Raw genomic sequence first — 55,727 nt, forward strand, 5'->3', positions numbered from 1 at the left:
GTCGCGATCTCCGAGGTCCGCGACTTCGGCCAGGTCGACAGGCCGGACTTCGCAGGCGAGCTGAACTCGCGCCTGGAGCTCTACGGCACGACCGACGTCACCCCGCGCAACCTCTATGACGCGCAACGGAAACTACGTCGCTCATGACATAGCCGACGGCAGCGACCGCGTCACGTCGTCCAGGTCGGTGGGGAGCGTCAACCTCTCCACCGACCTGCCGATGCGCCGCGTCCAGCCCTGCTCGGTGAACTCCAGCCGGTACGACGCGTGCTCGCTGGGCGTGGTGTCGGACAGCAGCAGGTGCTGCCCGTAGGTGCGTCCCGCCGTGGCCAAGGTCCGCAGGACCTCCCTGAACTCCGGACGTTCCGCCAGCAGCCCGTGCACACCGTCGATGCAGATCATGAGCTCGGGCAGGACAAGTCCCGCCGCCCGGTGGTCCCAGATGTTCCGGAAGTTGCCTTCCGCCAGCGTTCTGGTGCGCAGCTCGTGGTCTTCCAGCAGGTCCACGGCCCGGACGTGCGGCGCGTTCGCGAGACCCGCGAAGACCCCGATGCCGTGGAAGTCGACGAACACGACCTGCAGGTCGTCCGGTGAGTGCCGCAACATCTGGCCGAGAACCAGCGCACGGATGCCTTCCGCACGTCGTTCGTCCGGCGCGACCACCTCGCCGTGCGGGCCCATCCCGTCCTGCAGGTGGTTCGACTTGATGTCGATCTCGATCGGCTGACCGTGCTCGTCCGTGCCCACCGCGACCCGGTACTGCAGCTTGACGGGCCTCGGCCGCCAGGCGTGCGGCCGGTCGAACCGGTTCGGCATCTCGTGCAGGGTGAAGAAGTCGGGTGACGGCGCGGGCCGGTGCATCAGCCTTGGCAGCTCACGGGCGAGCTCTTCGAGGTTCGCGGGCGCCGTGCAGTCGTCGATCAGCACGTCCGCCACCTCGTGCGGAGCGTCGATCAGCAGCTGCATCCCGGACTTGCCGACGTCGGCCGCGATGGTCGCGAGCGCCCTGCCGAGTTCCGTCGCCTTGAGGTCGTCGAAACCGTTGACGCAGATGAGGAGTTGCGGCAGCACCTGGTCGAAGCCGCGGTGGTCGAAGATCGTCCAGGTGTTGCCGACGATCTCAAGCCGGCGTTCCGACTCCGCCAGCAACGCCGCCGCCAGCGGGGCCGGATCCCTTGCCACGTCACGGTGATGAGCCTGCACGTGCGGTGCCTGGTCCAGCCCGGCGAACAGGCCGGAGTCACGTGCGTCGACGAGGATCGCCTGGAACAGCTTGGGCGAGTGCGTCGTCATGAGGCCCAGCAGCAGGCTGCGCAACGACTCCCGCGCGGTGACGGCGAGATGCGACCCCGTCCGCCACTTCCCGTCGGCGAAGTGGGTCAGCTCGACCACGACAGGTTCGCCGCGGCCGTCCACACCGATGGGAACCTTCCACCACCTGCCCTTCCACGCGAGGGCCTTGGTGAAGCGGCCCAGTCCGTGCAGGGACAGGATGTCCAGCACCTCGACCCGCAGCGGCACCCGGTCCGGCAGGTCGCCGAGCGACCGCGCGGTGATGACCACCTTCACCTCCCGCGCGGCCGCGGTGATCCACCGCACGGAGTCGGCGAGGCCGGGATCGCTGTCACCGCACTGCTTCCAGTCGTCGATCAGCAACGTCGCACCGGGCTCCGCGCCGCGCTCGAACCAGGCCAGCAGGTTCCGGCGGCGCCGTTCGTCGGCGGGGTCGAAGCTCACCGCGACTCCTGCCGCCTCACCTCTGCCGATGCGGTAGACGCCTTGGCCCACGGGGATTCGCGGCGTGGTGAGGTGCGGTGGGCCGACGAGGGCGAGATGGGTCACGGGACCGCGATCCGTGCGGGGAGCCGGTGGGGCACGGAGAGGCCGAAACCGGGCTGGTCCGGCACGCGGGCGGCCTGCTGGGCGTCGACGAGGGACGTGGCCGGGTCGTCGAGCCGGAACTCGATCGCGAACCCCAGGCTGTTCCTGATGAACGGCGGCACCTGGTCCCACGAGCGGGCCGTCACCACGATGTGGCGTTGCGGGTCGAGAGGCTCGCCCGGACCGTCGAGGAACTGGTAGCGCCCGACGTCGTGGCCGAGCACGGCGCCGAGGGTGCGCAGCGTCGTGCTCTTGCCGGTGCCCGGCTTGCCGACGATGGCGCCGTGCCGCCGTTCCTCGGTGAACGTGGGGATGATGGCGTCACGGCGTTGCGGGAACGGCATGTCGACCAGGCCGATGGCGCCGGGCGGCAGCATGTCCAGCGTGAGGCCGGCCTGGCTCTCGTGCAGCGGTGGCTGGACGACCGGGCGTGCGGGCGGGCCGGAACCGGCCAGCGCGGGCGGCAGCACCTCGGCCCACTCCTCGAGGTCGTGCGGCGGCACTCCGAAGGGCCACTCCGGGACGGTGAACGGCAGCTGCTCCGGGAACGCGGCACCGGAGTACAGCAGGTAGACGCCCATGGTCCGGCCGGCGCGGGTGAGCGCGGTCAGGGTGTCCTGGAAGCGGGGGCACCGCTCGATCAGCACCTCGGCGCTGTCGACGCAGAGCAGCAGGGCGGCCATCGGTTCGAGGTCCTCACCGGCGTCGAGCTTGTCGCGGTAGTCGTGGAAGTTGCGGCATCCACCGGCCTGGTGCACGAGTTCCTGCCGCCGCGCGAGCTCGCCGTCGAGACCGACCCGGAACCGCTCGAACACCTCGTCCGGCACGTCACCGTTGAGGCTGAACGACATGTGCGGCGCGTGATCCAGCCCGTCGAACATGCCCGTGTTCCTCATGTCGAAGCAACCGAAGTTCAGGTCCTTCGAGGAGTGCGTGACCATGAGCCCCAGCAGCGCGGCGAGCAGTTTTTGCTCCCGTTGCGCGGCCGTGCCGTAGTAGGCGCCCGAGTACCCGTCGGCGCCAACGGCGATGTGCAGGTACACCGGCCATCCGCGTGCGTCGCCACCGATGGCGGCCCTCAGGTCGTTGCGCTGGTACTTGTTGCTGAGATCAGCCTCGATGCCGTGCCACGCAAGGAAGTCCGTGGCCTCGCCGAGCAGATGGCGCCGCAACCGGTCCGGCAGGTCCGCCCACCTCCGCGCCGTCACGACGACCTGCACACCCTGCGCCGGCCCGAACGCGGCGATCCACTCGACGGTCCGGTCCAGCTCCGGGTCGAACTCGACGCACAGCGCCCAGTCGTCCACCAGCAGCACCGCACCCGAAGGCGCACCGCGTTCGAACCAGTCCAGCACGCTCCGGCAGCCCGGCTGGTCCGCGGGGTCGAAGGTGGCCGAGACGGGCAACGGGTCCGCGCCGCGGCCGATCCGGTAGACGGCCGTGTCCGGCGACGCCGCGAGAGCCGCCGTCAGCCGCTCCCTCGTCGCCTGCCCTGGCCCGACGACGGCGAAGTTCCTGATCACCGCCCAGATATACCAACAGCTCCGGGAGCACCGCTGCCCCCTTCGCTAATGTGGGCGGCGTGCCAGCCAGAGCCGTCGACCCCACCGAGATGCGCGCCGCGGTGCAGGCCGTGCTCCCGTGGCTGCGCGGTGAGGCTGACCAGCCAGAACGTCCCGTGCTCGCCGCCGCCGTCCGGCTGAGCCTGCGCACGCTGGAACAGATCGCGCCCGGCCGCAGCGTCGAGGTGCGCGTTCCGCCGTTCGCCGCCGTGCAGTGCGTCGAAGGCCCGCGCCACACCCGCGGCACGCCCCCGAACGTCGTGGAGACCGACGCGCGGACGTGGCTCGAGCTCGCCACGGGCAGGCTGGAGTGGGTCGACGCGCTGGACGGCCGGGTCACCGCGTCGGGGACCCGTGCCGACCTCTCGCACCTGCTGCCGGTCGTGAAGTTCTAGAAGGTTCTAGAACCACGACCCGATCGTCTCCACCGCGCCGCCGACACCCTCGACGACGTCGCGTCCGAGCTCCACCGCGTTGCCCACCGTGTCGACCACGACGTCGCCCGCGTCGCTGGCGACCTCCTTGGTGGTGTCCCAGGCGTGGCCCGCCGCGTCGCCCCAGTTGCCGTTCGAGACGTCCTCGACGACCTGGCCGCCGCCGCGCCAGACGTCCTCGCCGATGTCGGCGACCTCCTTGCCGGTGTTGACCCCCCAGTCGATGATCGGACCCGCCACCGGCAGGTCGGAACCGGGCACCTCACGCGGCGTGGGAGCGTCCTGCCAGCGCTGCTCGGTGACGCTGCCGCCGTCACCGTTCGCGATCCTGGCGAGGTTCTGCAGCGACTCGGAGTTCTTGTCGTAGTACGACGAGTGGGCATGCCCGATCCAGTCCTCGCCGGACGTGCCGAACGTCTTGGCGCCGAACGAGGAGTCGTACGGACCGGTCGACGACCCGTCCTCGGTGAACCAGTCACCACTCGTGGCCTGGATGACCGGGTCGTGTTCGGTGCCACCGACGTAGACGTGCCCGGCACCGGCCGAGAGCTGGTCGACGTTGGACGCGCCGACGCCCGGCGAGCCGATGAACACGATGTCGTCCGCCTTCAGACCGTTGTCCATCGCGGAGTAGCCGACGACCGTGCTGCCGTAGCTGTGGCCGATCACCGTGACGTGCGCGCCGGGGTTGGCGGTGCGGTACCCCTCGACGTCCTGCGCGAGGATCGCGCCACCCTCGCGGGCCTGCTCGGGGTCGTTCACCTGGCCGGGCAGGAACTCCGGCGCGTCGTAGCCGAGCCACTGGATGGCCGCACCGTCGTCGCCCATCTTCGCGCTGAGGTTCGAGGCCTGGTCCAGGCCGAAGCTGCTGAGCGTGGACGTCGTGCCGGGCACGCAGACCGCGACGTTCTTCGCGGTGTCCGGGTTGCCGAACGCGACGGCGATCGCGCCTTCCTTGGCGCCGGCGCCGTCGGGGCTCCACGCGAGGACGTACGCCTGCTTACCGGTCTCCTTGCTCAGCCTTTCGGCTTCCGCCAACGCGCCGACCGCATCGTCCGCGTTCTTCGCGCGACGTGCCGCCTCGTCGTACTGCGACATCAGCTGCGAGCCTTGGGCGTCGTTGCGCAGAGCGCGCTGGCCCTCTGAAGAGTTCGGATCGACGCCGAGCTCGCGTGCACGGTCGGCCAGTTGTTGCTTCAGCTGGTCCTTCTCCGCGTTGAACCGCGCCGCGTCCTCCGGGATCCGCTTGCGGTTCGCGTAGTCCAGCACATCCGCCGGCAGGCCGCGGAGCTGGCCGAGCTCCTGGTACTTGGTGTTCTTGAGCGCTTCCTGCTGTTCCTTGCTGAGCGACTTCCACCAGTCGGCGACGGCCTTGGGATCGCTTCCCGGCGGCGGGACGGGAGGCAGTGCGCCACCCGCGCCAACGCCCTGGGCGGCGCGGCTCCAGCCGCTGTCCGAGCGTGCCGACTCCTCGAAGCCAGGCGGGATCTTCGTCAGCGCACTCGCGTAGGACCGCAGAACGTTGTCGTAGCCCGACTTCACGTTGTTGAGGGCGTTGTTGACCTGGTTCGCGAGCTGGCGGGTCTGCTCAGCGTCCATGCCCGGCGGACGGCCGCGCCACACACTGATCGCCTGGTCCGCCGCGCCCCGCATCTGCCCGTAGGCGCGCGAGGCGGCCTGGACGATGTCGACGCCCGCGCCGAGTCGTTCGGCCGCGGTCTTGGCGGCGGTGGCGGACAGCTGGGCGCGCGCGGTGAACTTCGTGGCGGCGTCACCGGTCCAGTTGCTGACGGCGGTCTTCCCGCCGTTGGCGACGGACTCGCCCGCACGCCCGACCGCGCTGATGGCCCCGGTGATCGGGTCGGCGGCGGCGGCGATGCGGCCGACGTCGCCGGACGCCAGCCTGCCGTAGAGGCTCTCCGGATCCGGGTAGCTCACCTGCCGCCCCCAATACCGCTGAGCAGCTTCTTCAACGCGGACGCGTGGTCGTCGTCCGTGCGCTGGTAGGTCTCGGCGTTCGACACGAGGCCTTCGGCCGCGTCGGTGTACCAGGAGGAACCGCGCCGCAGGTCCTGGGAGTGCGTGCCGACGAACTTCGACAACGCGTCCGCGAACTCCGCGGCGGCGTCGACCTCGCCGAGCGCACCCGCGTCGAGCCTGAGCATCGAGATCATCTCCGCTGCCTCGCGCACCGCGTCGGAGCCGTTGCCGAACTCCTTGGACGCGTTGCGCAGCAGCTCTGGCTCAACGCCGAACATCGCCACCCCCGTGTTGGTCCTCGATCACTGCGACGCAGCTACATGATGGCCGGTTCCCCACTCGCGCGATGAACGTTTCGGGCACGATGTCGCTCATGGTGCAGACAGGGTGGACGGCCCAGCGGTGGACCGCTGTGTTCATCGAGCAGGTAGAGATGTTCCGCAAGGCGGTGGCCGACGCCGACCCGGCGGCCGAGGTGCCGACGCGTCCCGGCTGGACCGTCCAGGACCTGGTCATCCACCTCGGGCGCTTCCTGGAGACCTCCACCCCGTACCTGCGCACCGGCAGCCGCACGGCGATGCAGCCGCCCGCCCCGCAGGCGGGCCTGTCGCCGTTGGAGTACCTCGACCTGCAGATCACCGCCGCCGCGGAGATCCTGACCGCCGTGCCGGGAAACCGCCCCGTCTGGACGTTCTCGCCCGCGGCGCCCGACCTCGCGTGGGTCTGGCACCGCCGGATCGCGCACGAGACCGTGCTGCGCCGGTTCGACGCGCAGACGGTCGTCCGCGGAGTCGTGGCCACCGACGCCGACCTCTGCGTCGACGGCATCGACGAGGTGCTGACGACGATCGTCGCGGCCAAGCTCGACGGCGACGTGCCGAACCTGGTGGCCGGCACCGCCACGGTCCGGCCGGCCGATGTGCCCGAGTCGTGGTTGATCTCCCTGGCGACGGGCGAGGCGCCGGAGGTTCGTGCCGCCGCTCCCGGCGAGGAGGGCGACGCGCAGGTGACCGGTGAGGCCGAACTCGTCTACTTCTGGCTGTGGAACCGGATGAACTTCAAGGAGATGACCGGCGACCAGCGCGTGCTGGACGTCCTCCAGGTCGGACGGGGGCATTGATGCGCAAGCTCGCGGTCGTCCTGATCGGCTGTCTGGCGCTGACCGGATGTGCGGCGTCCTGGCAACAGGAGCTTCGGTACAAGATCGTCTCATCGCACAACACCAGCTCGTCCGAGTTCTTCGACCTCGAACTGGTGGGAGATCCGCCCAAGGGCACGCTGGAACCTGAGCAGTTGAGGAGTCAGTTCTTGCTGACGTTCGAAGTCGAAGGTGCTCAGGTCGGCGACGAACTGCTGTGCTCCGCTGAACAGGAGAAGGGGAACGCGTTCGGGAACTCGAACGTCGTGACGCACCTGAAGAACTGTAAGAAGGCGTGATGCGGAAGACCATCGCGGCACTCGCCGGTTGCCTTGTGTTGGCCGGCTGCTCCTCGAACTGGCAGGGCGACATCACCCTCAAGGTCGCCGAGCTCTACGACCACAAGATCGACGCCAGCGGCGCGGTCGAGAAGCGGGTCCGGCTGGAACCCGTCGGCTCCCTGCCCCAGGACGCGGAACAGGATCACCTCAAGGGCCTGTCCGCCCAGGAGCACGAGATCGCCGGCACGGTCGGGGTGGACGACGGTGTGGTCTGCGTCGCCCGGCACGAGTCGGACCAGACGACGCTCAGCGGGTGCAGGAAGGCCTGAAGTGGGCTGAAGGCATGAGTTTCATCACCTCACCAGGGGTCGGAAGGGGGTAGTTGGCCCCCTGCTCCACATACACTCGGGTTGCAGCCAGCCCCGTCGTGAGGGAGCCAATTCGGTGGTCGACGACCATTCCCAGTCCGAACAGGAACCCCGTGAGGAGTGCGGCGTCTTCGGCGTCTGGGCTCCCGGTGAAGACGTTTCGAAGCTGACCTACTACGGGCTCTACGCCCTGCAGCACCGCGGCCAGGAGGCGGCGGGCATCTCGGTCGGTGACGGGGCGCAGGTCGTCGTCTTCAAGGACCTCGGGCTCGTCAGCCAGGTCTTCGACGAGCAGGTCCTGCAGTCGCTCAAGGGCCACGTGGCCGTCGGGCACTGCCGTTACTCCACCACCGGGTCCACGACCTGGGAGAACGCGCAGCCCACGTTCCGCACGACCGCCGCGGGGTCGGGGCTGAGCCTCGGCCACAACGGCAACCTGGTGAACACCGCCGAGCTGCTGGACAAGGCCAAGGGCCTCGGCATCGTCGAGCGCAACGGTGCCACCACCGACTCGGACATCCTCTGCGGCCTGCTCGCGCACGCGGCGGCCGACAAGGGCATCGAGCAGGCCGCGCTGGAGCTGCTGCCCACGGTCAGGGGCGCGTACTGCCTGACGTTCTCCGACGAGTCCACCCTCTACGCGGCGCGTGACCCGCACGGCGTGCGCCCGCTGGTCCTCGGCCGGCTGGAGCGCGGCTGGGTCGTCGCGAGCGAGACGGCGGCGCTCGACATCGTCGGCGCGAGCTTCGTGCGCGAGGTCGAGCCCGGTGAGCTCATCGCGATCGACGCCGACGGGCTGCGGTCGACCCGGTTCGCGACCCCCGAGCCCAAGGGCTGCATCTTCGAGTACGTCTACCTGGCGCGACCGGACACCACGATCTCCGGGCGCGGCGTGCACGCCACCCGCGTCGAGATCGGCCGCCGCCTGGCCAAGGAGCACCCGGTCGAGGCCGACCTGGTGATCCCGGTGCCGGAGTCCGGCACCCCGGCCGCGATCGGCTACGCGCAGGCCAGCGGCATCCCGTACGGGTCGGGCCTGGTCAAGAACGCCTACGTCGGCCGGACGTTCATCCAGCCATCGCAGACCATCCGCCAGCTGGGCATCCGGCTGAAGCTGAACCCGCTGCGCGACGTCATCCGCGGCAAGCGGCTGGTCGTCGTGGACGACTCGATCGTGCGTGGCAACACCCAGCGCGCGCTCGTCCGCATGCTGCGTGAGGCCGGTGCCCTCGAGGTGCACGTGCGGATCGCGTCGCCGCCCGTCAAGTGGCCGTGCTTCTACGGCATCGACTTCGCCTCGCGGGCGGAGCTCATCGCGAACGGCCTGGACGACGACGGCATCCGCCGGTCGGTCGGCGCCGACTCGCTCGGGTACGTGTCGCTGGAGCAGCTCATCGCGGCGACCGAGCAGCCCAAGACGCGGCTGTGCTCGGCGTGCTTCGACGGCGAGTACCCGATCGAACTGCCGCAGGACGCGCTCATCGGCAAGCACCTGCTCGAGGGCCTCAAGGGTGTCTCGGGCTCGGCCGCTCCCGTCCTGGCCAACGGCTATGGTGCCGAAGACGCTTTGCGTCGCCCCTGAGCTCGACAGAACCTAAGTGGAAGAAGTTGACGTGACCGACAGCGCCAAGGCCACCTACGCCGCCGCCGGAGTCAGTATCGCCGCAGGTGACGAGGCGGTGGAGAAGCTCAGGCCGTGGGCGGCCAAGGCGAACCGGCCCGAGGTGCTGGGCGGCATCGGTGGCTTCGCGGGCCTGTTCCAGCTCAAGCTCGACCGCTGGAAGGAGCCGGTCCTCGCCTCCTCCACGGACGGCGTCGGCACCAAGATCGCCATCGCGCAGGCGCTCGACAAGCACGACACCATCGGCGTCGACCTGGTCGCCATGATCGTGGACGACCTGGTCGTGTGCGGTGCCGAGCCGCTGTTCGTGCAGGACTACATCGCGGTCGGCAAGGTCGTCCCCGACAAGATCGCGGCGCTGGTCAAGGGCATCGCCGAGGGCTGCGTCCAGGCCGGCTGCGCGCTGCTCGGCGGCGAGACGGCGGAGCACCCCGGCCTGATGGGCGACGAGGACTACGACATCTCCGGCACCGGCGTCGGCGTGGTCGAGCACTCCAAGCTGCTCGGCCCCGACCGCGTCCGCGACGGCGACGTCGTGATCGCGATGGGCTCGTCCGGCCTGCACTCCAACGGCTACTCGCTCGCCAGGCACGTCCTGCTGGAGATCGCGCGGATGCCGCTGGAAGGCCACGTCGAGGAGTTCGGCCGCACCCTCGGCGAGGAGATGCTGGAGCCGACCAAGATCTACGCCAAGGACTGCCTCGCGCTGATCGCCGAGACCGAGGTCCGCGGGTTCTCGCACGTCACCGGCGGTGGCCTCGCCGCGAACCTGGCCCGCGTCCTGCCGCAGGGCCTGCACGCGAAGCTCGACCGCGGCACCTGGACGCCCGCGCCGGTCTTCCAGCTCATCGCCCAGCGCGGCCGCGTGGAGCGCGAGGAGATGGAGAAGGCGTTCAACATGGGCGTCGGCATGGTCGCCGTCGTCGCGCCCGAGGACGTCGACCGCGCACTGGCCGTCCTCACGGCCCGCCACGTCCCGGCGTGGGTGCTCGGCGAGATCACCAAGTCCGCGGAGGGCGGCGCCGCGCTCGTCGGCGACCACCCGCGCTTCTGAGGGTGAGCGTCGGCAGACGCGAGTAGGAGATCGCCGGCCGCCTGGCCGGCGATCGCTACTGAGCGCGAACCGAGTCGAGGAACGCCGTCCAACCGGCGTGGCCGAACGCGAGCCTCGGCCCGCCGGGGTTCTTCGAGTCCCGCACGCCGGTGGCGGCCGAACCCACTGCCATCTCGACGCACGCCCCGTTCTCGGCCGAGTACGAGGAGCGGCTCGTAGAGGAACATGCTGTCGGCCATGCCTTCCAGCCCGGCGAACAGCTGAAGCCACTTGGGGATCACGCTCGACCACGGTGACCACCACGCGCGGGTGTCCTCTGCTCCGTGGCACGGTGGCGCTGCACCGCCGCAACGGTCGTACGGACTGGGCGCGGCCGGGGGACGTGATCAGGCTGCCGATGATCATCGCACAACCGTTGATCAGAGGGCGAGAAGTCGCGATCGTGGATCAGCGGACTCCGAAACCCGCGAATACTGAGGCCACGGCTCGCCGGCTACGGCCAACCGCAGGTCGTGGGAGCGCCCAGATAAAGGTCGCGACACTTCCGGGCCTGACCTTCTAACCTGGAAGACATGAACGACGTGACCGTGACTCGGACGCTGGTGCTGCCGGCGTCCGAGTTGCGCGAACGTTTTTCCAGGTCAGGTGGGCCGGGCGGGCAGGGAGTGAACACGGCGGACAGCCGCGTGGAGCTCTCGTTCGACCTGGCTGCCTCGCCGTCCATCCCCGAGCACCTCAAGCGCCGGATGCTCGACCGCCTGGAGAACCGACTGGTCGACGGCGTGCTCACGATCGCCGCGTCCGAGCACCGCGCGCAGCTGCAGAACCGCGCCGCCGCCCGCGAACGCCTCGCCGCGATCCTCCGTGCGGCCGCCGCTGCGCCACCGCCGGTGCGCAGGCCGACGAAGCCCACGAAGGGTTCGAAGGAACGCCGCATCGCGGGCAAGAAGCGTCGCGCCGAAACCAAGCGCGGCCGTTCAGGCTCCTGGGACTAGTAGTGCTTTGTTAGGTGGGATGTTCGGGTGGCTGTCGTGTGTGATCTTCTTGCCGGGTGACTCCGGAGGAGATGGCTCGGGTTCGGCCGGTGATCGAGGACTTCGCCGCGGCGATGTTCGGCGGGTTCGCGCGACGTGACCAGCGGGCGAAGGGTGAGCTGTATCTGCGCGGGTTGATGCTGGACGGCAAGCGCAAGTCGATGCAGCCGATGGCGGAGCGGCTCGGGGTCGATCATCAGCAGTTGCAGCAGTTCGTGAGCACCTCGACGTGGGATCACGTCGAGGTGCGGCGACGCCTGGCGGCCTGGGCCGGCAAGTTCGTCGACCCGGACGCGCTGGTCATCGACGACACCGGTTTTCCCAAGGACGGCAAGGATTCCCCCGGTGTGGCACGCATGTATTGCGGCGCGCTGGGCAAGACCGGGAACTGTCAGATCGGGGTGAGCGTGCACGCGGTCACCGACTGGGCCTCGGCCGCGATCGACTGGCGGTTGTTCCTGCCGGAATCGTGGGACGACGAGAAAACCGCCGATGACACAACGGCCGCCGAGATCCGGACGCGCCGGGCCCGCAGTGTGATCCCGGACGAGGTGCGGCATCGGGAGAAGTGGCGCCTCGCGCTGGACATGCTCGACGAGGTCACCGGCGACTGGGGCCTGCCGCAGCGGCCGGTGGTGGCCGACGCCGGTTACGGCGATGCCACCGAGTTCCGGCTCGGCCTGACCGAACGCGGCCTGACCTACGTGCTGGCCGTCAGCCCGGCCGCGACCGCCCACCCCGCCGAGGCGATGCCGACGACCGCGGCCTGGGCCGGCAACGGCCGCCCGCCGGGGCCGCGCTACCAGGACAAACCTGTCGACCTGAAGACTCTGGTCATGAACGCGGGCCGATCGGCCGGCAGGTTCGTGGTCTGGCGCCACGGAACCAAGAAGTCACCGGGCAATCCGACCGCGAGCATGCGGTCACGGTTCCTCACGCTGCGAGTCCGGCCGGCCAACCGCAACATCCCCCGCGCCGCCGACGGGAGCCTGCCCGAGTGCTGGCTGCTGGCCGAATGGCCGCCCGGCGCACCCGAGCCCACCGACTACTGGCTCTCCACCCTGCCCGCCGACATCCGGCTGCGGGACCTGGTGCGGCTGGCCAAGATCCGCTGGCGCATCGAGCACGACTACCGCGAACTCAAAGACGGCCTCGGCCTGGACCACTTCGAAGGCCGCTCCTGGCTCGGCTGGCACCGCCACGTCACCCTCGCCGCCGTCGCCCAAGCCATCTGCACCCAGCTCCGCCGCACCCCAAAAGCCCCTGCGCAGGCCTGACGCTCTACGCGGTCCTGCGCGAACTCCAGGCCTTACTCGCGGTCTGGACAGGCGTCTGCCACACCTGCCGACAACCCGTCCAGACCCCAACACCCACAACAACACCCCAGGTCAGCAACACCTAACAAAGCACTACTAGTGCCGTGACCGGCAACCTTCACCTCGTCTTCCGGCGCCCAGCAGGGCGCCTCGCGGCACCGGCCCCACGCCCACAGCCATCCAGGATGAGGACGCGGGGCCGGCACCACGATGCACCCGTCTGAACGTCGAAATACGGGGCAAAGGCTGCCGGTCACGGCACTAGCGCGTAGATCCTTTCGGGACGGCCGGTTCCGCCGTACCGCAGCCGGACCTCCGCCCGTCCCATCGACACGAAGTGCTCCAGGTACCGGCGCGCACTCACGCGGGCAACGCCGGTGGAGGAAGCGCATTCCGATGCCGACAACCCTTCCGGGTGCGACCGCAGCGCGTTCTCCACGAGCCGTGCGGTCTCCGGCGTCAAACCCTTGGGCAGCAACGGTTTCGAGGTCGGCCGCGCACCGAACACCTGGTCCACGTCCGCCTGCCCGGCCGAGTCCAGGCCGTGCAGCTTCTCCCGCAACGACGCGAAGTGCGCGAGCTGGTCGCGCAGCGCCGAGTAGTCGAACGGCTTGATCAGGTAGTGCAGCACGCCGCCGCGCATCGCGCTGCGCACGGTCTCCACGTCGGTCGCCGCGGTGATCACGATGACGTCCACGTCCTCGTTGGCGCGCAACGACTTCAGCACGTCCAGTCCGTTGACGTCCGGCAGGTAGATGTCCAGCAGCACCAGATCCGGTTTCAACGAGGACACCAGCCGCAACGCGTCGCCGCCGGTGTGCGCGACACCGACGACCTCGAAACCCTCTGTGCGCGCGACATAACCGCTGTGCACCTTGGCCACCATGAAGTCGTCGTCGACGACCAGCACCCGGATCACCAGGGCAGCCTTGCCGTGAACACCGAACCGGACACGCTCACCGAACCGCCGCGCCGCAGGCACGCCCGCCTGATCAGCGCGAGCCCGATGCCGCGTTCGCCGTGCGATGCCGCCTTCGTCGTGAACCCGTGCCGGAACACCTCGTCGGCGAGTTCCGGCGCCACACCGGGACCGGAGTCGCGCACCACGACCTGGACCTCGTCGTCCAACTGCATCACACCCACCTCGATCCACTTCTGAGCCCCGTTGGTGCCGGGCGAGCTCAGCGCGTCCAACGCGTTGTCGACGAGGTTTCCCAGCACCATCACCAGATCCGCCGACAGGGCCTCGTCGACCCGGCCCAGCACGCTGTCCGGGCCCATCCGCAGCGCCGTGCCGCGTTCGGCCGCGAGCGACGCCTTGGCGATCAGCAGCGCGGCCACGGCGGGGTCGCCGATCGACGAGCCGACCTCGGCCCGCCACTGGTCCTGTGCCGAGCTGATCTGGTGAATGTAGTTGGTGACCTCGTCGTACTCCTTCAGCGCGATCAGTCCGGCGATGGTGTGCAGCCGGTTCGCGAACTCGTGCGCCTGCGCCCGCAGTGTGTCCGTCGCGTGCTGTGAGGCGTCGAGTTCGTGTTGCAGCGCAAGCAGTTCCGTGCGATCTCGCATCGTGACGACCGCGCCCTCGCCGCCCTCGATCGGCATGCGGTTCAACGTCAGCACCACGCCCTGCCGCAGCACGAGCTGGTCGACGCCGGTCGCGCGGCCGGTCAGCACGTCGCGCAGCCGGTCGTTGAGCTCCAGGTCCTCGACCGAGCGGCCGAGGGCGTCCCCCGGCAACGCCAGCAGGTCGCTCGCATGGTCGTTGACCAGCGTGATCCGGTTCTGCCCGTCGAGGCCGACGACGCCCTCGCGGATGCCGTGCAGCAACGCCTCGCGGTTCTCGACCAGCGCCGTGATCTCGTGCGGCTCCAGCCCGAGCGTCTGGTTCTTCACCCGGCGGGCCAGCAGCAACGACCCGGTGACGCCGATGATCAGCGCGATCGCCAGGTAGCGCAGCACGTCGACGGGCTGCTCCAGCGCGCCGGCGAAGATGCCGGGCTCCTCCGCGCCCGCGATCACCATGCCGTTGACCTGGCGGCTGACCGGGTCGAACACCGGCACGTGCGCCTCGATCGAGTCGCCGATCGTGCCAGTCCAGGACCTGCCTTCCAGCGCGGTGGTCCTCGTGTCCAGAGTGGACCCGATCTGCGCCGGGTCCGGCGAGGCGATCACGAGCCGCTCGTCGTCGAGGATCAGCACGTAGGAGGCACCGGACAGGCTGCGGGCCGTCTCGGCGGGCGCGGACAGCTCGCGCCAGTTGCCCATCCGCTCCTGGACCAGCGAGTTCGCCGCCACCGTCTCGGCGACCGACAGCATTCGCCGTTCCTCGTTGGAGCGAAAGTTGCTGCCCGTCTGGACGACAGTCAGTGCGCCCACCGCGCACAGTAGCAACGTGACGACTACCAGTTGCCATGCGAGGAGTTGACTGGCCAGGGAACGGCGGCGACGCATGAAACCTCCCGTGACCAGAAAGACCGAAAGAAACCTTAGAAGCGCAAGAGCGACATCAAGGTTTACACCAGAGCAACATGTCCAACCACGCGGACGAGAGGCGGGGATCACAGTGTCGGTGAAGGTGTGGGTGGCGGTGGCGACGGCGTTGCTCGCCGTCCTGCTCGTGCCACCGCTGCTGACGCCGGGTGCGGACAGCGGCGAGTCGAGCCAGGTGCGAGCGCTGCGGGTGCTGGTGCCGAACGCGCCCGGTGGCGGGTACGACATCACGGCCCGCACGGCGGCGAAGGCCATGGAGGACGCTGACCTGCTGCGCAACGCCGAGGTGTTCAACCTCCCCGGCGCCGGCGGCACGGTCGGGCTCGGCCGCACGGTCGGTGAGCGCGGCAACGGCAAGCTGATCATGTCGATGGGCCTGGGCGTCGTGGGCGCGGTGTACACGAACAAGTCGCCGAACTCGCTGCTCGACACCACCCCGATCGCGAAGCTGATCGAGGAACCGGACATCGTCGTGGTCGCGAAGGACTCGCCGTACACGTCGATGCAACAACTCGTGGACGCCTGGAAGGCCAACCCCGGCACCGTGACGGTCGGCGGCGGTTCGGCTCCCGGTGGCCCCGACCACCTGGCGCCGATGCTGATCGCCAAGGCCGTGGGCCTGGAGCCGAGGACCGTCAACTACATCCCGTTCGACGGTGGCGGCGAGCTGCTGGCGAGCGTGCTGGGCGGCAAGGTCGCGTTCGGCGTCTCGGGCGTCGGCGAGTACCGCGACCAGATCGAGGCCGGCACGTTGCGGGTGCTCGCGGTGACGAGCAAGGACCGCATCGACGGCATCGACGCGCCGACGCTGAAGCAGTCCGGTGTGGACGTCGAGTTCACCAACTGGCGCGGCATCGTGGCGCCGCCGGGCATCTCGCCGACCGACAGGGCGAAGCTGGTCGAGGTGTTCCAGAACCTCCAGAAGACGCCGCAGTGGAAAGAAGCGTTGCAGCGCAACGGCTGGACCGACGCCTTCGCGCCGGGAGACGAGTTCAGGACCTTCCTGGAGAACGAGAACAAGCGGGTGGAAACGGTGCTCAAGGACTTGGGGCTGGCATGACGACCGTGACGAAGCCGGAGCGCAGGAGCTGGCTCCGCGACCACTCCGAGCTGGGCATCTGCGCCCTGCTGGTCGTGCTCGCCGTGCTGGTGCTCACGGACGCGCTGCGCATCCCCACGGACTTCGCCCAGCGCGGTCCCGTCGGCCCGAAGGCGGTGCCGATCCTGATCGGCTCGCTGCTGCTGATCGTCGCCGCGCTGCTGGCCCGCGACGTGCTGCGCGGCGGCAAGGGCGAGGCGGAGGCCGGCGAGGACGTCGACCTGTCCGCACCCGCCGACTGGCGCACGGTCCTGCTGCTGTGCGGCGCTTTCCTCGCGAACGCCGCGCTGATCGGCGTGGTCGGGTTCCCGATCTCCGGCGCGATTCTGTTCTGGGGCGCCGCCTACGCGCTCGGCAGCCGCAACCTGGTGCGCGACCCGTTGATCGCGGCCGGCCTGTCGATCTTCACGTTCGCGGTGTTCAACAACCTGCTCGGTGTCCCGCTCCCCGGTGGCCCGTTGATGGAGGTGTTCTAGGTGGAACAACTGCTCGACGGCTTCGCGACCGCGCTGACGCCGACACATCTGCTGTTCGCCGCCATCGGCGTGCTGCTGGGCACCGCGATCGGTGTCCTGCCGGGCATCGGCCCGGCCATGGCGGTGGCCCTGCTGCTGCCCGTCACCTACGGCATGGAGCCGACCGGCGCGTTCATCATGTTCGCGGGCATCTACTACGGCGGCATGTTCGGCGGCTCGACCACGTCGATCCTGCTGAACACACCCGGCGAGAGCGCCGCGGTCGTGGCCGCCTTCGAAGGCAATCCCATGGCCCGCAAGGGACGTGGTGCGCAAGCGCTTGCCGCCGCCGCCATCGGCCACTTCACCGGCGGCATCATCGGCACGATCCTGATCGTCCTGCTGGCGCCGCTCGTGGCCAAGCACGCCGTCGACATCGGCGCGCCCGACCTGTTCGCCGTCATGGTGCTGGCGTTCATCGCGGTGACCTCGGTGCTCGGTGCGTCCCGCATCCGCGGGTTCGCCTCGTTGCTCATCGGCCTGACGCTCGGCCTGGTCGGCCTCGACGAGATGACCGGCCAGCAGCGCCTGACGTTCGGCTCGCTGCACCTGGCCGACGGCATCGACATCGTCGTGGTCGCGGTGGCGCTGTTCGCGGTCGGCGAGGCCCTGTGGGTCACCGCCCACCTGCGCCGCAAGCCGTTCGAACCGATCCCGGTCGGCCGGCCCTGGTTGTCCCGCAGCGACCTCAAGCGCACCTGGAAGCCGTGGCTGCGCGGCCCGGTGATCGGCTTCCCGTTCGGCGCGATCCCGGCCGGTGGCGCGGAGATCCCGACCTTCCTGTCGTACGTGACGGAGAAGCGGCTCTCCAAGCACAAGGACGAGTTCGGCAAGGGCGCCATCGAGGGCGTGGCGGGTCCGGAGTCCACGGCCTCCGCCTCGGCCGCGGGCACCCTGGTCACGATGCTGACGCTGGGCCTGCCGACCACGGCGGTCGCGGCGGTCATGCTCGCGGCGTTCCAGCAGTACGGCATCCAGCCGGGTCCGTTGCTGTTCCAGCGCGAGGCCGGTCTGGTCTGGGCGTTGATCGCGTCGCTGTTCATCGGCCTGACCCTGCTGCTGGTGCTGAACCTGCCGTTGGCGCCGTTGTGGGCGAAGCTGCTGCGCATCCCGCGGCCGTACCTCTACGCGGGCATCCTGTTCTTCGCCTCGGTCGGCGCCTACGCGGTCAACGCGGACATCTTCGACCTGCTGCTGATGTTCGTGATCGGCCTGCTGGGCTTCGCCATGCGCCGCTACGGCCTGCCGGTGCTGCCCGCGATCATCGGCGTGATCCTCGGCCCGGCCGCGGAACAGCAGATGCGCCGCTCGCTGCAGCTCTCCGACGGCTCGCTGACCGGCCTGGTCAACAGCCCGATGGCGGTCGTGGTCTACGTGGTCATCCTGGTGATCCTGTTCTTCCCGCTGATCAGGCGGTTCCTGCCGAAGCCTCCCACCGCGGAGGCTCAGCCGGAACGAGAGAAGGCCGACGCCTAAAAAATCTTCGAAGTTTTCGGGGAGATCCGCTCCGAACCGCGCACGTACCTCTCGCAAGGCCCACCGCCTTCGGGAAGGAAGTGCACGATGAGGAACCTTCTCCTCCTGGTCCTGACGATGATCGGCCTGGCCGCGGGTGTGCAGAGCGCACCCGCGGCCGGTGCCGCTCCGGCGCCGATGACCCCGTGGTCGCGATGTGGTGCCGGTCAGGCGCCGACGTTCACCGCGACGAAGTGGGTGCCCGGATCGGCGTACCTGACGGCCGCGCCCCTCGCACTCGAGCCTGGTGACGTCATCCACGTCAGCGCCACCGGCACGATCAACACCGGCGGCTGGTCCGGCAGCCACGGCCCGGCCGGCGAGAACACCATCACCTGGGGCGGCAACTGGCCGCACCAGGGCGGCCGGATCTACTCCCTCTACGGGAAGTTCCGCAGCAACAACACCAGGTTCCTGGCCGCGAACACCGGCTGCCTCGACCCGGCCACCTACTACTCCACCGGCGCCGACCACGTCGACCTCGGGATCAACGACGAGAACCTGTCCGACAACACCGGCGGCTTCACCGTCACCATGCGCGTGTACCGCAACCTGGTGAAGGACGGCGGTTTCGAACGGCAGCCGCACCGCGGCATCTCTTCGCCGTGGTACGCCGAGGGCCCGGACTACAAGGGCGTCGACATCCGCCTCGGCTATGCCAACTCCGGCGGCAACAACGCGTTCATCCGCACGGGTTCCCGGAACTGGAACGCCGTCACGCAGTACGTCCCGCTGCGGCCGTACGCCTCGTACCGGATGCGCGTCTTCCTCCGCACGTCGCCGGTGTTCGGCGCGGGCTACCTCGGCGTGCGCGGCGCGGCCAACGGGTTGGTGGAGCGGCCGTACGGCGTCGTGAACGGCTACCAGGAGCACACCATCGACTTCGCCACGGGCGCGAACGGCGGCGTGACGGTGTTCCTCGGCTACTGGGCTCCCGGCACGGACTCATGGGTCCAAATGGATGATTTCGCGGTCTATCCGGCCTGATCAGAGCACTGCGCCCTGGGCCACCCGGCCCAGGGCGCGTAATGCCGCCGCCACTGGGAGAGATGGTGTCGTTGATGGCCGATGAGGACTTGGTCAACCGACTCCGGGCAGGCGAGGGCGCCGCCCGGCATGAACTGTTCGCACGGTGTCAGGCCAAGCTGCGGCCGTACTTCCGCAGCCGCCTGCGCAGTCACCACGACGTCGACGACCTGGTGAGCGAGGTCGTCGTCCGTGCGCTGGAAGGGATCCGCAACGGCCAGCAGCCGCAGGTGCTCGACGCGTGGCTGACCGGGATCGCCTGGAACCTGCTCAAGGACCGCTACGCCGAGAGCGGCCGGCGCGACGACCGCGAGGTGCCGGACGACCTCGCCGACGACAGCGTCGACATCACCGAACTGATGGGCCGTGCCGAGCTGCTGACCGTGCTCAACGCGGCGCTCGACGGCCTGAAACCCGCGCTGCGGCACGTGATGACGACGCACGTGCGGCTGACGTTGCAGCAGGACCACCTGGTGGTCGGCGGTGAGCTGGCCGCCGCTTTGGGCATCCCGAAGAGCCAGGCGGACCGGCAGCTGAAACGGGCTCGCGACGCCACGTACGCGGCCATCGCCTCGTACGTGCTGACCCGTGTGGGCCGCAGGCATTGCGCGGCACTGGACGCGCTGGTCACCGGGCCGTTCGACGCGAAGATGTCGGCCGGGGTGATCAAGCACGCGACAGGCTGTGCGACGTGCGAAGCGCACATGGCAGAAGCCCGCGACTACAGCCGCTGGGCACTCGGTCCCGGTCTGATCGGCCTGGTCGACGACGAGGAGAACAAGCGCACCGCCATCGCGTTCTTCAGCCGCGGCAGCGACTTCGCCGTCGGCCGGACGAGCGTGCTGGGCACCATCACGACCCGCGTGGCGACTGTGCCCGGCGTGGACACGGTGGTGCGGCTGGCGCAGGAGAACCCGGCCCTGGCCCGCGTGGTGGCCGGTGGCGTCGGACTGGTCGCGGCGGCGCTGATCGCGCTGCTCGCGGTGGCCAACGACAGTCCGCCGGATGAGACCGCCCTGCCCGCGCCGACCGGAACCTCCTCCAGCACAACGACTTCCACCACCAATGACCAGGTCGTCGTGACCACGACGACGCCACCGCGTGGTGCGCCGCTCGTCGCCGTGACCACCGCGGTGACGAAGACACCGGAACCGACGTCCACCGCTCGGCCGGCGACAACGCAGCCGAGTAAGACGACTCAGCCCAGTCCGACCACCACTCCGCCACCGCCTCCGGCCAAGTGGGCGTTCGCGCGGATCGACCAGTTCACCTCGCCGATCGGCCGGGAGACTCCCGTCCTGCCGGCGTGGCAGTGGGGCACGACGAGATCGGTCACCGTGGTCCGCGAGAGCACCGGCGGCTACCGGGTGCGGATGCCCGGCGCGGCCTCGTCGTCGGCGATCGCGCACGTCACGGTCGCGTACTACCAGCTGCCGAACCCGGTCGGCTGCGTGGTGCGGGACAACCGGTCCGAGGGTGCGGACCAGGTCGTGCGGGTCGCCTGCCACGAGCGCGCCGCGGCCAAGGACCTCCAGTTCACCGTCCTGCTCGCCGAACCGGACGGCCGGGCGGTCGTGGGTCCCGCCGATCCGGTTCGGGCGCTCGGCGCGGGCCGCTACGAGGTCGACGTCCCAGGTTCGTTGCGGGGCAACGGATACGCCCAGGTCACCCCGTACTCGCCGAACGACGTGCGGTGCCAGACCGGTGGTGTGCGGCCGACCGCGGGTGGCGTGACGATCCGCGTCCACTGCACCGGTGACAGCCGGTTCGCCTTGACGTACGTGGAGAACACGCCGTTGGCCGGTGCCGTCGGCGGCTACGCCCAGACCACCGGCACCGTACCGGATCTGCGGATCGACTCGGCCAGGTCGTACAACAGCGCGGGCGGCGCGATGACGTTGCAACGCTGGGGCACCGGTCAGTATCTGGTGCTGATGAAGGGAATCGGACTCCTCGGCGGCACCGTCCACGCGAGTGCCACCGAGACCGGGTACTGCCACGTCATGAACTGGTCGTCCTTCGCCGTTCCGATCAACGACGTGTGGGTGACGGTGCAGTGCGTCGACGACTCCGGCGCGGTCACCGACCTGCCGTTCGGCGTCGCGGCGCTGCGGCCTCCACTGGCACCCGGCGAACGGGTCGGCCCGTTGCGCCCCACCGATCCCGGTGTCCACGGTCCCGGCGACCGCTGGGGCTACGTGCAAGTGCTGTGGCCGTCGACGCCGGTGGGCGTGCCGACGCAGCTGCACCCGTACTGGCAGTGGTCGACGTGGGCGGGCCGGCTCAGCGCGAACGACTCGTGGTGGTCGCGCAAGGTGACGGTGATCAGACAGGGCACCGGCAGGTATGAGGTGCGGATGCCGGGAATCGGTTCTACGCACGCGATTCCACACGTGACGGCCTATTCGCTGTATGCCGACGGTTGCGTGGTCCGCGACCACCGTGTCGACGGAATCGACGGCCTGGTGGGCGTGAACTGCTACAACAACGCGTCGCTGCCGAAGGACGTGCCGTTCCACCTGTTCCTCGGCGTGCCGAAGTCGGGTACGGCGACGTCGGAGCGGGCGACCCGCGTAGGTCCCGGTGAGTACGAGGTCGCGGTTCCCGGCGCTGAAGCCGGTTTCGCCAAGGTGACGCCGCTCGGCGACGGTCCGGCGAAGTGCGGCCACGACGGCGGCACCGCGACCGGTGGCGAGGTGCGGTTCCGGGTGGTCTGCGACCGCGACACGCGCTGGCGGCTCAGCCATGTCCACGGAACGGGCCTGCACCAGGACACCGCCGCGCCCGCCGCGTACCTGACCGCGTCCGGCAGCGGGCAGGTCCTCCGCTCGTTCGGGGAGACTCCGGAGATCGTCCGGACCTCGGCCGGCCGGTACCAGGTGAAGTACCGGACGCTCGGCAATCCCGTCGTCTGGCCGGCGGACGCGGTGCAGGTGACGACACTGGGCTCGGCCCGGACGTGCACGGCGATCGGCCTGAACTCGTACTCGGTGCCCGCGCGCAACGTCTGGCTGAACGTGCACTGCTTCGACCAGGCCGGCCTCCCGGCGGACTCGGACTTCGGGGTCGCGTACGTCCGCACACCCGGACGGTGAAGGAGGCCGCGGGCACCCCGCGGCCTCCCCTTTTCAGTGCCTCAGCAGGTACTTCCACGACCCGATCGGCTGGTGCCGGCCACCGCTCGCGCACCGGCCGTCCGGGTCACCGGTGGCGGTGAAGAACAGCACGCTGCAGTTCGAGCACGACCGCCAGCCGAGCTGGTGCCGGACGCCGGGGCGTTCCGGCTCGAACTCCACCAGGTAGTACCAGGACTTGAGGACGGCGTAGCTCGAGATCCGGTGCCCGTTCGGGTCGCCGGCACAGCGCCCGGCCGTGCCGCCGGACCACCACAGGCACCGGCAGGCGGCGCAGGACCGCCAGTCGCTCTGCCCGGCGCCGCCGTCGGACTGCACTTTCACCTGGTAGACGAAGCTGCCGTCCTTCGCGTGGTGGCCGCCCGCCGGGCACGGGATCGCGTACGGCGTGTTCGGCCACCACAGCGACCGGCACTGGGGGCAGGACGCCCAGCCGGACTGCGCCGCGCGTGCGGTGCCGGTGGTAGCGGTGGTCGCCACGGCGAGCGCGGCCGCCGCGCCGAGGACCTGTCGTCGGTTGATCATCGGGGAGACCCCTTTCCGTTGCGGTACACCGGGTAGGTGGCGCGACGGGACGAGATCTCCCCGGTTTTCAGCCGTGGGTCGGGAATCCCAGGTTGACGCCGTGCTGCTGCGGCCACCGCGCCGTGACAGCCTTGGCGCGGGTGTAGAACTTCACGCCCTCGGCGCCGTGCACGTGCGTGTCGCCGAACAGCGAGTCCTTCCAGCCACCGAACGAGTAGTAGGCCATCGGCACGGGGATCGGCACGTTGATGCCGACCATGCCGACGTGCACCCGCCGCTGGTACTCGCGCGCCGCGAGGCCGTCACCGGTGTAAATGGCCGTGCCGTTGCCGTACTGGTTGGCGTTCACCAGCTCCAGGGCGTCCTCGAACGTGTCGGCGCGGACGACCGTCAGCACCGGCCCGAAGATCTCGTCGGTGTAGATCGACATGTCGCGGGTGACGTGGTCGAACAGCGTCGGCGCGAACCAGAAACCGTTCTCCGCACCCTCCGGCGCATACCCGCGACCGTCGACGACCAGAGACGCGCCAGCGGCCTCACCGGCGTCCACATAGGACTTGACCTTGTCCCGGTGCACACCCGTGACCAGCGGCCCCATCTGGGCCTCCGGGTGCGTGCCGGGCAGCACCGACGGGTGCAGGTCGCGGGTCCGCGAGGCGATCTTCTCGACCAGTGCGTCACCGGTCTCACCGACGGCGACGACCACCGAGATCGCCATGCAGCGCTCACCCGCAGAGCCATAACCAGCGGAAACTGCGGCGTCAGCAGCAACGTCGAGGTCGGCGTCGGGCAGCACGACCATGTGGTTCTTCGCGCCACCGAGCGCCTGCACGCGCTTGCCGGCCGCGGTGCCGCGCGAGTAGACGTGCCGCGCGATCGGGGTCGAGCCGACGAACGAGGCCGCGGCGACGTCCGGGTGGTCGAGCAGCGCGTTGACCGCGAAGGCGTCACCCTGCAACACGTTCAGCACGCCGTCGGGCAGCCCGGCCTCCGCGAAGAGCTCGGCCAGCCGGACGGACGCCGACGGGTCGCGCTCGGAAGGCTTCAACACGAACGTGTTCCCGCACGCGATGGCGATGGGGAACATCCACATCGGCACCATCACGGGGAAGTTGAACGGCGTGATGCCCGCGACCACGCCGAGCGGCTGGCGCAGCGAGTACGCGTCGACCCCGCGTGAGACCTGTTCGGAGTGCTCGCCCTTGAGCAGCTGCGGGATGCCGCACGCGAACTCGACGACCTCCAGCCCGCGCTGCACCTCACCGGCCGCGTCCGACAGCACCTTGCCGTGCTCGGACGTGATGATCGCGGCGAGCTCGTCGCGGTGCGTGTGCAGCAGGTGCCGGTACTCGAAGAGGATGCGCGACCGCGTCGACAACGACGACTCCGACCAGGACTGCGCGGCCTTCAGCGACGAGGAGACCGCGAGGTCGACGTCCGCCTGCTCGGCCAGCACGACCTGCGCGGCAACCTCGCCGGTGGCCGGGTTGAAGACGTCAGAGGTTCGCGACGACACCCCTGTGGTGCGGGCGCCGTCGATCCAGTGGGGGATGGTGCTCAACGCGGTCCTCCGTGTCTATTGGTCGCTGGTGGGGCGGTCGTGTTCCGAACGACAAGCGAGGGAATGAGGAGATGGCGCACAGGTTCGGTGCGCTCTTCACGAACGCGCTGCAACAGCGCCTCCGCAGCCAACCGGCCGAACTCGGCACGAGGCTGGTCGATCGTGGTCAGGGAGACGTGGCGCAGCGCCGCCAACGACGTGTTGTCGTAGCCCACAACGGAAACGTCGGCCGGAACGCGCAACCCCGCGTCCTCCAGCGCGGAGATAGCGCCGACGGCGTTGAAGTCATTGCAGGACAAGATGGCCGTGGGCAAGGCGTTGTCGGCTATCAACCTGCGAATCGCCCGCGCACCGGCCGCGTCCGTGTACTCGGACGACACCACCTGCGGCACGAGTCCGTGGGCTTCCATCGCGGCGACGTACCCACGCCGCCGAGGCCCGGCCTGAGTGCCTTCGCCGCCGTCTAGATGCGCAATGCGCTTGTGCCCCAAAGAAACCAGGTGGTCAACAGCGAGCCGGGCGCCGGTCTCGCCGTCGTCGTTCACCGTATCCACAGTGGACACCCGCGACGACCGCGCCACCAGCACGATCGGCAGTTGTTCGGCGGCCTTGCCGATGGCGGTCGCCGGCACGACCGGCGACAGCAGGATCAGCCCGGCGGGCCGGAAGGACAGCAGCGACTCCAGCGCGCGGCGCTCGCGGGCGGGCGAGCGGCCGCCGGTGTTGATGATGACGTCGAACCCCTGCTCGCGCGCGACCTCGTCGATGCCGTCGACGACCTCCGCGAAGAACGCGTTGTGCAGGTCGGACACCATCACGCCGAGCACGGTCGACGTGCGCGAGGCCAGCGATCGCGCCATGGCGTGCGGCGAGTACCCCAGCTCGTCCGCGGCCTTCAGCACTGCGCTGCGTCGCAGCTCGCTCACCTTGGGTGAACCGCGCATCACCAGTGACACCAGTGCGCGGGACACGCCCGCCCGCAGAGCGACGTCCTCCATCGTCGGCCTGACCACTTCGCAACCACCTCCCCTCTTGACACCTTGTGGCCGAAGTTACAGGGTTAGAGCGCTCCAACCAATAGAGCGCTCTAATCCATCACAGTCACGAACAGGGGAAACCTGCGATGCGGATCGGAGTAGCGGGTGTCGGCAGGATCGGCACCATGCATGCGACCAACCTCGCCGCACTGGATCGGGTCGACGAGGTGCTCCTCTTCGACCCGGTGCCTGGCAGGGCATCGCAGGCGTCGGCGGAACTCGCCGGGACCAAGGCGGTGGACGATCTCGACACGTTGCTGGGCAACGTCGACGGCGTCCTGCTCGCCACCCCGACGAACACCCACCCGGAGATGCTCCGCGCGGCGATCGCCAAGGGTGTCCCCACGCTGTGCGAGAAGCCGATCGCGAGCGACGTGGCGGAGATGACCGCGTTGGTCAACGACGTCGAAAAGTCCGGCGTCGAGGTGCTCGTGGGCTTCCAGCGCCGGTTCGACCCGGCCATCTACGAGCTGCACCGCCGCATCCGCGCGGGCGAGGTCGGCGACATCTACCTGGTCAGGGCGGTCGGCAACGACGCCGACCCGCCGGACTTCTCCTACCTGCCCGCGTCCGGCGGTATCTTCCGCGACCTGCTGATCCACGACCTCGACTGCGTGCCGTGGCTGGTCGGCGAGCCGGTCGTCGAGGTCTACGCGAGCGGCTCGGTTCTGGTGCACCAGGCGTTCGCGGACGCCGACGACGTCGACAACGCCGTGGTGATGCTGAAGTTCGCGGGTGGCGCGCACGCCACGCTGGCCGGCGGACGCCACGACCCGATCGGCTACGACCACCGCATCGAGGTGCTGGGCAGCAAGGACTCGCTGGTCGCCGGCGTCGACCCGCGCACCCCGCTGAACTCGCTGGAACCCGGTGGCCACGTCGCCGGCGCGGACGCCTACCCCGGCTTCCCCGAGCGCTTCCACCGCGCGTACGTCAACGAGATGAACCTGTTCACGCAGGTCATCAAGGGCGAGGTCGCGAATCCGTCGCCGGCGCGAGAGAGTTTGATCAGCCTTCGCCTGGCTGAAGCGTGTGAGCAGTCGCGCCGCAGCGGTGCGCCGGTGCAGATCGAGGGGAACTAGGCATGGCGAAGATCGCTGGGGCGCCGATCTCGTGGGGCGTCTGCGAGGTGCCGGGCTGGGGCGACGTGCTCCCGTCCGACACGGTGCTGGGCGAAATGCGTTCCCTCGGCCTGACCGCGACCGAACTGGGCCCGCCCGACTACCTGCCCGCCGACCCCGCACAGCTCAAGGCTCTGCTGGCAGGCCACGAACTGACGCTGGTCGGCGGCTTCCTCGCCGTGACCCTGCACACCGACGTCCAGTCCACTCTGGACGAAGCCGACCGGGTGGCCGCGATCCTCAAGGCCGGTGGCGCCGAGGTCCTGGTGCTCGCCGCCGCGACCGGCCTCGACGGCTACGACGAGACGCCGAAGCTCACCGACGACGAGTGGAAGACGCTCGTCGACACCTGCGCGAAGATCCGCGACATCGCCGGAAAGCACGGCCTCCGAACCGTGCTGCACCCGCACGTGGGCACCCACGTCGAGCGGGAGGCGGAGGTCGACAGGTTCCTCGCGGACTCCGATCTCCAGCTCTGCCTGGACACCGGCCACCTCCTCATCGGTGGCACGGACCCGGTCGAGCTGGCGCGCCGCTACCCGGACCGGATCGGTCACGTGCACCTGAAGGACGTGCGTGACGAGATCGCGGCGAAGGTGCGCAGCGGCGAGCTCAGCTACACCGATGCCGTGGAACAGGGCATCTACGTGCCGCTCGGGGACGGCGACGTGGACGTGGAAGCGCTGGTGCAGCTCGTTCAAGAGGCGGGCTACGCCGGTTGGTTCGTGCTTGAGCAGGACACTCGGCTCAAGGATGGAAGTCCGGTGGACAAGCCACTTCAGGACACCGCGCGCAGTCTCGCGCACCTCAGCAAGATCCTCTGAAGGGACTGGAGACGATGAAGTCTCGTCTGGTCATCCGTGCGGGCGTTGCCCTCGCCGGTGTTGCTCTACTCGCCGCCTGTAGCGGTCCCACGGGAACCAACACCCAGAACACGCAGAACAACAGCGCACCGGCCACCGGAGACCTGAAGGTCGCCGTCATCACGCACGGCACCGCGGGTGACGCGTTCTGGAGCGTCGTGAAGGTCGGCGCCGAGGACGCGGGCAAGCAGCTCGGCGTCGGTGTCACGTACAACTCCGACGGCGACCCCGGCGCCCAGGCGAAGCTGATCGACAACGCCGTGTCGCAGAAGGTCGGCGGCATCGTGGTGTCGATGGCGAACCCCGACGCGTTGAAAACCTCGATCGAGAACGCGGTGCAGGCCGGCATCCCGGTCATCACCATCAACTCCGGCAGCGCGAAGAGCGCGGAGTTCGGTGCCATGGCGCACGTCGGCCAGGAGGAGTCGATCGCCGGTGAGGAAGCCGGCAAGAAGCTCAAGGCCGCGGGCAAGACCAAGCTGCTCTGCGTGATCCACGAGGCCGGCAACACGGGCCTCAACCAGCGCTGCGACGGTGCCCGCACCGGCTTCGGCGGCGCGGTGGAGAACCTGCAGGTCGACATCTCCAACCCGACCGACATCGAGGCCCGCATCAAGGCCAAGCTGCAGTCCGACACCGCCGTCGACGGCGTGCTGGCGCTCAACCCGCAGGTCGCCGTGAACGCGGCGGCCGCCATCAAGGGCGCGAACTCGAAGGCGCAGGTCGCGACGTTCGACCTCAACGCCGACGTGGTCAACTCGATCAAGTCCGGCGACGTGCTGTTCGCCGTCGACCAGCAGCAGTACCAGCAGGGCTACCTGCCGGTCGTGATGCTGAAGCTCTTCAAGGACAACGCCAACACCCTCGGTGGCGGCAAGCCCGTCCTCACCGGTCCCGGCTTCGTCGACAAGTCCAATGTGGACAAGGTCGCGGAGTACGCCAAGAACGGCAAGAGGTAAGGAGGAGGCGGGGAGATGACCGTGACAGCCACAGCTCCACCGGCTGCCGACGAACGGCTGGGCAAGCCCAGGGCGATGGATCAGCTGATCAAGCGCCCCGAGATCGGCGCGATGCTCGGCGCACTGCTCGTGTTCGTGTTCTTCTCCGTGGCCACCGAGCAGTTCCTGAGCATGGGCGGCGCGGCCACCTGGCTGGACGACGCCTCCATGCTCGGCATCATGGCGGTCGCGGTGGCACTGCTCATGATCGGTGGCGAGTTCGACCTGTCCGCCGGTGTCATGACCGCGTCGACCGCGCTCGTCACGGCTCTCCTCGCCACCCAGCTGGGCCTCAACGTCTGGCTGTCGTTGCTGGTGTCGCTCGCCTTCGCGTTGTCGGTGGGCGCGCTGAACGGCTGGCTCGTGATGCGCACGGGACTGCCGAGCTTCATCGTGACGCTCGGCAGCTTCCTCGCGTTGCAGGGCCTCAACCTCGGCGTCACGCGCCTGGTGACCGGCAGTGTGCAGGTGTCGGGCATGCGGGAGACCGCCGGCTACGAGTCGGCCGGTTTCCTGTTCGCCTCGACGTTCCAGATCGGCGGCACCAGCTTCTACGTGTCGATCATCTGGTGGGTGCTGTTCACCGTGGTCGCGTCGACCCTGTTGCTGCGCACGAAGTTCGGCAACTGGATCTTCGCGATCGGTGGCGCCGCGCAGAGTTCGCGCGCGGTCGGCGTGCCGGTCGTGCGGTCGAAGATCCTGCTGTTCATGACGACGGCGTTCGCCGCGTGGCTGGTCGGCTCGATCAACATCCTGCGGTACGCGAGCGTGCAGGCGAACCAGGGCATCGGGCTCGAGTTCCAGTACATCATCGCGGCGGTCATCGGCGGCTGCCTGCTGACCGGTGGTTTCGGTTCCGCGGTGGGTGCGGCGATCGGCGCGCTGATCTTCGGCATGGCCCGGCAGGGCATCGTCTACGCGGGCTGGAACAGCGACTGGTTCCAGCTGTTCCTCGGCGTGATGCTGCTGGCCGCCGTGCTGGTGAACAACATGTTGCGCCGCCGAGCGGAAAGGGTCCGGCGATGACGTCACTCATCGAGACCGAGAACATCGGCAAGACCTACGGCAGCGTCATCGCGCTGAGCGACGTGTCCACTGTGGTCAATGCCGGTGAGGTCACCTGCGTGCTCGGCGACAACGGCGCCGGCAAGTCGACCCTGATCAAGATCCTGGCCGGAGTCCACCAGCACGACCAGGGCTCGTTCCGGGTCGAGGGTCAGGAGATCCGCTTCTCATCGCCGCGCGAGGCCCTGGACCACGGCATCGCGACCGTGTACCAGGACCTCGCGGTGGTGCCGCTGATGTCGGTGTGGCGCAACTTCTTCCTGGGCTCGGAGCCGACCACGAAGTTCGGCTTCCTGGACCGGAAGAAGGGCAAGGAGATCACCAAGAAGGCGTTGTCCGACATGGGCATCGACCTGCGGGACGTGGAACAGCCGGTCGGCACGCTGTCCGGTGGCGAACGGCAGTGCGTCGCCATCGCCCGCGCGGTGCACTTCGGCGCCAAGGTCCTGATCCTGGACGAGCCGACCGCGGCGCTCGGCGTGAAGCAGGCCGGTGTCGTGCTGAAGTACGTGGCCCAGGCGCGTGATCGCGGCCTCGGCGTCGTGCTGATCACGCACAACCCGCACCACGCCTACCCGGTCGGCAACCGGTTCCTGCTGCTCAAGCGGGGCCGGGCGCTGGGCAGCTACGAGAAGTCCGAGATCGACATCAACGAGCTGACGAAGCAGATGGCGGGTGGCGCCGAACTGGAGGCGCTGGAGCACGAGCTGCGAGGTGTCGAGGCGTGACGTCGCTGGAAGTGCTGACCGTCGGCCGGGTCGGCGTCGACCTCTACCCCGAGCAGTCCGGGGTGCCGCTGGCCCAGGTCAGCACCTTCGCCAAGTCGCTCGGCGGCACCGCGACCAACGTCGCGGTCGCCGCCGCGCGACTCGGCCGTCGTGCCGGTGTGCTCACCAAGGTCGGCCCGGACGGCTTCGGCACCTACGTCCGCGAGGCGCTGGAAGGCTTCGGCGTGTCGTCGCAGTACGTCGGCACGTCGCCGGACCTGCTGACACCGGTGGTGTTCTGCGAGCTCAACCCGCCCGCGGACCCGCCGTTGCTGTTCTACCGCCTGCCGATCGCGCCGGACCTGACACTCAACGAGGACGACGTGCCGTGGTCGCTCGCGCGCGACGTCCCGCTGTTGTGGGTCACCGGTACCGGAGTTTCCGCTGAACCCGCACGAAGTTCGCAGCGGATGATGCTGGCGAACCGGGCACGGCACGGGCACACCGTGCTGGACCTCGACTACCGGCCGATGTTCTGGCCGGACGTCAAGACGGCGCGCGCCGAGATCAGTTGGATGCTCGACCACGTGACGGTCGCCGTGGGCAACCGGACCGAGTGCGAGATCGCGGTCGGCACGTCCGATCCCGACGAGGCCGCCTCGCGCCTGCTGGACCGCGGAATCTCGTTGGCGCTGGTCAAGAAGGGTGCCGAGGGGGTTCTGGTGGCCACGCCCGACGGACGCTGGACCGTCGAGCCGACCCCGGTGGAGGTCGTCTGCGGGCTCGGAGCCGGCGACGCGTTCGGCGGGGCGCTGGTGCACGGCCTGCTGTCGGGCTGGGACCCGGTGAAGATCGCCCGCTATGCCAACGCGGCCGGTGCGATCGTCGCTTCCCGCCTGGCCTGCGCCGACGCGATGCCCGACCTGAAGAAGATCGAGGAACTACTGTGATCACTGATGGGCAGTGGCGCGAACTGTTGTGGCGGCGGGCTGAGGACCCCGGCTCGATCAGACGGGCCTACCAGTCGCGCAAGCGGCGCAACTCGTTGCTGAACGGCAAGTCCACGCTGTTCCTCGTCGCGGCGGACCACCCGGCGCGCGGCGCCCTCGGCGTCGGCGGCGACCCGTTGGCGATGGCCGACCGGCGGTCGCTGCTGGCCCGTCTGCTCACGGCGCTGGCCAATCCCGAGGTCGACGGTGTGCTGGGCACGCCGGACGTGATCGAGGACCTGCTGCTGCTGGACGGCCTGAACGAACGCGTGGTCATCGGCTCGATGAACCGCGGCGGCCTGGCCGGCGCGGACTGGGAGATCGACGACAGGTTCACCGCGTACGACGCGTCGTCCATCGCGACGTTCGGGCTGGACGGCGGCAAGATGCTGCTGCGCCTGGTCGACTCGGACCCCGGCACGATCCCGACCCTGGAAGGCTGCGCGCGAGCCGTCACCGAGCTCGCCGAGCACGGGTTGATGGCGATGGTGGAACCGTTGCCGTACAAGCGTGATCACAACGACAAACTGGTGCTGCAGAAGGATTCCGCGGCGCTCTCGCGCGCCTCGGCCGTCGCCGCCGGTCTCGGCGCGACCTCCGCCTACACCTGGCTGAAGCTGCCCGCACCGGACGAGCCGGACATCGTGCTGGACACCACGGCGCTGCCCGCCCTGGTGCTCGGCGGCGTGCCGTCCGCGAACCCGGAGGACGACCTCGCGTCGTGGGGCCGCTCGCTGCGCCACCCGACTGTGCGCGGCCTGGTCGTCGGCCGCGCGCTGCTCTACCCGCCGGACGGCGATGTCGCCGCCGCCGTTGCCGCCGCTGCCGAGATCCTCCGCACCGCGAAGGGAGTCACGGAATGACCCTGCACCGTCCACATGGGACGCTCTCGACCCCGTCCGACGTCATCTCGCTGACCCCGGAGGACGCGGGCTGGGCCTACACCGGCCTGCGCGTGCTGCGGATCGAGGCCGGTGCCGGGCGCACGATCGAGACCGGCGAGTTCGAGGCGTTCGTGCTGCCGCTGGCCGGTTCCCTGTCGGTGGAGGTCGGCGGCGAGCGGTTCGAGCTGCAGGGCCGTGACTCCGTGTTCACCCGCGTCACGGACTTCGCCTACGTCCCCCGAGACGAGACGGTCCATCTCGCCACGGAAAAGGGCTGCGAGGTAGCTCTACCGATGGCGCGGTGCGAGAACAAGCTGGCACCCAAGTACGGCCCGGCCGACGGCGTCCCCGTCGAGGTACGTGGCTCCGGCAACGCCACCCGCCAGGTCACGAACTTCGGCGTGCCGGGCGTGTGGGACCACGCGGACAAGCTCAACGCCTGTGAACTGATCACCCCGGACGGCAACTGGTCCTCGTACCCGCCGCACAAGCACGACTCGTCGGAGCCGTGCGAGGTCGAGAACGAGGAGATCTACTACTTCCGCATCGCCGACCGTGACCAGGTCACGCCATCTCGCACCGGTTTCGGCTTCCACCGCACGTACACCGACGACGGCACGATCGACGAGGACGTGACGGTGCGGGACGGCGACGTCTTCCTGATCCCGCGCGGCTACCACGGCCCGTGCGTCGCGGCGCCGGGATATCCCATGTACTACCTGAACGTTCTGGCCGGTCCGGGCCCCGAACGTTCGATGGCGTTCTGCGACGACCCGGCGCACACCTGGGTCCGCGACAGCTGGGCGACGCAGGAGCTCGATCCCCGTTGCCCGGTCACCACAGCAGAGGGGCGGGTCAAGTGAAGCTCACGACCGCGCAGGCGCTGGTCCGCTGGATGCTGGCGCAGCGCACCGAACTCTTCGACGGCACGCACGCGCCGCTGTTCCCCGGCGTGTTCGCGATCTTCGGCCACGGCAACGTCCTCGGCCTCGGCAACGCCCTGGAGGAGGTGCGCGACGAGATCCCGGTGTGGCGCGGCCAGAACGAGCAGGGCATGGCCCTCGCCGCCGTCGGCATCGGCAAGGCCTCGCACCGCCGCCAGGTCGGTGTCGCCACGTCGTCGATCGGCCCCGGCGCCCTGAACATGGTCACCGCCGCCGGCGTCGCCCACGCCAACCGCCTGCCCCTCCTGCTGCTGCCGGGCGACACCTTCACCGGCCGCGCGCCCGACCCCGTCCTGCAGCAGGTCGAGCACTTCCACGACCCGACCGCCACCGTCAACGACGCGTTCCGCGCGGTCAGCCGCTACTTCGACCGCATCACCCGCCCCGAACAGCTGCTGTCGACGCTGCCGCAGGTGGCGAGGGTGCTGACGGACCCGGTCGACTGCGGGCCGGTGACGCTGGCGCTGCCGCAGGACGTCCAGGCCGAGTCCTACGACTTCCCCGAGGCGTTGTTCGCTCCCGTGGTCCACCGGCCGTTGCGGCCGCGCCCCGACGTTCGTGCGCTGGCCGAGGCCGCCCAGGCGATCCGTTCTTCTGTGCGCCCGTTGCTCGTCCTGGGTGGAGGTGTCCGCTACTCCGGCGCCGCCGGTCGCGCCCTGCGGTTCGCCGAACAGCACAACATCCCGATCGCCGAGACCACCGCTGGCCGCACCCTGGTCCCGCACGAGCACCCGCTGCACGCCGGCCCGCTGGGCATCACGGGCTCGACGTCGGCCAACGTCCTGGCGGCCGAGGCCGACGTGGTGATCGCGGTCGGGACGAGGTTGCAGGACTTCACCACCGCGTCCTGGACCGTCTTCTCCCCGGACGTGCACCTGGTCTCCCTGAACGCCGCCCGCTTCGACGCCGTGAAGCACGGCTCGTTCGCCCTGGTCGCCGATGCCGACGAGGGCCTGCGCGAGCTGACGGACCTGCTCGCGTCCTGGCAGGCCCCGGCCGACTGGTCCAAGCGCGCCCTGACCGAACGCACGAAGTGGGACTCCCACATCAGCTCGCTGCGCGAGCCGTCCGCCGGCCTGCCCACGTATGCCCAGGTGGTCGGCGTCGTGAACGACGTCAGCGGCCCCACGGACTACGTCATGACCGCGTCCGGCGGCCTGCCCGGCGAACTGATCGGCGGCTGGCGAGCCACCGGCGAGTCCACAATGGACGTCGAGTACGGCTTCTCCTGCATGGGCTACGAACTGGCCGGCGCCTGGGGCGCCGCGATCGCGCACACCGGGGGCGTCGTCACCACCCTGCTCGGCGACGGCTCGTACCTGATGCTGAACTCCGAACTCTTCTCCGCCGCCTTCGCGGGCCACGGCTTCGTCGCGGTCGTCTGCGACAACGACGGCTACGCGGTCATCCACCGCCTGCAGACGGGCCAGGGCGGCGCGGGCTTCAACAACCTCTACTCCGACTGCACGACGAGTCACGCCGAACCCCCGCGCACGGACTTCGCCGCCCATGCGGCCGCGATGGGCTGCGCGGTCTTCCCGGCTGACTCGCTCGCCGGCCTCGAAGGCGCCTACCGCAAGGCCCGCGAGGCGGCGGTCGCCGAGAAACGCCCGGCCGTGGTCGTGATCAGCACGCACCCGTCGTCGTGGACCGAGGCGGGGGCGTGGTGGGAGGTCGGCGTGCCGGAGCTCTCACATCGCGAGACGATCGCCCAGGCCCGCCAGGACGTGCTGGACGGCAAAGCCAGGCAGGTCCGCTACCTGACCTGATCCTCCAGCGAAGTGATGACCTCCGCGACACTGTCGGCCGTGGCGTTCTCGCCCATCGTCAGGTAGAGCTGCTTTGCTCGGCGGAGATGGCGGATCGCTTCTCCAGGGTCGTTCAGCGCGAAAAAGTGGATTCTCGCCAGATGGCTTGAGATCTCAGCGGTTGCTTCCACTTCTCCGGCGATCTCGGCGTGCTGCAGAGCTCTCTGGAACGTGCTCAACGCAGTCTCGTGTTGTCCGAGCCTGGCCTGCACCACTCCGAGTTCCACCATCGTGTTGGCTGCTGCGGCCGGGAATTCGTTGATGGTGGTGAGGCAAGCTGCCGTGAGCAGGCTCCTTTCGGCTGCGCTGAGATCACCGCGCTGATGCGCGATGCGGCCCAGCTCGAAGTGCATTCGTGCGATGCCTTCCCAGGAGGCCATTTTCAGATACATGACGAGCGCGGCTCGGTACATCTCCTCAGCCGAGTCGAGATCGCCGTTCTGTTTCATCAGCGCCGCCGCACTGGTCACCGACATGGCGAGTCCGTCTCCGTCCTTGAGGTCGATGAAAATCTCTCTCGCTGACGAGAAGGACCTCGCTGCCGCACTCGGTTGTCCCAGGCGGAGAAGTTGATACCCGATGGCGTGGTGCAACATCCCTTCCAGCCAGCGGTCTTCGAGCCGTTGTGCCGAGACCAGTCCAATTCTGAGTAGCCGCAACAGATCGCGCCAGCCACCACGTAGCTGCGTGAACGTCATGACAGCGGGGATGAGCTTCGCCACGACGTCGTGCTGTTCCAGTCGTGAACCGACTTCGACGAGGCCGACCAGCATCGGCAGGTCGAGGTCGAGCCACTCCACCGCCTCGCGCCCATCTGCGAACCGGGACTGACCGAAGCTGGGGGCGAGGCCGTTGACGACATCGTCGCTCAACTCGGCGAGGTGGCCGACGAGTCGCTCGCGTGCTGCGGCCACTTCGGCCGGATCGCACTCTGAACCGGCCAACTCGACCGAGTACAGGCGAAGCAGATCGTGTGACCGGAAACGGCCATGAACTCGTCCGTGCTCCAGCAGGTGGGCCCGTCGGAGTGAGTTGAGCAGCTTGCGTGCCTGTTTGGAGTCGCTCCCAAGAAGTACGGCGGCGTGGTCGATGCCGACTTCGTTGCCGGACGCGATGGACAACAGCCGGAACAGCCGTTGCTCGCCCGCGCTCAGCCTGGCGTAGGAGAGGCTGAACGCCAGCCGCACACCGCTGTCACCGTCCGGTGATCGCAACTCGTCGAGCCGGTCTGCGGACGGTCGGAGCAACTCGGTCATGTCCGAGATCGACAACTTGACGTCGTCGGCGAGAACGGCCGCCACAATGCCCAACGCCAACGGGAGTCGGTCGGCGAGCTCGACCAGTTCGCCGGTGGGAATGCGCGGGTCGTCCGGCCGACGCGCGATGAGCGCCCGGGAGATCAGAGCGATCGCGTCCTCGGTGGGCAGCACGTCGAGTTCGACCAACCGCGCGTTCAGTTCAGCCAGGGTGTGTCTGCTGGTGATGACCACTCGATGCCGAGCAGCTCTCGGCAGCAGACTTCGGACCTGGGCTGCGGATGCCGCGTCGTCGAGAAGGATCAGAAGGGGTTCTGGTCGGGCTTCAAGCTGGGAGCGGTATAGGACCTCGCATGCTGCCTGATCTGAGGGGATGTGCTCCGGCAAGACACCGAGGGCCGTCAGCAGGTGGGAGAGTGCGACAACCGCCTCGACCGGGCTTCCATAGCCGTCCAGGTCGATGAACATGGCTTGGCCGTCGAAGCCCGCGGCCGCCTGGAGGACAAGCGTCGTCTTGCCGACTCCCGCGAGCCCGCTGACCACGGTGACCGTTGCTGTGCTCATCGCATCGGTGAGCACAACGAGGTCATCGGCGCGACCAGTGAATTCGGCATCGACGGGCGGCAGCCCCGCCATCGCTGTGGGCGCGGCAGTCGGCAGTTGCACGGCGTGCGCCTGGATGACGGTGCCGAACACCGTGCCAGTGCTCTTGTTGTTGGTCCGCCCCATTCGGACGTTCTACCGCATTCGCACCGTCCGTCACCGTCCAGTGACTGAGATGCCTCACATCCGGGAACAACACGCGCACAAGCTCCCTTGAACGATTAGTTAGGTCTACGAACGTTCGAGGGAGCTCCCGTGAGCCTGTTGTTCTCCCCACTGACCCTGCGCTCGGTCACGCTGCCCAACCGCATCGCGGTCAGCCCGATGTGCCAGTACTCGGTCGACAAGGAAGACGGCGTGCCGACCCACTGGCACCTCGTCCACCTGGGCTCCCGCGCGGTCGGCGGTGCCGGCCTCGTCATGGCCGAGGCCACGGCGGTCGAGGCGCGCGGCCGGATCTCGCCGCAGGACACCGGCATCTGGAACGACGAGCAGGTCGAGGCCTGGAAGCCGATCACGAAGTTCATCAGGGAGCACGGCTCGGTGCCCGCCATCCAGCTCGCGCACGCGGGTCGCAAGGCGATCGGCGACTGGGTGCCGGTGGCGCCCACGACCGAACCGTTCCCCGGCGGCAACCAGCCGGAGAAGCTCACGAACCACACCACGATCGTGAAGGCGTTCGTCGACGGCGCGCTCAGGGCGATCGAGGCCGGGTTCGAGGTGCTCGAGGTCCACGCGGCCCACGGCTACCTGCTGCACGAGTACTACTCGCCGCTGACGAACGAGGGCAGCATCGAGGAACGCATCGCCGTCCCCGTCGAGGTCACCGCGGCCGTGCGGGCAGCGGTCGGCCCCGAGGTGCCCGTGATCGTGCGGATCAGCGGCACCGACTGGGTCGACGACGGCTGGACCGCCGACGACAGCGTCGTGCTGGCACAGGCGCTCAAGGCCGCGGGTGCGGACCTGATCGACGTGTCCAGCGGCGGCAACACCGCGCAGGCGGACATCCCCGTCGGGCCCGGCTACCAGGTGCCGCTCGCCGAAGCGGTGCGACGCAAGGCAGACGTGCCCACGGGTGCGGTCGGCCTGATCACCGAGGCGACTCAGGCCGAACAGATTCTGACGGACGGTTCCGCCGACCTGGTCCTGCTCGCGCGCGAACTGCTCCGCGACCCGTACTGGCCGCTGCACGCGGCACAGCAGTTGGGTGTGGAGGTCCGGGCGCCGAGGCAGTACGCCAGGGCGTTCTGAAAGAGCCCTCAGAGTTCAAGGGCTGGGCGCCGGGGTCACCGGTCGCCCAACCCTTGAACTCCGAAGGCTGAATTCAGCGACGGTAGTCGTCGTAATCGTCGTACGGGTCGTCGTGTGGCTCATCGCCACCACCACTCCCGTTCGGCGACCTTTCATCAGTCGACAGCTCGCGCTGCAACGCAGCGAAGTCGGTCTCATGAGAGCTGTATTTGAGCTCCCTGGCGACCTTCGTCTGCTTGGCCTTCGCTCGGCCGCGCCCCATGGCTCGACCCCCTCGCACAGGGACGGGGGCGGCCGGGGGAACGGCGGCCCCACTCGTCTCGACAACTGATTCCTGGTAACTACCGTACCGTGCCGATGGGGTTCCTCGCGACGCGGTAGGCGTGACACGCACCGCCAAATCTCGCGGCCGCCCTCGCGTGGAAGGATGCACAGGTGCCCAGACCGTTCGTCGCCTACCTGAGGGTGTACGAACCGTTATCGGTGTTGGACGCAGCGCTAGCTGCCAAGGTCGAAAAAGGCCTGGAAACCGGCCCGATCCCCCGCTCGGAGGTAGGCGACCGGGAACGGCAGCTGTGGTTGCGATCACAGTTGGGACGAAAGCTCCTCCCGGGCGAGTCCTTCGACGTGATGACGATCAGTCCGGCCGAGGTGCCGACCTCCGAGGCGGCCAGGGTCGGCCCGGGCCCGCTCGTCTGCCCGCTCGACCTCAGGGCCCGCTCCGCCGCCGCTCTGGTCGGCTTCCTGGCCTCCTCGCCGCCGATCCTGCAGGACGCCGCCCTCGACCTCTCGCCGGAGACGGTCCGCTCGCGCGCGTCCGCCGTGATGGCCGAGCTGTCCGCGGGCGCGGTCCACGTCATCTCCACGACCTGGACGGTGCCGCTGCCGTGGTTCGCCCTCGTCGACCCGGCCCAGCGCCGGGTGGTGCTCGCGAGCGCCCAGGACGACCCGGAACGGCAGGTGTCGTGGCGGGTGGCGATGGCCGACGCCCGGCGCAGGGTCGCGCGGGCGCTCAAGGTGGTGCAGCGGTCGCTGGGCGAGGAGGGGCCGGCCAAGGTCCTCGCCGACACCGGCCGCTGGCTGGAGCACTTCCACCCGCACTCGGCCGTCGAGCTCGACTACGGCGGCCTGGTGCAGCTGCTGGAGGACAAGGACCTGCTGGAGGACACCTCCGCGGCCGACGTCAACGCCATCATCGACGCCCTCGAAGCGGACGACGCCGAGGAGGTGGCGTTGCGCTACGAGACGCTGCGCGAGTTCTGGGGCGAGCTGGCCCGCAGGGAACGCCACGGCTGAAGCAGCACCCGCGCGACCACCGCGGACGACGCCGCCAGCACCATCGCCGCCGGCCAGCCGACGGTCACCGCGACGAAGCTCGCGACGAACGGGGTCAGGGCCGCGCTGAGGTAGTTCGCCGAGTTCTGCATGGCGATCGCGGTGGCGCTGCGGCCCTCCGGAGCGAGCTCACCCGCCTCGGTGACCGCCAGCCCGTTCCAGCACAACGCGAACACCGAGGTCGGCACCAGTACCGCCACCAGCACCGGCAACGGCGCCTGGTCCAGTGCCGCGACCAGCACGAACCCGCTCGCGGTGAGCACCGAGACGATCTTCAACGGCCCGATCCGGCTGCGTGCCCGGTCCGACCACACGCCGGCCGCGAGCCGCCCGGCCCCACCGAGCGCCTGCGCGACGGCGAAGACCGCCGCGGCCGCCGTCACGCTCATGCCGCGGTGATCATGCAGGAGGGGCACCAGCAGCGCGGTGGCGGTGAACTGGGGCACCACCAGCAGCCCGCTCGCGAGCGAGAGCCGCAGCAACCGGGGGTCCCTGAGCATCAGCCCGTGGTCGGAGCCCGCCCGGACCGCCTCCGGCGGTTCCCTGACCAGCAACGCCACCGCGAGCGCCACGAACGCCGTCACGCCGGCCAGCGCCACGAACGCCGCGGGCACCCCGGACGAGATGGCGATTCCGGGCAGGACGGCCGCGGTGAGGGCTGCCCCGAGCGGGGTCGCCGTCTGCCGGACGCCCATCGCGAGCCCGCGCGACTCCTTGCCGAACCACGACATCACCGCCCGGCCGCTGGCCGCGTTGACGCTGGCCCCGAACAGCCCGGCGCCGAGCAAGGCGAGACCGGCGATCCAGGCGTTGCCCAGCGCCACGGAGAGCAGGCAGACCGCCGCACCCACGCCACCGATGGTCATCACGAGTCGTTCGCCGCGTCGGTCCGCGACGACTCCCCACGGCACGAGGGCGATCATCGTGCCGAGGTTGACGGCACCGAGAAGAAGCCCGACCTGGGGCAACGTCAGTGAGAAGTGCTGCTGGAGCTGTGGGCTGATGGCGGGCAGGCCGAGGAAGACGGCCGCGTTCGTGCCCTGCGCCAACGCTCCGACGGACAGCACGACCCAGCGGTACCCCATGGGGGCACGCTAGGTCCGCTGCTCAGAAAGTGGAAAACTTGTCTTACTTCTTGGGACGGTGGTGTCCGCGCTCAGCCGCCAGCAGCTCGTCCACCGACGCACTCCCGCGCTGGTAGCGGGAGGCGATCTCGGAGTTGAGCTTGTCCACGACCACCTGCACCTCGCGCCGCCGCACCGACACCGACGCCTCCTCGGAGATGAACGTCTCCAGCACCTCGCCGAGGCGGGCGTCGGACAACGAGCTCACGTCGGAGAGGTCCACGTCGGAGATGAGCGCCTCGACGTGCCGTTGATGCGCATCAGCGCGTGACGGCTCATGGGTCTGGTACCTGCCCAGACCGGTCGCGGGACCCACGGCGTTCGTGGACAGGATCGTGGCCAGCTGCTCGACCACGGCCGAGCCACCGGAACTGCGGCGCTCCTGCTCCGCGCGCACGATGTCGATGCGCGCGTGCAACAGCCGCCGCAGGTAGGACAGGTCTGTCTCTTCCTGCGCGGCCTCGTCGCGGAGTTCGCGCACCTCGACGAGCGGGCGCTGCTCGACGCCCTCCGTGTAGTCGGGGGCGAGCACCCTGTCGATTCGGCGGCGCCCGCCAGGACGCACCTCGATCACGTGTCCATCCTGCGGTAGATCCTCCTCACCCGCCAACACATCCCATGCACCAAACGTGTCTCAAATGTGCACACCCAGGAGCTTTCGTGCCTCGTCAGGTGACAAAGCGGGTCGCTGGGCGATCTTCGAGAGACCTGCGGCACGTGCCACGAGCTGTGCGTTGTCCCGCACCGGCACGCCCCGCGAGTAGCTGGTCGTGTCCTCCATACCCACTCGGAGGTGGCCACCCGCGCCCAATGCGGTGAACATCACCGGCAGGGTGGTCCGGCCGATCCCGGTGGCGGAGAAGGTTGCGCCGTCCGGCAGAGCGTTCACTGCGGCGACCAGCGTCGCCGCGTCGCCGGGCATGCCGCCGGGCACGCCCATCACGAAGTCGACGTGCACGTGCCCGCCCGCAGGGAGGCCGTGCTGGTCCAGCAGCCGCTTGAGCGACGCGAGCTGGCCGATGTCGAAGATCTCGTACTCCGGGACGATGCCGCGTTCCTGCATGCCCTTGTGCAGGGAGACGATGAACTCCCAGCGGTTCATGAACACGTCGTCGCCGAAGTTGACGGTGCCCATCGTGCAGGACGCCGAGTCCGGCATCGCCTCGAGCACGCGCAGCCGGTTCTCCTCCGGGTCGTGGACCGACCCGCCGGTGGAGAGCTGCACGACGAGGCCGGTCTCGGAGCGCAGGGCCTCGACGGTGGCCTTCAGCCGGCCGAGGTCCAGCGACGGCTTGGTGTCCTCGCCACGGATGTGGACGTGGATCATCGCCGCGCCGACCTGCTCACAGCTCCGCGCCGTCGCGACCAGCTCTTCCAGGGTCACCGGAAGCTGCGGGACGTCGGCTTTGGCGTGCTCCGCTCCGGTGGGAGCGACAGTGATCAGCGTGCCCAGGGACATAGGCGCGACTGTAGCGGTCCGGACCCCAACCTTCACCGTCGCTTTCGGCGCTCGGCAGGGGCCGCCCTCGCGCTCCCGGATGCACGAGAGAGCCGCCCTTCCTGGTGGCGAAACCGCAGCTGAAGGCCGGTAGCCGACGAGGTCAGCCCCGCAGGTTGCGGACGGCCTCCCGGCCCAGACCAGGCGTGTCCGGCGGCACCGAGTCGGGGTCGATCCGTGCCTGGACCTCTCGCTCGGGCGCACCCGCGACCAGCTCGGACTCGATCGGTACGGACCGCTTGACCAGGGCCAACGCGATCGGGCCCAGCTCGTGGTGCAGCACGACGCTGCCCACCCGGCCGACCGTGCGGCCGTCCAGCGTGACCGGGTCACCGGTCTCCGGCTGGGCGTCGGCAGAACCATCCAGGTGGAGTAGGAGCATCCGGCGCGGCGGGCGGCCCACGTTGTGCACCTTCGCGACCGTCTCCTGGCCGCGGTAGCAGCCCTTGCTCAGGTGCACCGCCGGGTCGATCAGGCCGACCTCGTGCGGGATCGTGCGCTCGTCGGTGTCGATGCCCTGACGCGCCCGCAGCGACTCGACCCGCAGCGCCTCGAACGCGAAGCTGCCCGCCGGGCGCGCGCCCGCGTCCGTGATCCGCTGCCACCAGTCACCGAGCTCGGCGCGCGGCACCAGCAGGTCGAAGGAGTGCTGACCCGGCCACGAGGTGCGGCGCACGAAGCCCTCGCCCAGCGCGGCGACGTTCGGCGGCCGCGGGACACCCAGCTTGTCGAGGAGCGCGGGCGCGTCCGGTCCGGTGATCGTCAGCAGCGCGAACTCGCCCGTGGCGTCGCGTGGCTCGACCTTCGACCAGAAGACCATCTTCTTCAGGTACGCGAGCAGGTCGTCGACCTTCTCCACGTCGAGGAACACGGTGCCGCCGACGTTCGCGACGACCATGTGGTGCTCCAGGCGGCCCTGGGCGTCCAGGATCAGCGCCTCGGTGGCCTCGTCCTCGCCCAGCTGCTCGAAGTGCTGGCTCGTCAGCTGGTGCAGCCACGTGAGCCGGTCCTCACCGGGAACCGCGATGATGCCGCGGTTCGAACGGTCCACGACGACGACCGAACGGGCGGCTGAGCGCTGTTCGGCGAACGGGTCGCCGTAGTGCCAGGCCACGCCGGCGTCGGTGGAGTCGTCGGGCGGGGGGACGGCACCTGGAAGGCTCACTCGGTCTCCTGCTCCTGCTTCGAACAGTCGCGGCATGTGCCGGACAGCGCGAGATGGCTTGCATCAAGTTCGAACCCGTCGCGCTCGCGCAATGTTCCGACCAACGGGTCGAGAAGCTCACACGGGATCTCCTGGATCGAGCCGCAGACGTGGCACACGAGGTGCACGTGCTGGTGCTCCTCGACCGAGTAGCTCGGCGCGCCGTGGCCCAGGTGCGTGTGCCGCACCAGTCCCAGCCGGTCGAGCAGGTCGAGCGTGCGGTAGATCGTCGTGATGTTGACCGTCGGCGCCGTCTCCTGGACGCGCGCGCAGATCTGCTCCGGAGTGGCGTGCTCCAGCGCTCTGACCGCGTCCAGCACGAGCTGGCGCTGCGGCGTCATCCTCATGCCGCGGTCGTGCAGCGTTTTGCGCAGGCCTCTTGCGGTCTCCACGTCGGCCATGTTAATCGCTGCTAGTAGGCTCGGCGCATGCGCGTGCTGGCACTGCTCGACGGAACCCTCGCTGACCCCGACTCGCCGCAGATCCGCGTCGAGGACCTCGGACTCCTGCGCGGCGACGGCGTGTTCGAAACGATCCTCGTGGTCGACGGGAAGCCCCGCGAACTCACGCCGCACCTCGACCGGCTCGACCGGTCCGCCGCCATGCTCGACATGCAGCCGCCTCCGCGTGCGGAGTTCGAGCGCGCGGTCGAGCTCGTCATCGGCAACTGGGCGGGCGGCGCCGAGTTCGCCCTCAAGCTCGTCTACACCCGCGGCGTCGAGGGCGGCGACGGCACGCCGACCGGGTTCGCGCTCGGCATGGAGATCGGCCAGAAGGTCCTCAAGCAGCGTGCCGAGGGCCTGTCCGCCGTGACGCTGGACCGCGGCATCGACGCCGACCTCGCCGACCGCGCGCCGTGGCTGCTGCTGGGCGCGAAGTCGCTGTCGTACGCGATCAACATGGCCGCGCTCCGCGAGGCCGAGCGCCGCGGTGCCGCCGAGGTCATCTTCACGACGTCGGCCGGTTCGGTGCTCGAGGGCCCGACCTCGACGGTGATCCTGGTGCGCGGCAAGTCCCTGGTGACGCCGCCGTCGAAGCTCGGCATCCTGCCCGGCACCACGCAGTACGCGTTGTTCCGCGCAGCCGAGCGCGCCGGCTGGACCGTGCACGTGGAGCCGATCCAGACCAGCGAGCTCTACGACGCCGATGGCGTGTTCCTCGCGTCCAGCGTCCGCAAGATCACGCGGGTGAACGTGCTGGACGGCAAGCAGCTCCCGGACTCGGCCGCCCTGCTGACCGAGCTCCAGGCCCTCTACGAGTCCGAGTACTGAGGTGATGAGGGAAGCTTCCTGAAGTTCGGGAAGCTTCCCTCATCGGCTTCTACCTGAGTCCGGCGTCGACCGCGGCCATCAACGGCCCGCGGTCACCCGACATCTCCCAGAACATCGCGCCCAGCAGGTTCTTCGACTTGAGCCAGGCCGTCTTCTTCTGGATCGACCAGGCGTCGTCGAAGGTCCACCACTGGTTGCCGGTGTAGCAGTACGTCGCCACGGCCACTTCGTCGTGATGGACGGTGCAGTTCGGCACGGACGCGACGAGGTTGGCGTACCCGCGCGTGCCCGACTCCTCCGGGAACTGGCCCGGCGCCGCACCACCCGCGGCCTGCCACTCGCCGTTCTTGCCGCCGTTGGTCACGTTCTGCCAGCCGCGGCCGTAGAACGCGAGCCCGAGCGTGATCTTGCGCGGCGGCACCCCGGCGTCGAGGTAGGCCTGCACCGTGCTCTCGACGCTGAACTTGGTCGTGTACGGGTCGTCCGGGTCGGGGTAGAGGTTGCCCTGGTGACCGGTCCGGTTCGGCTCCCACGAGTTGTCGCTGCCGGAGCCGTGGAAGTCGTAGCCCTGGACGTTGAAGATGTCCATCGACTGCGCGACCCGCCCGAGCTCCCAGCCCGCCGCGATCTTGGCAGGGTCGGCCGGAGTGAAGGCGGTCAGCTGGTAGCGCTTGCCCGTGGTGGTGCTCAGCGCGTCCATCTGCCGGCGGAACTCCTCGATCAGCAGCGAGTTGTTGACCTTGTCCTGCGGGCCGAAGTGGTTGCCCGCGTGGCCCTCGGCGCCCGGCCACTCCCAGTCGAGGTCGATGCCGTCGAAGATGCCCGCCGCGGTGCCGGGACCGCCGGCGCCGTTGTACACGGGCAGGTTGCCCTTGAGGTAGATGTCGAGGCACGACGCCACGAACTTCTTGCGCGCCGCGTCCGTGGCCGCGACGTCGGAGAAGTACTTCGAGTACGTCCAGCCGCCGAGCGAGATCAGCACCTTGAGGTTCGGGTGCTTCCCCTTGAGCTTCTTCAGCTGGTTGTAGTTGCCGCGCAACGGTTCCCAGCCGCTGTCCGCAACGCCGTCGACGGACTGCGCGGCGCTCATCGGCCTGCTGTAGTCGGCTTCCGCGTCACCCGCGCCGTCTCCCTGGTTCGGGTCCTGCGGGTCCGGGCTCGTGCCCTTCGTGACGCCGTGCAGACACGTCAGGTTGACCGGGTCGATGTTGCCGAACGCGTAGTTGACGTGAGTCAGCTTCGCGGCGTCCATGTCCTTCACGAAGTATTGGCGCCCGTAGATGCCCCACTGCACGAAGTATCCGACACGGGCGTACCCGCCGACGATGTCACCAGTGCTTTCGGTGATGGAGTTGCTCGCCGCGGACATGTTGTCGTAGATGTCCCGTGCGCGCACGGTGAACGTGTAACTCGTGGACGGAGACAGCCCGGTCACCGTCGCCGACGTCCCCGTGACCGTCGTCTTCACCGCCGAGCCGACGTAGACGTCGTAGTTCGCGACGCCACTGTTGTCGGTGGATGCGTTCCACGCCAACGTGATGCTGCCCGCGTCCTTCGCCGTCGAGCGCAGGTTGCCCGGCGCGGTCGGCGGCGTCGTGTCGTCAGCCGGGTTGTTGGTCGTGACGCTCAGCGCGGTGCTCGGAGCGCTTTGCGTTCCCTTGGTGTCCTTGGCCCGCACCGTGAACGAGTACGCGGTGTTCGGGTTCAGACCGGTGATGATCGTCGACGTCGTGGTGGAGCTGCCGGCGAGGTTTGCGCCGTTGTAGACGTCGTAGCCGGCGATCGGCAGTGATCCGGACGTGGAGGCGTTCCACTGCAGGCTCACCGTGCGCGTGGTCTTCGTCGGTGACGTCAGACCCGTTGGGACGCTTGGCGGAGTGTCCGCGCTACCGTCGCAGTTCGCGTTGTTGATCCGGCACGTCACCGGGTCGACGTTCGAGCTGATGGAGAACGTCGGGCTGTACGGCTCGGTGCTGCCGCCCGCGGCCACCGTCTTGTTGTAGTGCGCAGGGGTGACGGTGACCTGGTTGCCGCTCTGGCTGACCGTGCCGTTCTGGCCGTTGCTCGCCGTCACGCCGTTGGGCAGCGTGAAGACGATCGACCAGTCGGAGACGGCGGCGGTGGTGTGGTTGCGGACGATGAACTTCGCCGTGCCGCCCGAGACCGAGTAGTCGGCGGTGAGCCCGGTCGGTGGCGGCGGCGGATTACCAGTGCCGTCGCACGCCATGTTGTTGATCGAGCAGGCGGTCGGGTCGGCCGCGGCGCTCAGCGTGAACGTCGGGCTGTACGGCTCGGTGTCGCGTCCCGGCGGAAGGTTGTTGATGTAGAACGCAGGGGTGAGCGTCACGCGCGTGCCACTCTGGGTGGTGGTGGCGTTCTGGACGTTGCTCACCGTGACTCCGGCCGGCAGGTCGAACTTGATCGACCACCCGTTGAGCGCGGTCGTGCTCGCGTTGGCGACCACGAACTTGCCACTCGTGCCGGTGCGGGAGAAGGTCGCGGTGATGCCCGTGGCGGCTTGGGCGGGGACCGCCAGGGCCAGTGCGACGACCAGAACTGCTAGCAGGGCAGGGATTCGGCGCATGCGGAACTCCAGTTTGGTAGAGATTCCGCGGCGGCCTGGTGGTTACGGTATTTGGTCTGGACCACTCTCGTCAACGGTGCGATCGTCGGTCGGTTTGTTGCTCGGGTGGTCAGTCGATCGGGCGGAAGGTGACTTGAGTTCCGGGCCGTGCCTGGCCGAGAAACCGCAGGTGGTCGCGGTCGACGACACCGATGACGGGGTAGCCGCCGGTCGTCGGGTGGTCGTTGAGGAAGACCACGGGCTGGCCGTCCGGCGGCACCTGAACCGCGCCGGTGATCATTCCTTCGCTGGGAATCTCCCCGTCACGACGATTCAGTCTGGTCCCGTTGAGTCTTGCGCCGACGCGGTTGCTGCGGTCCGACACCGTCCAGGATCCTTGCCGCAACTGGGCTTCCGCGTCGTCGAACCAGTCGTCGCGCGGACCGAGGCGGATCGGGATGACCAACGTTTGCAACGCCTGGTGTGGCGGCACGACATCCGCGCCGATCGCCGGGTTCGGGGTGCCCAGGTTGAGGACGTCGTTGTCCCGCAAAGGGTCTGGACCGATTCCGGAGAGCAGGTCGGTGGAGCGGCTGCCGAGTTCCTCCGCGACGTCGATGCCGCCGGAGAGCGAGAGGTAGTTGCGGAGTCCGGTTTGCGGGGTGCCGATTTGGAGGACGTCGTTCGTTTTGAGGTGGACCGGGTGGTGCGAGTCGGCGAGCCTGCCGTTGACGTGGATCGTGACCGCCGGTCCGGTGACGGCGATCGTGCAGCTGGCGTTCGCGCGGATCGTGAGGCCGCCCAACAGTAGTTCGAGCCCGGCCGCGGTTTCGTGGTTGCCCACGAGGCGGTTGGCGAGTTTGAGCGAGTGCGCGTCGACCGCGCCGGAGGGTGGGACGCCGAGGTGGGCGTTGCCCGGCCGGCCGAGGTCCTGCACCAGTGCCTGCGGCCCGGTCCTGATGATCGTCACGTTGCGGCTCATGCGACCACGAACCTGACCTGGTCGCCGGGCTGGAGCAGCGCGGGGGTCTCGGCCTTCGCGTCGAACAGCGTGATCTCGGTGCGGCCGATCAGCCGCCAGCCGCCCGGTGTCGACCTGGGGTAGGCGGCGGTGAACTCGCCCGCGATCCCCACCGAGCCCTGGGGGACCTTCGTGCGCGGGGAGTCGAGTCTTGGCTGCTGGAGGCACTCCGGGAGGCCGGTGAGGTAGCCGAAGCCGGGGGCGAAGCCGCAGAACGCCACCTCGTAGGTGGCCTCGGTATGGAGCTTCACGACCTCGTCCGGCGTGATTTCGGCGGTCTCGGCGACGAGGGCGAGGTCGGGGCCGTCGTAGATCACCGGGATGGTGATCTCGCGGGAGTGCGTGGCCGGCGCCTTGGTCAGGTCGACGGTCTTGAGGGCCTCCCTGACTTCGTGGAGAGCACCCTTGACCAGGACCGTTCGGGCGGCCGGGACGAGTTCCTCGACGCCTTCGAGTCGTTGGAGGGCTGCGCGGACGGCCGCGACCTCGCTCAGTGAGTCGACCTCGACCAGGAGCGCGTCGGTTCCGCAGCGGCGGAGCAGCATGGACCCATGTTACGGGGAATCGTGGGATTGTTGAACAATCCGACACGCGCATCGTTCAACAATCCTGCGATGCGTGGGGGATCGTTCAACGATGCGGCGGTGCGGCGGTGCGGCGATGCGGCTGCTGGATCGTTGAACGATGCCATGACCGGGGGCTCGGCTTGGATCGTTGAACGATTCCACGATCCCACGATCCAGCGACCTCGCGGACGCGGTTGTCGGATTGTTCAACGATCCCACGATCTTGCGATCCGACCGGCGAGCTAGCTGGCGGATCGTTCAACAATCCTGCGATCGGCGAGCTGGGTTGTGGGATTGTTCAACGATCTTACGATCCAGCGATACGGCGATCCCGCGAGGCGGTTGGACCGTTGAGCAATCCCTAGCCGACGATGCGCTTGAGGTGCGCCGACGCGTGCGGCTGCATCTCCTGGCCCATCATCGCGCGCTCCTCGACGTACGCGAGGTCGCCGTTGACGATCCCGTACAGGCGCTTCGAGGCCTTGACGTCCTTGGCGCTCGCCGAGCGGATGACCGCGTCGGTATCGAACTCCCAGGAAGTCTGCGTGCGCACCTTGCCGTAGTACAGCTCGACGATGCCCGTGTTGTGGGTGAGCAGCAGCTCGATGCTGTCGTCCGGCTGCGGCCTCCAGAAACCCTGCTCGCGGGCCGCGGGGCGGATGACCTCGCCGGCCTCGTTGAGCAGCCAGGACCTGGCCTCGTAGACGAGGAACGGGCGGCCGTCGTGGGCGAAGGTGATCTGCTGGCCGAAGCGGAACGGGCCGTCGATCGTCGGGTAGACGATCTCGCCCTCGCCGCGCCACACGCCCACCAGGGGCAGTACGCCGAGGAGGGCGTCGTTCAGGTTCGCGCCTTCTCGCAGGTTCGCCGTGTCGCCGGGGACCGGCATGTCGTCGAACTGCGGGAGGTTGCGCGCCCTGGTGGCCGCTGCTCGCTCTTCGGCCAGGCGGATGGCCTCGTCGCCGCTGCTCATCGCTGGTCGGAGTAGAGGCGGTAGACGACGTAGCCAGCGAACCACATTACGGCGATCGTCACTAGCACCAGGAGTCCGGTGAAGATGTGTTCCACGGGGGAGAGGATATCTCGGCTGGTTTGACGTGCAGGGTTGTGGTGGTGGAGGACACCTGGGCGGTCACCTGTTGGGGCACTCTTGGGAGGTCGTCCCCCTGTTGAGCGCACGGGCTGAGTAGGTCGTCCCCCTGTTGAGCGCACGGGCTGAGTAGGTCGTCCCCCTGTTGAGCGCACGGGTTGCGTAGGCCGTCCCTCTGCTGAGCGCACGGGTTGCGTAGGTCGTCCCCCTGTTGCGTCGGCGGGCGCCGGTTTGTCGTTCGTAGGTGGTTGCGGTGCGGGGGCGGCTTGCGGTTGTGTGGGTTTTCTTGGGGCGCTGCCCCAAACCCCGCCGATCTGATCTGAAACCGGGCCTGCGCCGTCGGCGGGTTGATGGCACGCCTGGTGCGTCGGGCGGCTTGCTGTTGCGTAGGTGCTTGCGTTGGTGGGGTGGTTTCGTCACGAGTCGAGCCAGAGCGAGCCGCGCGCGAGGAGGAGGGTCAAGTCGACGAAGGCGTGTCGACTTGACCCTCCTCCTCGCGCGCGGCAAGAACTGTGTCACGACTCGTGACGAAACCACCCCACCCGGCCCGCTCGGTGAACGGCGAAGGGCGGGACTGCTCGGCTTCGCCTTCGCGTGGCTCGCCTGCGGCATCGCTGGGACAAGGAAAGGCCCCGGCGGTGCCAACCACACCGCCGGGGCCGTCATGCCGAACAGGTCAGGCGACCGCGATCTCCACCGCGTGCACGCCGGGGCCGGTCGCCGAGACGTCGGCCTGGCCGTTGCCGGTGCGGTGCAGGGCGCGGACGGTCCAGCTGCCGGGGGCCGCGAAGAAGCGGAAGTCGCCCTCCGGGGAGGTGACCACCTCCGCGGTGAACTCGCCGGTCGAGTCCAGCAGGCGGACGAAGGCGCCGCCTACCGGGGTGCCCTCGGAGACGACCTTGCCCTCGAGGACGGTTTCCGTGGTCGAGACGTCGATCGAGCCGCCCTGGGTGGGCGCGCCGCAGCCGTTGCTCATGATCAGGACTCCTTGCCGGAACCGAGTTCGATCGGCACGCCGATCAGCGAGCCGTACTCCGTCCAAGAACCGTCGTAGTTCTTGACGTCTTCGTGGCCGAGCAGCTCGCGCAGGGCGAACCAGGTGTGCGAGGAGCGCTCGCCGATGCGGCAGTAGGCGATGGTCTTGCGGCTGCCGTCGAAGCCTGCCTCGGCGTAGAGCTCGCGGAGCTCCTCGTCGGACTTGAAGGTGCCGTCCTCGTTGGCCGCCTTGCTCCACGGGACGTTGACGGCGGACGGGATGTGGCCGCCGCGCTGGGCCTGTTCCTGCGGGAGGTGGGCCGGGGCGAGGAGCTTGCCGGAGAACTCGTCGGGGGAGCGCACGTCGACGAGGTTCTTGTTGCCGATGGCGTCGACGACCTCGTCGCGGAAGGCGCGGATCGAGAGGTCCTGCTCCTGGGCGGTGTAGGAGGTGGTCTCGCGCACCACCTCTTCCTTGTCCAGGGGGCGGCCGTCGAGCTCCCACTTCTTGCGGCCGCCGTCGAGGAGCTTCACGTTCTGGTGGCCGTAGAGCTTGAAGTACCAGTACGCGTAGGCCGCGAACCAGTTGTTGTTGCCGCCGTAGAGGACGACCGTGTCGTCGTTGGAGATGCCCTTGGCCGAGAGCAGCTTCTCGAAGCCCTCGCGGTCGACGAAGTCGCGGCGGACCGGGTCCTGGAGGTCGTTCTTCCAGTCGATCTTGACGGCGCCGGGGATGTGCCCGCCGTCGTACGCGGTGGTGTCCTCGTCGACCTCCGCGAACACGACGCCGGGCGCCTGGAGGTTTTCCTCGGACCAGGCGGCCGAGACCAGCACGTTCTCACGGCTCATGGGAAGTTGCTCCTGTAGTAGTGCGTGTCTTATTGCGGTCGAGCGAGGGCAGGTACGTACCGGCGCAGCAGCAGGTACATCTCGCACCCGAGGCACAAGCCCAGCGCCGCGTTGAGCAGTGCTGCCACCAGTGCCAAACCGGTTGCCACCATGCCGAGCGTGGTGAGACCCGTGGCGTAACCGAGGGTGCCGATCAGGGCGAACACGAACCCGACGCCCTGCGCGAACCGCAGTGGGGCGGCTTCCTCGCGTTCGGTGGTCGGGGTCAGGCGCGGCTGGATCGCGTAGCGGTAGACGTGACCCCACGGGTTCAGCTTCAGCGAGATGAACGCGCACATCGCGAACAGCACCGTCTGGGCGGCGAGGAGACGCCACCAGCCGGTGAGCAGCACGATCGCGAGGATGACCGTGGTCATCCAGGCGGAGAAGCGCGGTCCGCGCGGGTCTACAGGGGAGTCCTTGGGCACGACGACCTCCGGGCAGACGGACGAGAGGATTCAGTCCGGCAGAGGTAGCTGTTGGGCGTCAAGCGGCCCAATCAGCTCGTCGTGCGACACAGGCTGCTGCGCACGCGGCACAGATCAACCGCGCGTCGCTTCGTGAGCAGCATGGTCATGGCAGCGAGAGTAGCCCTCAATCCCTCGGTGCGGGAGGTATGTCCACTTGGTGGAACAACCCAGGTTCACCCGACCGGACTAGGACAAATGAGGGCGCAGGGCCTCGAGCAACGAGTCGCGTTTCGGCACGCCGCCGACTCGCAGGACCTCGGTGCCGTCGGCCGTCAGTGCCAACGTCGTCGGGGTGCGCATCACGCCGAGTTTGGTGGCGACGTCCGGGAGGTTCGTGACGTCGAGCTCGGCGTGGGTGAGGCCGTCGGTGCGGTCGGCCAGGTCGCGCAGGATCACCTTCGCGTGCCGGCACGGCGCGCAGAACGTGGTGGAGAGCTGGACCAGCGTGACCCCCGGCGCGAGCAGGTCGCGGACGGGGGCGGGCAGGTCGCCGAGAGAACCAGGAATGGCCTCACGGCGGGAGATGCGGCCCTCGCGGACCTTGAGCAGCACACCGATCGCGCCGGCCACGGCCAGCGCGCCCAGCAGCGCCCACACACCGGTCATCGTTGGTCCAACGGTACATCCGCGATCTCGCCGCTCAGCTTGAACGCACCGCTCTCCACCTCGACGGCGGTAGGCGTCGCCCCGAACGGCAGCGAGCCGGGGGCGATCTTGATCGCGAGCGCCTGGCGGAGCTGCGGGATGATCTGCTTGAGCGACGCGTCGTTCAGCTCGATGTCGTCGATGTTGATCTGGATGGTGCCGCTGACCAGCGCGATCTGTCCGTAGGCGGTGAGCGGGACGACCTTGCCGGCGACGTTGGTCTCGCCGGAGAGCTTGATCGCGGCGGTCGTCTTGGGCGCCTTCGGGTCGACCGGCGCCTGGGTGGCGGCGCGGTTGTCCGGCTCGATCGAGAGCTTGTCGAACGGCGTCACCTGGTTCGCCAGCCGGTTCAGGTCCAGGGCCTTGATCTTGATGCTGCCCTTGACCGTGTCGATGGTCGCCTTGGAGACGTTGCCCGCGAGCAGGTCGGCCAGTTCGACGCGGGTGTGCAGGAGGTCGGCCTCGATGTCGAGGTCGCGCAGGTCGACCCCCTGCTGCTCGTCCTTGATCGGCACGCCGTGCGCGCGGATCTCCACGTGCTGGTAGTCGCCGCGCAACGCCTGCAGGGCGAACGGGAACCCGTTGATGCGCACCGACGGGTCCTCGTCGAGCTGCAGCTTCTCCCGCATCCGCTGGGCGATCTGGTACTCACCGGCCGCCGCGAGCGCGAAGTCGGCCGCCACGAGCAGGACGCCCAGCACGATCACCGTGATGATCAGGAACTTCCCTCGCCGGGACTTCTTCCTCGGCCGTGCAGGGGTTTGCGCAGTCATCCCTCGTCCTCGACGTTGCCGGCGATCCATGCCGCCATCCGGTCTACCAGGTCTGGAGTCGCGGCCGATTCCGCGTGCCGCATGCCGCTCTCGATCCACAGCTCGGCATGTCCGGAGGACGCGCGGTGCAGTGACCGGGCGTGCTCCACACCGAAATAGTGATCCAGGTCACCATGTACGAGCAGCAGTGGGGTCGGCGTGATGCGCCCGACCACCTCGAGCGGACTCTCCGGCGCTTGTACCCAGCCGGCGCCGAGCCGAACCCCCATCGCCCGCACCGCGAGCTTGCCGTGCGGCTGCTCCAGCAACCAGTGCACGCGGCGCATGGGAGCCGTCTCCCGCGACCACCACCGGGCGGGCCCGCTCACCGCGACGACGGCGTCCGGCCTGGTCAGCCCCTCGGTTTTGGTCAGTGCGGCGTGCCGCAGGACGATCGACGCGCCCATCGAGAACCCGACCGTGGCGATCTTCGAGTAACCGAGCTCGCGCGCCTTGCGCACACCGGCCTCGATGTCGTGGACCTCGTCGGCACCGACCGTGGAGAGCCCACCCGACCGTCCGTGTCCGCGGAAGTCGAACGCGACGACACCGGCGTTCCTGGCCAGACGGGCGAGCACCCGCGCGACGTACGGCTTGCGCACGTTGTTCGTGAACCCGTGTCCCACAACGAAAGCGAGGTCGCTTTCACCCTTGTAGTGGACGCCGTGCAGGCGCACCCCGTCATGTGACATGGATGTAACAGGCGTGACGCCTGTGGAAACAAGTGTGAGCACGGCTTCTTGACCTGGGACTTTCTCGGGCTGCACCGGTATCGTCTCCGTCATCCGCAGGCAACGGGGCCCGGTCACCGTACGCCGCTGGTCTGGTCGAGGTGACCTGACCACGGCCGACTTGGAGGGCGCCGCGATGAGCATCGACGTGCTTCTGCTGACGACAGACCCGGACCCGGAGGCTGTTCTTCCCGCGCTGGCCCTGCTCCCGCACGCCGTGCGCCCGCTGCGTCCCGAGGTCTCCGCACTGCTCGAGGCAGGCCCCCACGACATCGTGCTGGTCGACGCCCGCACGGATCTCGCCGGTGCCCGTTCGCTGTGCCGCCTGCTCGACTCGTCCGGTGTGGACGTGCCCGTGGTGGCCGTGGTCACCGAGGGTGGTCTGGTCGCCGTCAACTCCGACTGGTCGGTCGACGAGATCCTGCTGCCGAACTCCGGTCCCGCCGAGGTCGACGCCCGCCTGCGCCTGGTGCGCTCACGCCGCGGCACGACCGCGCCCGGTGGTGACGGCGCGCTGCAGCTCGGCGACCTGGTGATCGACGAGGCCACCTATACCGCGCGCCTCAAGGGCCGCCCGCTCGACCTCACCTACAAGGAGTTCGAGCTGCTCAAGTACCTCGCGCAGCACGCGGGCCGGGTGTTCACCCGCGCCCAGCTGCTGCAGGAGGTCTGGGGCTACGACTTCTTCGGCGGCACCCGCACGGTCGACGTCCACGTGCGACGGCTGCGCGCCAAGCTCGGCCCCGAGCACGAGGCGTTGATCGGCACGGTCCGCAACGTGGGCTACAAGTTCGTCCGCCCGCCTCGGCCGGGATCGTCGCGCCGCCCGGCCGACGTCGCCGAGGTCGAGATCGACGACTCCGCCCACGTCCTGGATGATCGTTTGATCGCGCGGTAGGTTCGCCTGTGTGGCGCAACTGAGCTGGTTCGAGGAGCTGACGGCCGACCAGGCCGCCGAGGTGACGGGTCTGCTGGAGGCCGCGCAGCACACCGACGGCGTGGCACCGGTCGGCGAGGCCGTGCGACTGCGGATGCGCCCCGGCGCGACCGGCAGCAGGCATCTCCTCGCACACCTGGACGGCGAGCTCGCCGGGTACGCGCACGTCGACCTGATCGGTGACTCCGGCGGCCACCAGGTCGCCGAGTTCGCCGTGCATCCCAGGCACCGCCATCAGGGCGTCGGCGAGGCGCTGCTGAAGGCGCTGCCCCAGGAGTCGCTGCGCATCTGGGCGCACGGTGGCCACCCGGACGCCGAGAAGCTCGCCGAGAAGCTCGGCTTCCGCAAGGTGCGCGAGCTGCTGCGGATGCGGTTGCGTGTCGAGTACGACCTGCCGGAGCCCAAACTGCCCGAGGGCATCACCATCCGGCCGTTCGTCCCCGGCAAGGACGAGGCCGCGGTCGTCTACGTGAACCACCGCGCGTTCGACTGGCACCCCGAGCAGGGCGCGATGTCGATCGAGGACGTCCGGGC

The 55,727-nt window shown here is 69.2% G+C and carries 55 protein-coding genes and 1 pseudogene (2 of these 56 only partly in view); 28 read left to right on the forward strand and 28 right to left on the reverse strand.

The features are described 5' to 3' along the window. Positions 1–147: the end of a glycosyl hydrolase family 28-related protein gene (locus ACRSBM_RS41755; RefSeq protein WP_434452265.1), read on the forward strand. It extends 1,497 nt beyond the left edge of the window; only the last 147 of its 1,644 coding nucleotides appear in the window; the start codon falls outside the window, past its left edge; the stop codon is at positions 145–147. On the opposite strand, the gene ACRSBM_RS41760 is transcribed toward ACRSBM_RS41755, so the two are convergent. Together ACRSBM_RS41760 and ACRSBM_RS41765 are read right to left on the reverse strand one after the other, a co-directional pair. Then, positions 142–1,842, reverse strand: coding sequence for a hypothetical protein (locus ACRSBM_RS41760; protein ID WP_434452266.1), 1,701 nt, complete (start codon positions 1,840–1,842; stop codon positions 142–144). The two genes, ACRSBM_RS41755 and ACRSBM_RS41760, sit on opposite strands and share 6 nt — an antisense overlap. Continuing rightward, the gene (locus ACRSBM_RS41765) at positions 1,839–3,404 is read right to left on the reverse strand and encodes a hypothetical protein (RefSeq protein WP_434452268.1); all 1,566 of its coding nucleotides are present in this window, start codon (positions 3,402–3,404) and stop codon (positions 1,839–1,841) included. Before ACRSBM_RS41765 ends, ACRSBM_RS41760 begins: the two co-directional genes overlap by 4 nt. 89 nt (positions 3,405–3,493) lie before the next feature. Between ACRSBM_RS41765 and ACRSBM_RS41770 the strand changes: the two genes are divergently transcribed. Next, positions 3,494–3,838 carry a sterol carrier family protein gene (locus tag ACRSBM_RS41770; protein ID WP_434453469.1) on the forward strand — a complete coding sequence of 115 codons (345 nt, stop codon included), beginning with the start codon at positions 3,494–3,496 and terminating at the stop codon, positions 3,836–3,838. Positions 3,839–3,844: 6 nt separating this feature from the next. On the opposite strand, the gene ACRSBM_RS41775 is transcribed toward ACRSBM_RS41770, so the two are convergent. Together ACRSBM_RS41775 and ACRSBM_RS41780 are read right to left on the reverse strand one after the other, a co-directional pair. Continuing rightward, entirely contained in the window at positions 3,845–5,815 is a 1,971-nt protein-coding gene (locus ACRSBM_RS41775; RefSeq protein ID WP_434452270.1) for an alpha/beta hydrolase, read from the reverse strand. Beyond that, positions 5,812–6,135, reverse strand: a complete 324-nt coding sequence (locus ACRSBM_RS41780) for a type VII secretion target (RefSeq protein WP_434452272.1) — start codon at positions 6,133–6,135, stop codon at positions 5,812–5,814. Before ACRSBM_RS41780 ends, ACRSBM_RS41775 begins: the two co-directional genes overlap by 4 nt. A gap of 95 nt (positions 6,136–6,230) precedes the next feature. On the opposite strand from ACRSBM_RS41780, the gene ACRSBM_RS41785 reads away from it, so the two are divergent. From ACRSBM_RS41785 to purM, 5 genes are all read left to right on the forward strand, one after another. After that, on the forward strand, positions 6,231–6,977 hold the full coding sequence (locus ACRSBM_RS41785) for a maleylpyruvate isomerase N-terminal domain-containing protein (RefSeq protein ID WP_434452274.1): 747 nt from the start codon (positions 6,231–6,233) through the stop codon (positions 6,975–6,977). After that, complete coding sequence (locus ACRSBM_RS41790; protein ID WP_434452276.1) at positions 6,977–7,294, forward strand: hypothetical protein; 318 nt, start codon at positions 6,977–6,979, stop codon at positions 7,292–7,294. The genes ACRSBM_RS41785 and ACRSBM_RS41790 overlap by 1 nt, the downstream gene beginning before the upstream one ends. Further along, positions 7,294–7,605, forward strand: coding sequence for a hypothetical protein (locus ACRSBM_RS41795; protein ID WP_434452278.1), 312 nt, complete (start codon positions 7,294–7,296; stop codon positions 7,603–7,605). The genes ACRSBM_RS41790 and ACRSBM_RS41795 overlap by 1 nt, the downstream gene beginning before the upstream one ends. 115 nt (positions 7,606–7,720) lie before the next feature. Beyond that, complete coding sequence (gene purF, locus ACRSBM_RS41800; protein ID WP_434452280.1) at positions 7,721–9,226, forward strand: amidophosphoribosyltransferase; 1,506 nt, start codon at positions 7,721–7,723, stop codon at positions 9,224–9,226. A gap of 31 nt (positions 9,227–9,257) precedes the next feature. Continuing rightward, positions 9,258–10,319, forward strand: coding sequence for a phosphoribosylformylglycinamidine cyclo-ligase (purM, locus tag ACRSBM_RS41805; protein ID WP_434452282.1), 1,062 nt, complete (start codon positions 9,258–9,260; stop codon positions 10,317–10,319). 55 nt (positions 10,320–10,374) lie between these two features. Here purM and ACRSBM_RS41810 read toward each other — a convergent pair. Beyond that, positions 10,375–10,518 (reverse strand): annotated as a pseudogene (locus tag ACRSBM_RS41810) (DUF397 domain-containing protein); the annotation flags it as partial. 373 nt (positions 10,519–10,891) lie between these two features. Here ACRSBM_RS41810 and arfB point away from each other — a divergent pair. Together arfB and ACRSBM_RS41820 are read left to right on the forward strand one after the other, a co-directional pair. Then, positions 10,892–11,314, forward strand: coding sequence for an alternative ribosome rescue aminoacyl-tRNA hydrolase ArfB (gene arfB, locus ACRSBM_RS41815; RefSeq protein WP_434452283.1), 423 nt, complete (start codon positions 10,892–10,894; stop codon positions 11,312–11,314). Positions 11,315–11,370: 56 nt separating this feature from the next. Further along, complete coding sequence (locus ACRSBM_RS41820) at positions 11,371–12,630, forward strand: IS701 family transposase (protein ID WP_434450549.1); 1,260 nt, start codon at positions 11,371–11,373, stop codon at positions 12,628–12,630. A gap of 292 nt (positions 12,631–12,922) precedes the next feature. Here ACRSBM_RS41820 and ACRSBM_RS41825 read toward each other — a convergent pair whose 3' ends face one another. Both ACRSBM_RS41825 and ACRSBM_RS41830 read right to left on the reverse strand, forming a co-directional pair. Next, the gene (locus tag ACRSBM_RS41825; protein ID WP_434452285.1) at positions 12,923–13,588 is read right to left on the reverse strand and encodes a response regulator; all 666 of its coding nucleotides are present in this window, start codon (positions 13,586–13,588) and stop codon (positions 12,923–12,925) included. Then, entirely contained in the window at positions 13,585–15,123 is a 1,539-nt protein-coding gene (locus tag ACRSBM_RS41830; protein WP_434452287.1) for an ATP-binding protein, read from the reverse strand. The genes ACRSBM_RS41825 and ACRSBM_RS41830 overlap by 4 nt, the downstream gene beginning before the upstream one ends. Positions 15,124–15,253: 130 nt before the next feature. On the opposite strand from ACRSBM_RS41830, the gene ACRSBM_RS41835 reads away from it, so the two are divergent. The 5 genes from ACRSBM_RS41835 to ACRSBM_RS41855 all read left to right on the forward strand — a co-directional run bounded on the left by ACRSBM_RS41835 (position 15,254) and on the right by ACRSBM_RS41855 (position 22,412). Continuing rightward, on the forward strand, positions 15,254–16,222 hold the full coding sequence (locus ACRSBM_RS41835; protein WP_434453471.1) for a Bug family tripartite tricarboxylate transporter substrate binding protein: 969 nt from the start codon (positions 15,254–15,256) through the stop codon (positions 16,220–16,222). Then, complete coding sequence (locus ACRSBM_RS41840; RefSeq protein ID WP_434452289.1) at positions 16,219–16,737, forward strand: tripartite tricarboxylate transporter TctB family protein; 519 nt, start codon at positions 16,219–16,221, stop codon at positions 16,735–16,737. Before ACRSBM_RS41835 ends, ACRSBM_RS41840 begins: the two co-directional genes overlap by 4 nt. After that, the gene (locus ACRSBM_RS41845) at positions 16,738–18,252 is read left to right on the forward strand and encodes a tripartite tricarboxylate transporter permease (protein WP_434452291.1); all 1,515 of its coding nucleotides are present in this window, start codon (positions 16,738–16,740) and stop codon (positions 18,250–18,252) included. Between the two features lie 87 nt (positions 18,253–18,339). Further along, positions 18,340–19,278: a hypothetical protein gene (locus ACRSBM_RS41850; RefSeq protein ID WP_434452293.1), complete on the forward strand. Its 939-nt coding sequence runs from the start codon at positions 18,340–18,342 to the stop codon at positions 19,276–19,278. 74 nt (positions 19,279–19,352) lie between these two features. Then, complete coding sequence (locus ACRSBM_RS41855; RefSeq protein ID WP_434452295.1) at positions 19,353–22,412, forward strand: RNA polymerase sigma factor; 3,060 nt, start codon at positions 19,353–19,355, stop codon at positions 22,410–22,412. A gap of 33 nt (positions 22,413–22,445) precedes the next feature. On the opposite strand, the gene ACRSBM_RS41860 is transcribed toward ACRSBM_RS41855, so the two are convergent. From ACRSBM_RS41860 to ACRSBM_RS41870, 3 genes are all read right to left on the reverse strand, one after another. Next, the gene (locus ACRSBM_RS41860; RefSeq protein WP_434452297.1) at positions 22,446–22,976 is read right to left on the reverse strand and encodes a hypothetical protein; all 531 of its coding nucleotides are present in this window, start codon (positions 22,974–22,976) and stop codon (positions 22,446–22,448) included. A gap of 67 nt (positions 22,977–23,043) precedes the next feature. Beyond that, a complete protein-coding gene (locus ACRSBM_RS41865; RefSeq protein ID WP_434452299.1) occupies positions 23,044–24,537 on the reverse strand; it encodes a CoA-acylating methylmalonate-semialdehyde dehydrogenase in 1,494 nt (497 codons plus the stop codon). Continuing rightward, positions 24,534–25,550, reverse strand: a complete 1,017-nt coding sequence (locus ACRSBM_RS41870) for a LacI family DNA-binding transcriptional regulator (RefSeq protein WP_434452301.1) — start codon at positions 25,548–25,550, stop codon at positions 24,534–24,536. The genes ACRSBM_RS41865 and ACRSBM_RS41870 overlap by 4 nt, the downstream gene beginning before the upstream one ends. A gap of 110 nt (positions 25,551–25,660) precedes the next feature. Here ACRSBM_RS41870 and ACRSBM_RS41875 point away from each other — a divergent pair, with 110 nt between their 5' ends. From ACRSBM_RS41875 to iolD, 9 genes are read left to right on the forward strand one after another with little or no spacing between them, the layout of a single operon-like run. Further along, positions 25,661–26,656: a Gfo/Idh/MocA family protein gene (locus tag ACRSBM_RS41875; RefSeq protein ID WP_434452303.1), complete on the forward strand. Its 996-nt coding sequence runs from the start codon at positions 25,661–25,663 to the stop codon at positions 26,654–26,656. 2 nt (positions 26,657–26,658) lie between these two features. Next, positions 26,659–27,519 carry a TIM barrel protein gene (locus ACRSBM_RS41880; RefSeq protein ID WP_434452304.1) on the forward strand — a complete coding sequence of 287 codons (861 nt, stop codon included), beginning with the start codon at positions 26,659–26,661 and terminating at the stop codon, positions 27,517–27,519. 14 nt (positions 27,520–27,533) lie between these two features. Next, a complete protein-coding gene (locus ACRSBM_RS41885; protein ID WP_434452307.1) occupies positions 27,534–28,517 on the forward strand; it encodes a sugar ABC transporter substrate-binding protein in 984 nt (327 codons plus the stop codon). Positions 28,518–28,532: 15 nt separating this feature from the next. After that, on the forward strand, positions 28,533–29,582 hold the full coding sequence (locus ACRSBM_RS41890; protein WP_434452309.1) for an ABC transporter permease: 1,050 nt from the start codon (positions 28,533–28,535) through the stop codon (positions 29,580–29,582). After that, positions 29,579–30,349 carry an ATP-binding cassette domain-containing protein gene (locus tag ACRSBM_RS41895; protein WP_434452310.1) on the forward strand — a complete coding sequence of 257 codons (771 nt, stop codon included), beginning with the start codon at positions 29,579–29,581 and terminating at the stop codon, positions 30,347–30,349. Before ACRSBM_RS41890 ends, ACRSBM_RS41895 begins: the two co-directional genes overlap by 4 nt. Then, a complete protein-coding gene (iolC, locus tag ACRSBM_RS41900; RefSeq protein ID WP_434452312.1) occupies positions 30,346–31,278 on the forward strand; it encodes a 5-dehydro-2-deoxygluconokinase in 933 nt (310 codons plus the stop codon). The genes ACRSBM_RS41895 and iolC overlap by 4 nt, the downstream gene beginning before the upstream one ends. Continuing rightward, a complete protein-coding gene (locus tag ACRSBM_RS41905; RefSeq protein WP_434452314.1) occupies positions 31,275–32,180 on the forward strand; it encodes a Cgl0159 family (beta/alpha)8-fold protein in 906 nt (301 codons plus the stop codon). Before iolC ends, ACRSBM_RS41905 begins: the two co-directional genes overlap by 4 nt. Further along, the gene (gene iolB, locus ACRSBM_RS41910) at positions 32,177–33,064 is read left to right on the forward strand and encodes a 5-deoxy-glucuronate isomerase (protein ID WP_434452316.1); all 888 of its coding nucleotides are present in this window, start codon (positions 32,177–32,179) and stop codon (positions 33,062–33,064) included. The genes ACRSBM_RS41905 and iolB overlap by 4 nt, the downstream gene beginning before the upstream one ends. Continuing rightward, positions 33,061–34,914: a 3D-(3,5/4)-trihydroxycyclohexane-1,2-dione acylhydrolase (decyclizing) gene (gene iolD, locus ACRSBM_RS41915; protein WP_434452318.1), complete on the forward strand. Its 1,854-nt coding sequence runs from the start codon at positions 33,061–33,063 to the stop codon at positions 34,912–34,914. Before iolB ends, iolD begins: the two co-directional genes overlap by 4 nt. Here iolD and ACRSBM_RS41920 read toward each other — a convergent pair. Next, complete coding sequence (locus tag ACRSBM_RS41920) at positions 34,902–36,938, reverse strand: tetratricopeptide repeat protein (protein WP_434452320.1); 2,037 nt, start codon at positions 36,936–36,938, stop codon at positions 34,902–34,904. The genes iolD and ACRSBM_RS41920 overlap by 13 nt on opposite strands. Before the next feature lie 129 nt (positions 36,939–37,067). Between ACRSBM_RS41920 and ACRSBM_RS41925 the strand changes: the two genes are divergently transcribed. Then, positions 37,068–38,063 carry an NADH:flavin oxidoreductase/NADH oxidase gene (locus tag ACRSBM_RS41925; RefSeq protein WP_434452322.1) on the forward strand — a complete coding sequence of 332 codons (996 nt, stop codon included), beginning with the start codon at positions 37,068–37,070 and terminating at the stop codon, positions 38,061–38,063. Positions 38,064–38,136: 73 nt separating this feature from the next. On the opposite strand, the gene ACRSBM_RS41930 is transcribed toward ACRSBM_RS41925, so the two are convergent. Then, positions 38,137–38,325, reverse strand: coding sequence for a DUF3073 domain-containing protein (locus tag ACRSBM_RS41930; RefSeq protein ID WP_434452324.1), 189 nt, complete (start codon positions 38,323–38,325; stop codon positions 38,137–38,139). 173 nt (positions 38,326–38,498) lie between these two features. Here ACRSBM_RS41930 and ACRSBM_RS41935 point away from each other — a divergent pair, with 173 nt between their 5' ends. Further along, entirely contained in the window at positions 38,499–39,359 is an 861-nt protein-coding gene (locus tag ACRSBM_RS41935) for a hypothetical protein (protein ID WP_434452325.1), read from the forward strand. On the opposite strand, the gene ACRSBM_RS41940 is transcribed toward ACRSBM_RS41935, so the two are convergent. The 5 genes from ACRSBM_RS41940 to ACRSBM_RS41960 all read right to left on the reverse strand — a co-directional run bounded on the left by ACRSBM_RS41940 (position 39,302) and on the right by ACRSBM_RS41960 (position 43,625). Beyond that, positions 39,302–40,483, reverse strand: coding sequence for an MFS transporter (locus ACRSBM_RS41940; RefSeq protein WP_434452327.1), 1,182 nt, complete (start codon positions 40,481–40,483; stop codon positions 39,302–39,304). The genes ACRSBM_RS41935 and ACRSBM_RS41940 overlap by 58 nt on opposite strands. Before the next feature lie 43 nt (positions 40,484–40,526). Then, positions 40,527–41,096, reverse strand: coding sequence for an RsiG family protein (locus ACRSBM_RS41945; protein WP_434452330.1), 570 nt, complete (start codon positions 41,094–41,096; stop codon positions 40,527–40,529). Positions 41,097–41,156: 60 nt separating this feature from the next. Further along, the gene (locus tag ACRSBM_RS41950) at positions 41,157–41,981 is read right to left on the reverse strand and encodes a 3-keto-5-aminohexanoate cleavage protein (RefSeq protein WP_434452333.1); all 825 of its coding nucleotides are present in this window, start codon (positions 41,979–41,981) and stop codon (positions 41,157–41,159) included. 142 nt (positions 41,982–42,123) lie between these two features. Then, positions 42,124–43,221 carry a YgfZ/GcvT domain-containing protein gene (locus ACRSBM_RS41955; RefSeq protein WP_434452335.1) on the reverse strand — a complete coding sequence of 366 codons (1,098 nt, stop codon included), beginning with the start codon at positions 43,219–43,221 and terminating at the stop codon, positions 42,124–42,126. Continuing rightward, positions 43,182–43,625: a Fur family transcriptional regulator gene (locus ACRSBM_RS41960; protein WP_434452336.1), complete on the reverse strand. Its 444-nt coding sequence runs from the start codon at positions 43,623–43,625 to the stop codon at positions 43,182–43,184. The genes ACRSBM_RS41955 and ACRSBM_RS41960 overlap by 40 nt, the downstream gene beginning before the upstream one ends. A 27-nt stretch (positions 43,626–43,652) precedes the next feature. Here ACRSBM_RS41960 and ACRSBM_RS41965 point away from each other — a divergent pair, with 27 nt between their 5' ends. Next, positions 43,653–44,495 (forward strand): aminodeoxychorismate lyase, encoded by an 843-nt coding sequence (locus ACRSBM_RS41965; RefSeq protein WP_434452337.1) that lies wholly within the window; start codon positions 43,653–43,655, stop codon positions 44,493–44,495. A gap of 49 nt (positions 44,496–44,544) precedes the next feature. On the opposite strand, the gene ACRSBM_RS41970 is transcribed toward ACRSBM_RS41965, so the two are convergent. The 11 genes from ACRSBM_RS41970 to ACRSBM_RS42020 form a co-directional block, all read right to left on the reverse strand. Beyond that, positions 44,545–47,079 (reverse strand): glycosyl hydrolase family 18 protein, encoded by a 2,535-nt coding sequence (locus tag ACRSBM_RS41970; protein WP_434452339.1) that lies wholly within the window; start codon positions 47,077–47,079, stop codon positions 44,545–44,547. A 109-nt stretch (positions 47,080–47,188) separates the two neighbouring features. Further along, positions 47,189–48,040 (reverse strand): biotin-dependent carboxyltransferase family protein, encoded by an 852-nt coding sequence (locus tag ACRSBM_RS41975; RefSeq protein WP_434452341.1) that lies wholly within the window; start codon positions 48,038–48,040, stop codon positions 47,189–47,191. Beyond that, positions 48,037–48,624: a 5-oxoprolinase subunit PxpB gene (pxpB, locus tag ACRSBM_RS41980; protein ID WP_434452342.1), complete on the reverse strand. Its 588-nt coding sequence runs from the start codon at positions 48,622–48,624 to the stop codon at positions 48,037–48,039. Before pxpB ends, ACRSBM_RS41975 begins: the two co-directional genes overlap by 4 nt. A 382-nt stretch (positions 48,625–49,006) precedes the next feature. Beyond that, positions 49,007–49,618 carry an FABP family protein gene (locus tag ACRSBM_RS41985; protein WP_434452344.1) on the reverse strand — a complete coding sequence of 204 codons (612 nt, stop codon included), beginning with the start codon at positions 49,616–49,618 and terminating at the stop codon, positions 49,007–49,009. Positions 49,619–50,411: 793 nt separating this feature from the next. Continuing rightward, positions 50,412–50,711, reverse strand: coding sequence for a DUF1416 domain-containing protein (locus ACRSBM_RS41990; RefSeq protein WP_434452345.1), 300 nt, complete (start codon positions 50,709–50,711; stop codon positions 50,412–50,414). 2 nt (positions 50,712–50,713) lie between these two features. After that, entirely contained in the window at positions 50,714–51,559 is an 846-nt protein-coding gene (locus tag ACRSBM_RS41995; RefSeq protein WP_434452347.1) for a sulfurtransferase, read from the reverse strand. A gap of 29 nt (positions 51,560–51,588) precedes the next feature. Further along, positions 51,589–52,026: a DUF4395 domain-containing protein gene (locus ACRSBM_RS42000; protein WP_434452349.1), complete on the reverse strand. Its 438-nt coding sequence runs from the start codon at positions 52,024–52,026 to the stop codon at positions 51,589–51,591. 71 nt (positions 52,027–52,097) lie between these two features. Further along, the gene (locus ACRSBM_RS42005; protein WP_352235731.1) at positions 52,098–52,175 is read right to left on the reverse strand and encodes a putative leader peptide; all 78 of its coding nucleotides are present in this window, start codon (positions 52,173–52,175) and stop codon (positions 52,098–52,100) included. 79 nt (positions 52,176–52,254) lie between these two features. After that, on the reverse strand, positions 52,255–52,674 hold the full coding sequence (locus ACRSBM_RS42010) for a thioredoxin family protein (RefSeq protein WP_434452350.1): 420 nt from the start codon (positions 52,672–52,674) through the stop codon (positions 52,255–52,257). Continuing rightward, entirely contained in the window at positions 52,671–53,486 is an 816-nt protein-coding gene (locus ACRSBM_RS42015; protein ID WP_434452351.1) for an LmeA family phospholipid-binding protein, read from the reverse strand. Before ACRSBM_RS42015 ends, ACRSBM_RS42010 begins: the two co-directional genes overlap by 4 nt. Continuing rightward, complete coding sequence (locus ACRSBM_RS42020) at positions 53,483–54,217, reverse strand: alpha/beta hydrolase family protein (RefSeq protein WP_434452352.1); 735 nt, start codon at positions 54,215–54,217, stop codon at positions 53,483–53,485. The genes ACRSBM_RS42015 and ACRSBM_RS42020 overlap by 4 nt, the downstream gene beginning before the upstream one ends. A gap of 175 nt (positions 54,218–54,392) precedes the next feature. Here ACRSBM_RS42020 and ACRSBM_RS42025 point away from each other — a divergent pair, with 175 nt between their 5' ends. Then, complete coding sequence (locus tag ACRSBM_RS42025) at positions 54,393–55,154, forward strand: winged helix-turn-helix domain-containing protein (protein ID WP_434452354.1); 762 nt, start codon at positions 54,393–54,395, stop codon at positions 55,152–55,154. Between the two features lie 10 nt (positions 55,155–55,164). Continuing rightward, a protein-coding gene (gene mshD, locus ACRSBM_RS42030) for a mycothiol synthase (RefSeq protein ID WP_434452357.1) crosses the window boundary here: on the forward strand, positions 55,165–55,727 show its 5' portion. Its footprint extends 313 nt past the window's final position; only the first 563 of its 876 coding nucleotides appear in the window; the start codon lies at positions 55,165–55,167; its stop codon lies beyond the right edge, outside the window.

It is taken from the genome of Lentzea xerophila (assembly GCF_051094245.1).
GTDB classification, from domain to species: Bacteria; Actinomycetota; Actinomycetes; order Mycobacteriales; family Pseudonocardiaceae; genus Lentzea; species Lentzea xerophila.

Bases quoted from the DNA above. Each gene is read 5' to 3' on its own strand.
- ACRSBM_RS41780 (WP_434452272.1), bottom strand. From the start codon at position 6,135: ATGTTCGGCGTTGAGCCAGAGCTGCTGCGCAACGCGTCCAAGGAGTTC.
- ACRSBM_RS41795 (WP_434452278.1), top strand. From the start codon at position 7,294: ATGCGGAAGACCATCGCGGCACTCGCCGGTTGCCTTGTGTTGGCCGGC.
- ACRSBM_RS41770 (WP_434453469.1), top strand. From the start codon at position 3,494: ATGCGCGCCGCGGTGCAGGCCGTGCTCCCGTGGCTGCGCGGTGAGGCT.
- ACRSBM_RS41960 (WP_434452336.1), bottom strand. From the start codon at position 43,625: ATGGCCGACGTGGAGACCGCAAGAGGCCTGCGCAAAACGCTGCACGAC.
- ACRSBM_RS41985 (WP_434452344.1), bottom strand. From the start codon at position 49,618: ATGAGCAGCGGCGACGAGGCCATCCGCCTGGCCGAAGAGCGAGCAGCG.
- ACRSBM_RS41920 (WP_434452320.1), bottom strand. From the start codon at position 36,938: ATGGGGCGGACCAACAACAAGAGCACTGGCACGGTGTTCGGCACCGTC.
- ACRSBM_RS41860 (WP_434452297.1), bottom strand. From the start codon at position 22,976: ATGATCAACCGACGACAGGTCCTCGGCGCGGCGGCCGCGCTCGCCGTG.
- ACRSBM_RS41855 (WP_434452295.1), top strand. From the start codon at position 19,353: ATGGCCGATGAGGACTTGGTCAACCGACTCCGGGCAGGCGAGGGCGCC.
- ACRSBM_RS41940 (WP_434452327.1), bottom strand. From the start codon at position 40,483: ATGGGGTACCGCTGGGTCGTGCTGTCCGTCGGAGCGTTGGCGCAGGGC.
- ACRSBM_RS41990 (WP_434452345.1), bottom strand. From the start codon at position 50,711: ATGAGCAACGGCTGCGGCGCGCCCACCCAGGGCGGCTCGATCGACGTC.
- ACRSBM_RS41875 (WP_434452303.1), top strand. From the start codon at position 25,661: ATGCGGATCGGAGTAGCGGGTGTCGGCAGGATCGGCACCATGCATGCG.
- ACRSBM_RS41785 (WP_434452274.1), top strand. From the start codon at position 6,231: ATGGTGCAGACAGGGTGGACGGCCCAGCGGTGGACCGCTGTGTTCATC.
- ACRSBM_RS41950 (WP_434452333.1), bottom strand. From the start codon at position 41,981: ATGTCCCTGGGCACGCTGATCACTGTCGCTCCCACCGGAGCGGAGCAC.
- ACRSBM_RS41880 (WP_434452304.1), top strand. From the start codon at position 26,659: ATGGCGAAGATCGCTGGGGCGCCGATCTCGTGGGGCGTCTGCGAGGTG.
- ACRSBM_RS41790 (WP_434452276.1), top strand. From the start codon at position 6,977: ATGCGCAAGCTCGCGGTCGTCCTGATCGGCTGTCTGGCGCTGACCGGA.
- ACRSBM_RS41930 (WP_434452324.1), bottom strand. From the start codon at position 38,325: ATGGGGCGCGGCCGAGCGAAGGCCAAGCAGACGAAGGTCGCCAGGGAG.
- pxpB (WP_434452342.1), bottom strand. From the start codon at position 48,624: ATGCTGCTCCGCCGCTGCGGAACCGACGCGCTCCTGGTCGAGGTCGAC.
- ACRSBM_RS42010 (WP_434452350.1), bottom strand. From the start codon at position 52,674: ATGACCGGTGTGTGGGCGCTGCTGGGCGCGCTGGCCGTGGCCGGCGCG.
- ACRSBM_RS41955 (WP_434452335.1), bottom strand. From the start codon at position 43,221: ATGCCGCGACTGTTCGAAGCAGGAGCAGGAGACCGAGTGAGCCTTCCA.
- ACRSBM_RS41840 (WP_434452289.1), top strand. From the start codon at position 16,219: ATGACGACCGTGACGAAGCCGGAGCGCAGGAGCTGGCTCCGCGACCAC.
- ACRSBM_RS41890 (WP_434452309.1), top strand. From the start codon at position 28,533: ATGACCGTGACAGCCACAGCTCCACCGGCTGCCGACGAACGGCTGGGC.
- ACRSBM_RS42020 (WP_434452352.1), bottom strand. From the start codon at position 54,217: ATGTCACATGACGGGGTGCGCCTGCACGGCGTCCACTACAAGGGTGAA.
- arfB (WP_434452283.1), top strand. From the start codon at position 10,892: ATGAACGACGTGACCGTGACTCGGACGCTGGTGCTGCCGGCGTCCGAG.
- ACRSBM_RS41850 (WP_434452293.1), top strand. From the start codon at position 18,340: ATGAGGAACCTTCTCCTCCTGGTCCTGACGATGATCGGCCTGGCCGCG.
- ACRSBM_RS41830 (WP_434452287.1), bottom strand. From the start codon at position 15,123: ATGCGTCGCCGCCGTTCCCTGGCCAGTCAACTCCTCGCATGGCAACTG.
- ACRSBM_RS41970 (WP_434452339.1), bottom strand. From the start codon at position 47,079: ATGCGCCGAATCCCTGCCCTGCTAGCAGTTCTGGTCGTCGCACTGGCC.
- ACRSBM_RS41975 (WP_434452341.1), bottom strand. From the start codon at position 48,040: ATGAGCCGCAACGTGACGATCATCAGGACCGGGCCGCAGGCACTGGTG.
- ACRSBM_RS41885 (WP_434452307.1), top strand. From the start codon at position 27,534: ATGAAGTCTCGTCTGGTCATCCGTGCGGGCGTTGCCCTCGCCGGTGTT.
- ACRSBM_RS42005 (WP_352235731.1), bottom strand. From the start codon at position 52,175: ATGACCATGCTGCTCACGAAGCGACGCGCGGTTGATCTGTGCCGCGTG.
- iolB (WP_434452316.1), top strand. From the start codon at position 32,177: ATGACCCTGCACCGTCCACATGGGACGCTCTCGACCCCGTCCGACGTC.
- ACRSBM_RS42025 (WP_434452354.1), top strand. From the start codon at position 54,393: ATGAGCATCGACGTGCTTCTGCTGACGACAGACCCGGACCCGGAGGCT.
- ACRSBM_RS42015 (WP_434452351.1), bottom strand. From the start codon at position 53,486: ATGACTGCGCAAACCCCTGCACGGCCGAGGAAGAAGTCCCGGCGAGGG.
- ACRSBM_RS41895 (WP_434452310.1), top strand. From the start codon at position 29,579: ATGACGTCACTCATCGAGACCGAGAACATCGGCAAGACCTACGGCAGC.
- ACRSBM_RS41965 (WP_434452337.1), top strand. From the start codon at position 43,653: ATGCGCGTGCTGGCACTGCTCGACGGAACCCTCGCTGACCCCGACTCG.
- ACRSBM_RS41995 (WP_434452347.1), bottom strand. From the start codon at position 51,559: ATGAGCCGTGAGAACGTGCTGGTCTCGGCCGCCTGGTCCGAGGAAAAC.